Source organism: Aurantimonas marianensis (assembly GCF_024195285.1).
Taxonomy (GTDB): Bacteria; Pseudomonadota; Alphaproteobacteria; order Rhizobiales; family Rhizobiaceae; genus Aurantimonas; species Aurantimonas marianensis.
This window is the reverse complement of the sequence record NZ_JALHBS010000049.1, coordinates 1-54,699: the sequence shown is the minus strand read 5'-3', so window position 1 is coordinate 54,699 and position 54,699 is coordinate 1. Positions and strand designations below refer to the sequence as shown.

General features: G+C 64.6%; 59 protein-coding genes, 1 tRNA gene and 1 pseudogene (1 of these 61 only partly in view). 41 read left to right on the top strand and 20 right to left on the bottom strand.

Annotation, left to right across the window (positions count from 1 at the left end):
- A protein-coding gene (locus MJ956_RS09560) for an MFS transporter (protein WP_253964245.1) crosses the window boundary here: on the top strand, positions 1–58 show its final stretch. The gene continues 1,145 nt to the left of window position 1, outside the view; the window shows 58 of its 1,203 coding nt (coding positions 1,146–1,203); its start codon lies off the left edge, out of view; the stop codon is at positions 56–58.
- Here the strand turns inward: MJ956_RS09560 and MJ956_RS09555 are convergent.
- Positions 28–717 carry a DapH/DapD/GlmU-related protein gene (locus MJ956_RS09555; protein ID WP_253964244.1) on the bottom strand — a complete coding sequence of 230 codons (690 nt, stop codon included), beginning with the start codon at positions 715–717 and terminating at the stop codon, positions 28–30. The two genes, MJ956_RS09560 and MJ956_RS09555, sit on opposite strands and share 31 nt — an antisense overlap.
- A gap of 217 nt (positions 718–934) precedes the next feature.
- Here MJ956_RS09555 and MJ956_RS09550 point away from each other — a divergent pair, with 217 nt between their 5' ends.
- From MJ956_RS09550 to MJ956_RS09530, 5 genes are all read left to right on the top strand, one after another.
- Positions 935–2,290 (top strand): selenium-binding family protein, encoded by a 1,356-nt coding sequence (locus MJ956_RS09550; protein ID WP_253964243.1) that lies wholly within the window; start codon positions 935–937, stop codon positions 2,288–2,290.
- Between the two features lie 52 nt (positions 2,291–2,342).
- Positions 2,343–2,681: a 2Fe-2S iron-sulfur cluster-binding protein gene (locus MJ956_RS09545; RefSeq protein WP_253964242.1), complete on the top strand. Its 339-nt coding sequence runs from the start codon at positions 2,343–2,345 to the stop codon at positions 2,679–2,681.
- A gap of 116 nt (positions 2,682–2,797) precedes the next feature.
- Positions 2,798–3,397, top strand: a complete 600-nt coding sequence (locus tag MJ956_RS09540; RefSeq protein ID WP_253964241.1) for an SCO family protein — start codon at positions 2,798–2,800, stop codon at positions 3,395–3,397.
- A gap of 132 nt (positions 3,398–3,529) precedes the next feature.
- Positions 3,530–5,425, top strand: coding sequence for a cation:proton antiporter (locus tag MJ956_RS09535; RefSeq protein ID WP_253964240.1), 1,896 nt, complete (start codon positions 3,530–3,532; stop codon positions 5,423–5,425).
- Positions 5,425–6,297: a 50S ribosomal protein L11 methyltransferase gene (locus tag MJ956_RS09530; protein ID WP_253964239.1), complete on the top strand. Its 873-nt coding sequence runs from the start codon at positions 5,425–5,427 to the stop codon at positions 6,295–6,297. Before MJ956_RS09535 ends, MJ956_RS09530 begins: the two co-directional genes overlap by 1 nt.
- A gap of 85 nt (positions 6,298–6,382) precedes the next feature.
- On the opposite strand, the gene MJ956_RS09525 is transcribed toward MJ956_RS09530, so the two are convergent.
- Positions 6,383–6,592 (bottom strand): hypothetical protein, encoded by a 210-nt coding sequence (locus tag MJ956_RS09525; protein ID WP_253964238.1) that lies wholly within the window; start codon positions 6,590–6,592, stop codon positions 6,383–6,385.
- A gap of 230 nt (positions 6,593–6,822) precedes the next feature.
- Between MJ956_RS09525 and MJ956_RS09520 the strand changes: the two genes are divergently transcribed.
- Positions 6,823–8,652 (top strand): aminopeptidase P family protein, encoded by a 1,830-nt coding sequence (locus MJ956_RS09520; RefSeq protein ID WP_253964237.1) that lies wholly within the window; start codon positions 6,823–6,825, stop codon positions 8,650–8,652.
- An 83-nt stretch (positions 8,653–8,735) separates the two neighbouring features.
- Here the strand turns inward: MJ956_RS09520 and MJ956_RS09515 are convergent, their stop codons facing one another.
- Positions 8,736–9,203, bottom strand: coding sequence for a BA14K family protein (locus MJ956_RS09515; protein ID WP_253964236.1), 468 nt, complete (start codon positions 9,201–9,203; stop codon positions 8,736–8,738).
- A gap of 222 nt (positions 9,204–9,425) precedes the next feature.
- Here MJ956_RS09515 and MJ956_RS09510 point away from each other — a divergent pair, with 222 nt between their 5' ends.
- The 5 genes from MJ956_RS09510 to MJ956_RS09490 all read left to right on the top strand — a co-directional run bounded on the left by MJ956_RS09510 (position 9,426) and on the right by MJ956_RS09490 (position 12,502).
- Complete coding sequence (locus MJ956_RS09510; RefSeq protein ID WP_253964235.1) at positions 9,426–10,091, top strand: DsbA family protein; 666 nt, start codon at positions 9,426–9,428, stop codon at positions 10,089–10,091.
- Positions 10,092–10,254: 163 nt separating this feature from the next.
- Entirely contained in the window at positions 10,255–10,542 is a 288-nt protein-coding gene (locus MJ956_RS09505; RefSeq protein ID WP_253964234.1) for an accessory factor UbiK family protein, read from the top strand.
- Positions 10,543–10,819: 277 nt separating this feature from the next.
- A complete protein-coding gene (locus MJ956_RS09500) occupies positions 10,820–11,320 on the top strand; it encodes a type III secretion system chaperone family protein (RefSeq protein ID WP_206454212.1) in 501 nt (166 codons plus the stop codon).
- A 2-nt stretch (positions 11,321–11,322) separates the two neighbouring features.
- On the top strand, positions 11,323–12,138 hold the full coding sequence (gene proC, locus MJ956_RS09495) for a pyrroline-5-carboxylate reductase (RefSeq protein ID WP_253964233.1): 816 nt from the start codon (positions 11,323–11,325) through the stop codon (positions 12,136–12,138).
- A gap of 4 nt (positions 12,139–12,142) precedes the next feature.
- Positions 12,143–12,502, top strand: coding sequence for a tRNA-binding protein (locus tag MJ956_RS09490; protein WP_253964232.1), 360 nt, complete (start codon positions 12,143–12,145; stop codon positions 12,500–12,502).
- Between the two features lie 6 nt (positions 12,503–12,508).
- Here the strand turns inward: MJ956_RS09490 and MJ956_RS09485 are convergent, their stop codons facing one another.
- From MJ956_RS09485 to MJ956_RS09475, 3 genes are all read right to left on the bottom strand, one after another.
- Positions 12,509–13,780, bottom strand: a complete 1,272-nt coding sequence (locus MJ956_RS09485; RefSeq protein WP_253964252.1) for an ATP-binding protein — start codon at positions 13,778–13,780, stop codon at positions 12,509–12,511.
- Positions 13,781–13,952: 172 nt separating this feature from the next.
- Entirely contained in the window at positions 13,953–14,678 is a 726-nt protein-coding gene (locus MJ956_RS09480) for a response regulator (protein WP_423724828.1), read from the bottom strand.
- Positions 14,675–15,223, bottom strand: coding sequence for a MarR family winged helix-turn-helix transcriptional regulator (locus tag MJ956_RS09475; RefSeq protein ID WP_253964230.1), 549 nt, complete (start codon positions 15,221–15,223; stop codon positions 14,675–14,677). Before MJ956_RS09475 ends, MJ956_RS09480 begins: the two co-directional genes overlap by 4 nt.
- Positions 15,224–15,406: 183 nt before the next feature.
- Between MJ956_RS09475 and MJ956_RS09470 the strand changes: the two genes are divergently transcribed.
- From MJ956_RS09470 to MJ956_RS09460, 3 genes are all read left to right on the top strand, one after another.
- The gene (locus MJ956_RS09470; RefSeq protein WP_253964229.1) at positions 15,407–16,297 is read left to right on the top strand and encodes a branched-chain amino acid aminotransferase; all 891 of its coding nucleotides are present in this window, start codon (positions 15,407–15,409) and stop codon (positions 16,295–16,297) included.
- Between the two features lie 35 nt (positions 16,298–16,332).
- Entirely contained in the window at positions 16,333–17,004 is a 672-nt protein-coding gene (locus MJ956_RS09465) for a spermidine synthase (RefSeq protein WP_253964228.1), read from the top strand.
- A 173-nt stretch (positions 17,005–17,177) separates the two neighbouring features.
- Positions 17,178–17,816 carry an MBL fold metallo-hydrolase gene (locus tag MJ956_RS09460; RefSeq protein WP_253964227.1) on the top strand — a complete coding sequence of 213 codons (639 nt, stop codon included), beginning with the start codon at positions 17,178–17,180 and terminating at the stop codon, positions 17,814–17,816.
- Positions 17,817–17,842: 26 nt separating this feature from the next.
- Here the strand turns inward: MJ956_RS09460 and MJ956_RS09455 are convergent, their stop codons facing one another.
- Together MJ956_RS09455 and MJ956_RS09450 are read right to left on the bottom strand one after the other, a co-directional pair.
- Entirely contained in the window at positions 17,843–18,649 is an 807-nt protein-coding gene (locus MJ956_RS09455; protein WP_253964226.1) for a BA14K family protein, read from the bottom strand.
- Between the two features lie 203 nt (positions 18,650–18,852).
- Complete coding sequence (locus MJ956_RS09450; protein WP_253964225.1) at positions 18,853–19,068, bottom strand: cold-shock protein; 216 nt, start codon at positions 19,066–19,068, stop codon at positions 18,853–18,855.
- Between the two features lie 303 nt (positions 19,069–19,371).
- Between MJ956_RS09450 and MJ956_RS09445 the strand changes: the two genes are divergently transcribed.
- Positions 19,372–20,016 carry a pyroglutamyl-peptidase I gene (locus tag MJ956_RS09445; protein ID WP_253964224.1) on the top strand — a complete coding sequence of 215 codons (645 nt, stop codon included), beginning with the start codon at positions 19,372–19,374 and terminating at the stop codon, positions 20,014–20,016.
- Between the two features lie 2 nt (positions 20,017–20,018).
- Positions 20,019–20,834 (top strand): class I SAM-dependent DNA methyltransferase, encoded by an 816-nt coding sequence (locus MJ956_RS09440; RefSeq protein WP_253964223.1) that lies wholly within the window; start codon positions 20,019–20,021, stop codon positions 20,832–20,834.
- A gap of 98 nt (positions 20,835–20,932) precedes the next feature.
- Here MJ956_RS09440 and MJ956_RS09435 read toward each other — a convergent pair whose 3' ends face one another.
- Complete coding sequence (locus tag MJ956_RS09435) at positions 20,933–21,775, bottom strand: fumarylacetoacetate hydrolase family protein (protein WP_253964222.1); 843 nt, start codon at positions 21,773–21,775, stop codon at positions 20,933–20,935.
- Between the two features lie 46 nt (positions 21,776–21,821).
- Positions 21,822–22,568: an SDR family NAD(P)-dependent oxidoreductase gene (locus tag MJ956_RS09430; RefSeq protein WP_253964221.1), complete on the bottom strand. Its 747-nt coding sequence runs from the start codon at positions 22,566–22,568 to the stop codon at positions 21,822–21,824.
- 326 nt (positions 22,569–22,894) lie between these two features.
- Here MJ956_RS09430 and MJ956_RS09425 point away from each other — a divergent pair, with 326 nt between their 5' ends.
- Both MJ956_RS09425 and MJ956_RS09420 read left to right on the top strand, forming a co-directional pair.
- Entirely contained in the window at positions 22,895–23,797 is a 903-nt protein-coding gene (locus MJ956_RS09425) for a 2-dehydro-3-deoxygalactonokinase (RefSeq protein ID WP_253964220.1), read from the top strand.
- Positions 23,794–24,441, top strand: a complete 648-nt coding sequence (locus MJ956_RS09420; RefSeq protein WP_253964219.1) for a 2-dehydro-3-deoxy-6-phosphogalactonate aldolase — start codon at positions 23,794–23,796, stop codon at positions 24,439–24,441. The genes MJ956_RS09425 and MJ956_RS09420 overlap by 4 nt, the downstream gene beginning before the upstream one ends.
- A gap of 52 nt (positions 24,442–24,493) precedes the next feature.
- Here the strand turns inward: MJ956_RS09420 and MJ956_RS09415 are convergent, their stop codons facing one another.
- The 5 genes from MJ956_RS09415 to MJ956_RS09395 all read right to left on the bottom strand — a co-directional run bounded on the left by MJ956_RS09415 (position 24,494) and on the right by MJ956_RS09395 (position 29,740).
- Positions 24,494–25,264: an ABC transporter ATP-binding protein gene (locus MJ956_RS09415; RefSeq protein ID WP_253964218.1), complete on the bottom strand. Its 771-nt coding sequence runs from the start codon at positions 25,262–25,264 to the stop codon at positions 24,494–24,496.
- The gene (locus tag MJ956_RS09410; protein WP_253964217.1) at positions 25,261–26,016 is read right to left on the bottom strand and encodes an ABC transporter ATP-binding protein; all 756 of its coding nucleotides are present in this window, start codon (positions 26,014–26,016) and stop codon (positions 25,261–25,263) included. The genes MJ956_RS09415 and MJ956_RS09410 overlap by 4 nt, the downstream gene beginning before the upstream one ends.
- Positions 26,017–26,026: 10 nt before the next feature.
- A complete protein-coding gene (locus tag MJ956_RS09405; protein ID WP_253964251.1) occupies positions 26,027–27,166 on the bottom strand; it encodes a branched-chain amino acid ABC transporter permease in 1,140 nt (379 codons plus the stop codon).
- 106 nt (positions 27,167–27,272) lie between these two features.
- Positions 27,273–28,286, bottom strand: coding sequence for a branched-chain amino acid ABC transporter permease (locus MJ956_RS09400; RefSeq protein ID WP_253964216.1), 1,014 nt, complete (start codon positions 28,284–28,286; stop codon positions 27,273–27,275).
- Between the two features lie 89 nt (positions 28,287–28,375).
- The gene (locus MJ956_RS09395; RefSeq protein ID WP_253964215.1) at positions 28,376–29,740 is read right to left on the bottom strand and encodes a substrate-binding protein; all 1,365 of its coding nucleotides are present in this window, start codon (positions 29,738–29,740) and stop codon (positions 28,376–28,378) included.
- 362 nt (positions 29,741–30,102) lie between these two features.
- Here MJ956_RS09395 and MJ956_RS09390 point away from each other — a divergent pair, with 362 nt between their 5' ends.
- The 15 genes from MJ956_RS09390 to MJ956_RS09320 all read left to right on the top strand — a co-directional run bounded on the left by MJ956_RS09390 (position 30,103) and on the right by MJ956_RS09320 (position 42,916).
- Positions 30,103–30,966, top strand: coding sequence for an STAS domain-containing protein (locus MJ956_RS09390; RefSeq protein WP_253964214.1), 864 nt, complete (start codon positions 30,103–30,105; stop codon positions 30,964–30,966).
- A gap of 3 nt (positions 30,967–30,969) precedes the next feature.
- Entirely contained in the window at positions 30,970–31,332 is a 363-nt protein-coding gene (locus MJ956_RS09385) for an STAS domain-containing protein (protein ID WP_253964213.1), read from the top strand.
- Between the two features lie 31 nt (positions 31,333–31,363).
- Positions 31,364–31,753 carry an ATP-binding protein gene (locus tag MJ956_RS09380; protein WP_341482712.1) on the top strand — a complete coding sequence of 130 codons (390 nt, stop codon included), beginning with the start codon at positions 31,364–31,366 and terminating at the stop codon, positions 31,751–31,753.
- Entirely contained in the window at positions 31,750–32,751 is a 1,002-nt protein-coding gene (locus tag MJ956_RS09375; protein ID WP_253964211.1) for an ATP-binding protein, read from the top strand. The genes MJ956_RS09380 and MJ956_RS09375 overlap by 4 nt, the downstream gene beginning before the upstream one ends.
- Positions 32,752–32,792: 41 nt before the next feature.
- Positions 32,793–33,860 (top strand): ATP-binding protein, encoded by a 1,068-nt coding sequence (locus MJ956_RS09370; RefSeq protein ID WP_253964210.1) that lies wholly within the window; start codon positions 32,793–32,795, stop codon positions 33,858–33,860.
- A 285-nt stretch (positions 33,861–34,145) separates the two neighbouring features.
- Complete coding sequence (locus MJ956_RS09365) at positions 34,146–35,309, top strand: isovaleryl-CoA dehydrogenase (protein ID WP_253964209.1); 1,164 nt, start codon at positions 34,146–34,148, stop codon at positions 35,307–35,309.
- A 76-nt stretch (positions 35,310–35,385) separates the two neighbouring features.
- Entirely contained in the window at positions 35,386–35,892 is a 507-nt protein-coding gene (locus MJ956_RS09360) for an AbrB/MazE/SpoVT family DNA-binding domain-containing protein (RefSeq protein ID WP_253964208.1), read from the top strand.
- Complete coding sequence (locus tag MJ956_RS09355; protein ID WP_253964207.1) at positions 35,889–36,269, top strand: type II toxin-antitoxin system VapC family toxin; 381 nt, start codon at positions 35,889–35,891, stop codon at positions 36,267–36,269. Before MJ956_RS09360 ends, MJ956_RS09355 begins: the two co-directional genes overlap by 4 nt.
- Before the next feature lie 122 nt (positions 36,270–36,391).
- Positions 36,392–37,147, top strand: coding sequence for a flavodoxin family protein (locus tag MJ956_RS09350; protein ID WP_253964206.1), 756 nt, complete (start codon positions 36,392–36,394; stop codon positions 37,145–37,147).
- 65 nt (positions 37,148–37,212) lie between these two features.
- On the top strand, positions 37,213–38,820 hold the full coding sequence (locus MJ956_RS09345) for a carboxyl transferase domain-containing protein (protein ID WP_253964205.1): 1,608 nt from the start codon (positions 37,213–37,215) through the stop codon (positions 38,818–38,820).
- Between the two features lie 38 nt (positions 38,821–38,858).
- A complete protein-coding gene (locus MJ956_RS09340) occupies positions 38,859–39,308 on the top strand; it encodes a hypothetical protein (RefSeq protein ID WP_253964204.1) in 450 nt (149 codons plus the stop codon).
- Between the two features lie 109 nt (positions 39,309–39,417).
- The gene (locus MJ956_RS09335; protein ID WP_253964203.1) at positions 39,418–39,663 is read left to right on the top strand and encodes a FitA-like ribbon-helix-helix domain-containing protein; all 246 of its coding nucleotides are present in this window, start codon (positions 39,418–39,420) and stop codon (positions 39,661–39,663) included.
- Complete coding sequence (locus tag MJ956_RS09330; RefSeq protein WP_253964202.1) at positions 39,660–40,097, top strand: type II toxin-antitoxin system VapC family toxin; 438 nt, start codon at positions 39,660–39,662, stop codon at positions 40,095–40,097. The genes MJ956_RS09335 and MJ956_RS09330 overlap by 4 nt, the downstream gene beginning before the upstream one ends.
- A gap of 3 nt (positions 40,098–40,100) precedes the next feature.
- Positions 40,101–42,122 (top strand): acetyl-CoA carboxylase biotin carboxylase subunit, encoded by a 2,022-nt coding sequence (locus tag MJ956_RS09325; protein ID WP_253964201.1) that lies wholly within the window; start codon positions 40,101–40,103, stop codon positions 42,120–42,122.
- Positions 42,119–42,916, top strand: coding sequence for a crotonase/enoyl-CoA hydratase family protein (locus MJ956_RS09320; protein WP_253964200.1), 798 nt, complete (start codon positions 42,119–42,121; stop codon positions 42,914–42,916). Before MJ956_RS09325 ends, MJ956_RS09320 begins: the two co-directional genes overlap by 4 nt.
- 39 nt (positions 42,917–42,955) lie before the next feature.
- On the opposite strand, the gene MJ956_RS09315 is transcribed toward MJ956_RS09320, so the two are convergent.
- Positions 42,956–43,906, bottom strand: a complete 951-nt coding sequence (locus MJ956_RS09315; RefSeq protein WP_253964199.1) for a zinc ABC transporter substrate-binding protein — start codon at positions 43,904–43,906, stop codon at positions 42,956–42,958.
- A gap of 138 nt (positions 43,907–44,044) precedes the next feature.
- Here MJ956_RS09315 and MJ956_RS09310 point away from each other — a divergent pair, with 138 nt between their 5' ends.
- The 7 genes and pseudogenes from MJ956_RS09310 (at position 44,045) to MJ956_RS09280 (ending at position 49,369) form a co-directional block, all read left to right on the top strand.
- Positions 44,045–44,938: an ATP-binding cassette domain-containing protein gene (locus MJ956_RS09310; RefSeq protein ID WP_253964198.1), complete on the top strand. Its 894-nt coding sequence runs from the start codon at positions 44,045–44,047 to the stop codon at positions 44,936–44,938.
- Positions 44,928–45,755, top strand: a complete 828-nt coding sequence (locus MJ956_RS09305) for a metal ABC transporter permease (RefSeq protein ID WP_253964197.1) — start codon at positions 44,928–44,930, stop codon at positions 45,753–45,755. Before MJ956_RS09310 ends, MJ956_RS09305 begins: the two co-directional genes overlap by 11 nt.
- Complete coding sequence (locus MJ956_RS09300; protein ID WP_253964196.1) at positions 45,752–46,162, top strand: Fur family transcriptional regulator; 411 nt, start codon at positions 45,752–45,754, stop codon at positions 46,160–46,162. The genes MJ956_RS09305 and MJ956_RS09300 overlap by 4 nt, the downstream gene beginning before the upstream one ends.
- Positions 46,163–46,463: 301 nt before the next feature.
- Positions 46,464–47,306 (top strand): TRAP transporter substrate-binding protein, encoded by an 843-nt coding sequence (locus tag MJ956_RS09295; RefSeq protein WP_253964195.1) that lies wholly within the window; start codon positions 46,464–46,466, stop codon positions 47,304–47,306.
- A gap of 81 nt (positions 47,307–47,387) precedes the next feature.
- Positions 47,388–47,921, top strand: coding sequence for a TRAP transporter small permease (locus MJ956_RS09290; protein WP_253964194.1), 534 nt, complete (start codon positions 47,388–47,390; stop codon positions 47,919–47,921).
- A gap of 9 nt (positions 47,922–47,930) precedes the next feature.
- Positions 47,931–49,162: pseudogene (locus MJ956_RS09285) on the top strand (TRAP transporter large permease).
- 130 nt (positions 49,163–49,292) lie between these two features.
- Positions 49,293–49,369 (top strand) — tRNA-Pro (locus MJ956_RS09280).
- Between the two features lie 426 nt (positions 49,370–49,795).
- Here the strand turns inward: MJ956_RS09280 and MJ956_RS09275 are convergent.
- From MJ956_RS09275 to MJ956_RS09260, 4 genes are read right to left on the bottom strand one after another with little or no spacing between them, the layout of a single operon-like run.
- Positions 49,796–51,391, bottom strand: a complete 1,596-nt coding sequence (locus MJ956_RS09275) for a gamma-glutamyltransferase family protein (RefSeq protein ID WP_253964193.1) — start codon at positions 51,389–51,391, stop codon at positions 49,796–49,798.
- A 33-nt stretch (positions 51,392–51,424) separates the two neighbouring features.
- A complete protein-coding gene (locus MJ956_RS09270; protein WP_253964192.1) occupies positions 51,425–52,933 on the bottom strand; it encodes a tripartite tricarboxylate transporter permease in 1,509 nt (502 codons plus the stop codon).
- Positions 52,934–52,951: 18 nt separating this feature from the next.
- The gene (locus MJ956_RS09265; RefSeq protein WP_253964191.1) at positions 52,952–53,452 is read right to left on the bottom strand and encodes a tripartite tricarboxylate transporter TctB family protein; all 501 of its coding nucleotides are present in this window, start codon (positions 53,450–53,452) and stop codon (positions 52,952–52,954) included.
- A 56-nt stretch (positions 53,453–53,508) separates the two neighbouring features.
- A complete protein-coding gene (locus MJ956_RS09260; RefSeq protein ID WP_253964190.1) occupies positions 53,509–54,471 on the bottom strand; it encodes a Bug family tripartite tricarboxylate transporter substrate binding protein in 963 nt (320 codons plus the stop codon).
- Between the last annotated feature and the right edge of the window lie 228 nt (positions 54,472–54,699).

Here is a 54,699-nt window from a genome sequence, read left to right as displayed (position 1 = left end):
CATCGCCATGCCCGCGGCGGCGCTGATCTATTTCCTGTTGTCCGACGAATCCGGCTGAGGCGGCATTCCTTCGGCCTCCCATTTGTCGAGAAACGCTTCGATCGGAAGCGCCTGCATGTCGGGGATCGCCGCAAACAGGGTGTCGGGCGGCCAGTCCCACCAGGCGAGGCGCCGTAGCCGCTCTGCGATCTCCGGCGGAAAGCGATCGCGCAATGGCCGCGCCGGTACGCCGGTGACGATCTGACAGGCGGCGACATCCTTGGTGACCACCGCATTGGCGCCGATCGCCGCGCCGTCGCCGATGCGCACTCCGGGCATCACCACCGCGCCGTGGCCGATCCACACGTCATGGCCGATCGCGACACGCTTGGCCCTGCGATGTTCGCGCCAGCCGGAATCGATTGGCAGAAAGCGGAAATATTCGTTCGGCCGGTAGCTGATCTTGTGGGTCGTCGGGCGCTCCATCGGGTGCTCCAGCGCGTTGATCCGGACATTCGCGGCGATGGAGCAGAACTTGCCGATGTCGGCGTGGATGGCTTCGCCGCCGCGCTCGCAATAGGAAAAGTCGCCGACCGTGACGTCGCGCAGCAGCACACGCGGGCCGATCTCGACGAAGCGGCCGAGGCGGGTTTCCTTCAGCTCCGCCGAGGGGTGAATGCGCGGTTCGGACGAACGCAGGCGCAAATCGTCGTCGCGGCCGTGGCTGTCGCTATCCATCGCATGGTTTTCCCAAGGGGCTGTTCGCTTTCGTTGTCGTCATCATCGGCCCATAACCCGCGATACCGCGCCGGTACAGGGCAGCCGGAAATAGGCCGGGCGACGGCAAACGTAAGGGAAGATGCGGATGTTTGATTTGCGACGCCCGTCCCGGCTGCCATGCTGATTGTCGGTGACGAAGGGTCAACTGCCGCACCGGCGATCTTGGGAGGATCCGATGACGAAAAATGGTTGTTGCGGGCCGGGCTATGCCTCGCCGAAGGAGGCCATGCAGGCCGAGCGGGAGAAGCTGCTTTACACGGTGGCGCTTTATGTCGGGACGGGCGTGGAGAAGCCGGATTATCTGGCGACGGTGGATGTCGACCCGGATAGCCCGACCTATTCCAGCGTCGTCGCGCGCACCGAGATGCCGGGGATCGGCGACGAGCTGCACCATTCGGGCTGGAACGCCTGCTCGTCCTGTCATGACGATGCGTCGAAATCCCGGCGCTATCTGCTGATGCCCGGCGTGCGCACCTCGAACATCAATGTGATCGACACGGCCGATCCGACGAATCCGAAGCTGCACACGGTGGTTTCCGGCGACGAGATCAAGGCGAAGACCAATCTGTCGGCGCCGCATACGGTGCATTGCCTCGGCTCGGACATCATCATCTCGATGCTCGGCGATGCCGACGGCAACGGACCCGGCGGCTTTCTGCATCTCGACGAGAATTTCAACATCGTCGGCCGCTGGGAGAACGAGCTCAACGGCATGAAGTACAATTACGACTTCTGGTACCAGCCGCGCCACAACATGATGGTCAGCTCGGAATGGGCCGCGCCGAACACCTTCATGCCGGGCTTCGATCTCGACGACGTCGCGGCCGGCAAATACGGACAATCGGTGCATTTCTGGGACTTCAAGGCAAGGAAGGTCGCCAAATCGGTGGATCTCGGCGCCGAGGGCATGATTCCACTGGAGGTGCGCGGCCTGCACGACCCGGAATCGAACCACGGCTATTTCGCCGCCACCTTGTCCTCAAACGTCTTCCATTGGTGGAAGGACGATGCCGGCGAACCCCAGTTGGAGAAGGTGATCGACATTCCCACGATCGATGTCGCGGGTTTCCCGGTGCCGATGCCCAGCCTGATTACCGATATCCTGATTTCGATGGACGACCGCTACATCTATTTCGCCAACTGGCTGCACGGCGATCTCAGGCAATACGACATCACCGACCGCTCGAACCCGAAGCTGACCGGTCAGGTCTGGCTCGGCGGCCTGCTCGGCAAGGCGCCCGAGGTCAATGGCGTGACGGTGCAGGGCGCCCCGCAGATGATCCAGCTGTCGCTGGACGGCAAGCGGCTCTACGTCACCACATCGCTGTTTTCGACCTGGGACAATCAGTTCTATCCGGGCATGAAGGACAAGGGGGCGCAGATGTTCATGATCGACTGCGACACCGAGCGTGGCGGCATGACGATCAATCCCGACTTCCTGGTGGATTTCGGCAACGAGCCGAACGGACCGGCGCGCTGCCATGAAATGCGCTATCCGGGAGGCGACGTCACCAGCGACATCTGGATGTGACGCGGATGCGCGGTCGCATCGGCGGCCGGTCCCTCGATCGACGGCGCGGGCGGTGAAAACGTGGCGGGTCACGCTGGCAAATCGGAACGGCCGTGTCCTGGATGTTGGTGAGGACCAGCCGATACTCGACGCCGCCGAGGCCGCCGGGATCGTCCTGCCGGTCGCCTGCCGCTATGGCGGCTGCATCACCTGCGCCGGGCGATTGATCTCGGGCAAGGTACGCCAGCCGAAAGGGACCGCCTTGAACCGGCGGCAGAGCGTGGCGGGGTATATCCTCTTGTGTGTCGCCCGGCCCCGTTCAGACTGCGTCATCGCCGTCGGCGTCGAGAGCCATGACGAGCTGTATCGAAATCCCTTCGCCGACTTCCGGCCGTCGGGCAACAGATCGTGAAGCTGGAGTTGGGGTCTCGCATCCGGCGGGGCGGTCATGCTATTCGCGTCCCGATATCAATCGGATGCGCGGGAGAGGCGGGCCGGGTCTTGAACATACCCGTGCACGATAGCGACATGAACGGACTTTCGCTGTTTCGAGCCGGTCTTTGGGCCGTCGTGGCGCTGCTCGCGGGCGCGGTCGCGGTCGCGGCGCTGGTATTGTTTTACGCTCCGGTCGGCCCGGTCAGCGGCGAGGGACCCTTCGGGACGCCCTTCGCGCTCGTCGATCAGAACGGCGCGGCGATCACCGAGGCCGATCTGAAAGGGACGCCGTCCGCTGTGTTCTTCGGCTTCACCCACTGCCCGGAGGTCTGTCCGACGACGCTTTATGAGCTTGCCGGTCATCAAAAGCGTCTGAAGGAGGAGGGCAAGGACCTGCGGCTTGTCTTCGTCACCGTCGATCCGGAACGCGACACGCCCGAAATCCTCAAGGATTATGTCAGCGCCGTCGGCCCGGACATCACCGCGGTCACCGGTGCGCCGGACAAGATCGCGGCGATGCTGAGAGGCTGGGGCGTCTATTCGGCGAAGGTGGGCGACGGCCCCGACTATTCCATGGACCATACGGCGACGACATTTCTGTTGGACGCCGATGGCGCGCTGGCGGGGACGCTGGCCTACGGTGAAAAGTCGGACACGGCGCGCGCCAAGCTGGATCGGCTCGTCGGGCTTTGACACCCGGGCCGAAGCAAGCATGCGGCGCCGTGAGAGCAGAGGCCCTTGTCGCCGCTTGGCAAATCGCACCGCCCATTTCCTTCGCGCCGTTCCGGCCTAGTTGGGCGTCGTCGTTCGCAAGGATAATCGTACATGGATGATCTCGCCGCCCAGATCGCGCTCATCGGCGCCGCGGGCATCGCCTCGCAATGGCTGGCCTGGCGCCTCCAGATTCCGGCGATCGTGATCCTGCTCGCCGTCGGTCTCTTTTTCGGCCCGTTCACCGGATTCATGAATCCGCGCGCGGATTTCGGCGACCTCTATACGCCGCTGGTGTCGACCGCCGTCGCGATCGTTCTGTTCGAGGGCGGGCTGACGCTGAATTTCCGCGAGATCCGCGAGACGTCGAAAGCAGTGCGGCGCATCGTCATCGTCTCCGGGCCGCTGGTCTGGCTGATGACCGCGCTCGCCGCCCATTATGTCGGCAATTTGTCATGGCCGACCGCGATCATCCTCGGCGCAGTGCTGGTGGTCACCGGGCCGACGGTGATCATGCCGCTCTTGCGCCACGCCAAACTGAAGACCCGTCCGGCGTCGATCCTCCGATGGGAAGCGATCGTCAACGACCCGCTCGGCGCGTTGTTCGCGGTCATCTCGTTCGAAACCTTCCTCGTGCTCGCCGGGGCGCACGAGGCCGAAAACCTGATTCTCAACGTGATCCTGGCGATCGCGATCGCGGTTCCCGGCGGTATCGCGGCGGGGCGCGCGCTCAGTTGGCTGTTCAGCCGGGGCCATGCTCCCGAATATCTGAAGGCGCCGATCCTGTTCGCGGCCGTGGTCGCGATGAATTCGATCACCAATCTGGTGCTCGAGGAGGCGGGGCTTCTGACCGTCACCGTGATGGGCATCACCATGGCCAACGCCCGGATCGCCAGCATTACCGAACTCCGGCGGTTCAAGGAGACGATCACCACGCTGCTCGTCTCGGGCCTGTTCATCGTGCTGACAGCCTCGCTGCAGATGGACGTGATCCGCAGCCTCGAATGGCGGGTCGTCGGCTTTCTGGCCATCGTGCTGTTCGTGGTGCGGCCGCTGGCGGTTTTCGTGGCGACGATCGGCGCCGGGCTCAGCTGGAAAGAGCGGCTGCTCGTCGGCTGGATCGCACCGCGCGGTATCGTCGCGGTTGCGGTCGCCGGCCTGTTCGGCGCGACGCTCACGCGGATCGGGGTCACCGATGGCGACCGCATGATCGCCTATACGTTCGCTCTGGTTGCCGCCACGATCATCCTGCACGGCTTTTCGCTCGGGCCTCTGGCACGGCTTCTCGATCTCAGGTCGGCGGACCGGCCGGGCGTCCTTTTCGTCGGCGCCTCGCGCTTTACCATCGCCTTCGCCCGGCGGCTCAAGGCACTGGAGGTTCCAGTCCTCATCGCCGACGGCAACTGGTCGCGCATCTCGGAGGCGCGGCTGGCCGAAGTCGAGGTCTGGTACGGCGAGATCCTGTCGGAACAGGCGCACCACTCGCTCAATCTCTCGCGCTTCGACCACATGGTGGCCGCGACCGACAACGACGCCTACAACACCTTGATCTGTACCGATTTCGCGCCCGAGATCGGCCGTTCCGATGTGTTCCAGATCGGCGATTTCGGCGCCTCCGACCGTCAATCGATGAATTTCACCATCGGCGGCTTGCCCTTGTTCAAACCCGGCAAGAGCTATGCCCAGTTGCGTGATCTCATCGTCGACGGCTGGATCTTCCAGGCGACGCGGTTGACCGATGAGTTCGGGTACAAGCGCTTCGCCGAAACCCGGCCGGAGGAGACTCACGTCCTCTTGTGGATAAAGCCATCGGAAAGTCTCGTCTTCGCCGCGGCCGAAGGATCGGGTGAGCCCGACGAGGGCGACACCATCATATCCTTTGGCCCGCCCCGGCCCGAGCGCGAGCAGGATAAGATCGTGAAGGCGACGACGACCGAACGCGAGGCCCGCGCCGAAAAGGCTCGCAAGACCACCGAAGCAGCGTCCGCCAACGTCGCGGCCGCCGACTGATGAGACAGTCGCGCTGCTTTCTCCGGGCCGGCAGGGCCGAGGCCGAGGCCGTCTACGAGGCGCTGGACAGGGCCTTCGAAGAACAGGGCTTGCCGGTGGCCATCAGCGAAATCGACGAGGCGAGAGGGCTGTTCGAGGTTTCCGCCTATTTCGACACCGCCGACGCGGAAGCCTTGGAACGGGCTTTCGCCGAGGCGGTCGGTCCCGCCCTGGCGGGTCGGATCGAGCGCGAGGATCTTCCCGACAAGGATTGGATGGCCGACGTTCTCAAGGCATTGAAGCCGGTGCGTGCCGGCCGCTTCCTCGTCCACGGGGCGCATGATCGCGACAAGATCGCCGCCAACGACCTGTCCATCGAGATCGAGGCGGGACAAGCCTTCGGCACCGGTCATCACGGCACGACGGCCGGCTGTCTCACGATGTTGGGGCGGATCGTCGCACGGCGCCGTCCGCGCAACGCGCTCGACCTCGGAACGGGAAGCGCGGTCCTGGCGATCGGCCTGGCCAAGCTCGCGCGCGTGCCAGTGCTTGCGACCGATATCGACCCGGTGGCCGTGCGGGTCGCCAAGGCCAATGTCGTCGCCAATGGCGTCGCCCCCTTCGTCACCAGCGTCACCGCAGTCGGCTTCGCAGCGCCGTCGGTTCGCACACGCGCCCCGTTCGAGCTGATCGTCGCGAACATTCTCGCCGGACCCTTGATGCGGCTGGCGCCGCAATTCGCGCGGCATCTGGCGCGGCACGGCGACATCGTTCTATCGGGGATTCTGGTCAGCCAGCGGGACGCGGTCCTGGCGGCCTTTCGCGCGCAAGGGCTTTTTCACCGGCGCACGCTAGTGCTAGGCGACTGGGTGACGCTGCATCTAGCCCGGTAAGTGAAGTGAGCGGCTTCACGACGTGAAAACGCCGGCGCGCAGTCTTTGCGGCCGGCGTTTCTGTTCTGCTTGAGATGCCGCGGGATCAGCGACGCTCGGGCGTGCGTCCCTCGAAAAGCGACTCGCGCCCGCTGAGCTCGAAGCCATCGCGTCCGAGGAACGCCATGCGATCCTCGATGTAGCGGCGGGCCTCGCGCTCGCGCGCCTCGATCATGCGATCCAGCATGCTGCGCATGAATCCTTTCGAGCGGCCGGTGCCGCGGTGGGACAATTCGGTATAGGTCGTCGTGGCCATCGCAATATCTCCTGATGCGGTTCGCTGGCCTCCCCTTGCGACCAATATGCGACCTGGAGGGCGCGCTAGGTAGAGTCATTCCTGCATAGGTGCCTGTCCGTTATTGCATTGCACAACGGCACGCGCGCTTAGTCATTGTTAACCTTTCCCGCCCGACTTCATGCGCCTATGGTCCCGCGATCGGCGCCGATCGCGCCGCCCGTTTTCTTCGTTTCCCGACAGAGCTGCCGATGTTTCAAAATTTCGATCAGACCACCGATTTTTCGCGCAGCGCCGGGCGGGTCCGCCAGCTACGTGCCGGTTTCGGCGAAGCCGGCGTCGACGGTTTCATCGTGCCGCGCGCCGACGAGCACCAGGGCGAGTATATTCCCCCATCGGCGGCACGGCTCGAATGGCTGACCGGCTTTTCCGGCTCGGCGGGCGTAGCCGTGGTGCTGGCCGAACGCGCCGTGATTCTGGTCGATGGGCGCTACACCTTGCAGGTCCGCTCGGAGGTCGATCTGGCGGTTTTCGAGCCGGTCTCTTCGGTGGACACGTCCTTGGCCGACTTCTTGAAGGCGGCCGCGCCCGGCAGGCGGATCGGCTTCGATCCCTGGCTGCATACGGTGTCGGAGATGCGGGCGCTGACCGACGCCATCGAGGCGGTCGGCGGGCAACTCGTCGCGCTTCAAGCCAATCCGATCGACCGGATTTGGAACGAGCGTCCCGCGCCGCCCAAGGCGAGGGCGGTCGTCCATCCCGAGCGCTTCGCCGGACGTCCGGCGGAAGACAAGCTCGCCGATCTGGTCGGTCGGATCGGCGAAGCGAAGGCCGATGCCGCGCTTCTCACCGACCCCGCGTCGATCGCCTGGGCCTTCAACATTCGCGGCGCCGACGTTCCGCACACGCCGCTGATGCTCGCCTTCGCAATTCTGCGCGCCGAGGGTCGCCCGACCCTGTTCGTCGATCCGGACAAGCTCGACGTCGAGATCCGCGCGCGTCTTGCGGCGCTTTGCGATCTGGCATCGCCGGACGATTTCGAGGCGGCGTTGAAGCGGGAGGCGACCGGCCGCGCGATCGGCCTCGATCCGCAATTGGGCGCCGCGCGGTTGGCCAACATCGTCGCGGCGGCCGGCGGCAGGCTCGTCGATATGCCGGACCCCGCGCGGCTGCCGCGCGCGATCAAGAACGCCGGCGAGATCGCCGGTTCGCGGGCCGCGCATCGGCGCGATGGCGCCGCGGTCGCAAGCTTCCTTGCCTGGCTCGATCGGCAGCCGCCGGGAAGCGTTACGGAGATCGGCGCGGCCGAGCGACTGGAAGCGTTGCGCGCCGAATATGGCGAACGCGACGGGCATCCCTTGAAGGACATTTCCTTCGATACGATCGCCGGTTCCGGCCCGAACGGCGCGATCGTGCATTATCGCGTTAACCGGGGGAGCGACCGGCCTCTTGGGGAGGGTGAGCTCTTTCTGCTCGACTCCGGTGCCCAGTACGAGGACGGTACCACCGACGTCACCCGCACGGTCCCGATCGGCGGACCCAGCGCCGAGATGCGGATGAAATTCACGCTCGTGTTGAAGGGCATGATCGCCATTGCCACGGCGCGGTTTCCCAAGGGCACGCGCGGCGTCGACCTCGACCCGCTTGCCCGGATCGCCCTGTGGAAGGCCGGCTGCGACTACGCCCACGGCACTGGCCATGGCGTCGGCTCCTATCTCGCCGTGCATGAAGGTCCGCAGTCGATCTCGAGGCGCGGCATGGCGGTGCTGGAGGCCGGCATGATCCTGTCCAACGAGCCGGGCTATTATCGCGAGGGGGCCTTCGGCATCCGGATCGAGAATTTGATCCTGGTCGAGCCGGCAAGTCCGATCGCGGGCGGCGATCTGCCGATGCATTCCTTCGAGACGTTGACGTTCGCGCCGATCGACCGCCGGCTCATCGAGCCGACGCTGATGAGCCGGGAGGAGGTCGACTGGGTCGATGCCTATCACGCCGAGGTGAGGCTATCCCTCACCCCGTTGATGTCGGCCGAGGATCGAAGCTGGCTGGAGGCCGCCACCCGACCCGTTGGCATCCGATAGCGGTTGCCCGGCGTGACGCCCGGACGTTCAATTCCGATGGCGGATCGAAGCGTCCGCGACGCGGTCATCGAGCGCCTGCGCGCTCAACGGCAAAGCCGTCGCCTGCCATGATACGGCTGGAAGGTTCCCGAGCGCGCGTCGAACGACCGGTACTTGGCCGCGCAATAGCGATACCACTCGCCTGTCCAGGCCGCCGGCCTGGTGCGGTAATAGCGCGGGGCGGCGCGGTAATAACGCGGAGCCGGGCGGTAGTAGCGCGGCTGACTGGCGATTGCCGCGCCGATGCCGAGGCCGATGATCGCGGCGCCGCCCGAGCCGAGGCCACGATGGCGCCGGTAGTAACGGCGATCACCCCGGAAGCCACGGTGGCCACGGTAATAACGACCTCCGCGATAGTGTCGACCGCCGCCGAAGGACCCGCCGCCATAGTGACCGGCCTCGGCCTGCGATATTCCAACGAGCGGGGTATTGGCGGGCACGGTGGCCGGCGCGACCGACAGGGCGAGCGCCAGCGCGATGGATTTGACAGCCAGTGGCTTGAAGAAATTCATGTCGACCTCCTACATTACCAATATGTTAGTAACTAGGTAACGATCGGGAAGCTGAACAGCGCCTGAACGAAACGGCAGCTCACGAAAGCGTGGCCGGGAGTTCGAAGTCGCGCGGGTGGCTCAGGCCGTGGATCGCGAACCCTTGCCGATAGGTCTCCCGCGCGACAGGTGAAGGGCGCGAGGCTGTAACGCAACGCATGACCCGAAAGGCCCTCCGCCATCATGTCCGACAACCCGTCGCCGTCTCCGCAAAATCCCCATCTGATCTATTTCGCCGACCCCATGTGCTCATGGTGCTGGGGCTTCGCGCCGGTGGTGGAGGCGATCACAGCGCGCTATCCGGATCTGGCGATCCGCCTCGTGCTCGGCGGCCTGAGGCCGTTTACCGACAAGCCGATGGACGCAAGCGCCAAAGGCGATATCCGCAACCATTGGGAGCATGTGCGCGACGCCTCGGGGCAGCCCTTCGACTTCTCCTTTTTCGAGCGGGACGGGTTCGTCTACGATACCGAACCGGCCGCTCGTGCGGTCGTGACCGGCCGTCAACTCGCGCCAGAGAAAGCCATCGCGCTCGAACACGGGATCGCCCGGGCGTTCTATGCCGAGAACCGTGACGTCACCGACGCCGAAACACTGGCCGATCTCGCGGCGGAATTGGGCTTCGATCGCAAGGCGTTTCTGGCGGCGTTCGCAAAGGAGGAAACCAGGCAGGAAACGCTGGGTGATTTCGCGCTGTCGCAGCGCGCCGGCGTCACCGGCTTTCCGACCCTGATCGCCGGGCCGCAGGCGGACGGCAATTACGCCCTCGTCACGGCGGGCTACCAGCCGCCAGAGCCAATCCTCGCGCGGATCGGGTCGTGGCTCGAGCAACATAAAGCGGTGGCGTGAGCAAACCGGGCGCGTCGCGGCGCTAAGGTAGGATCAAAGCGTCGCCCGGTTTTCCCGAGTATCGTGCCTGCCGTCTTCCGCCCGGGCCGGCCATTGTCTTCCGGGCGGGGGCTCTCTAACTCCCAACGCAGCGAACACGCACCTAGCACAGCGGAGACGATCGATGACCACTTCAGGCCCCGGCCGGCAAGGCCCCAATCGCATGCTCGACGAGTTCGCGCGGATGATGACCGACGCCGCCGGCGCCGCCCAAGGGGTTCGGCGCGAAGTGGAGACGGCGTTCCGGGCGCAGGGCGAGCGTTTCCTCAATCAGATGGATCTCGTCCAGCGCGAGGAGTTCGAAGCCGTCCGCGATATGGCGGCCAAGGCCCGCATGGAAAACGCGGTCCTGAAGAAGCGGCTCGATGACCTGGAGGCACGCGTGCCAAGCGCCAAGCAGAAGGCCGGCTGACAGGTTCTCCACAGGCAATCAACAGGTTTCGAACCGCCTACGGCCGAGCCGGATTATCCTTTGCCGAGAGTCGCTTAAGACTCCCGGCGAAGCCCTTCCCCGGACCAGCGAAATCGATTGGTGGTGAATATTTGGTTAACGCCCCTTAGCGCGAGGACTCCCGGTCTATATGCTGATTCATAAGGGTGATTCGACGCTGAGCGGTGGCGGCGTCACCCCCGCGGGGCGCCTTGGCGGCAATCGGCATCCCCGCCGAAATGGATACGGGGACGTTGGCATGAGTCTGATTGAATTTGCCTCTTTGAGGCAATCTCATCCGGTCGATATGATCGAATGGGTCGCGGCGGCCCGGGAATGGGCGTTCGAACGCTCGGGCGACGACGAGATCGCGGTGGCGGTGGCCGGAGTCTGGACCGATTATTCGGTGTCGTTCTCCTGGCTGGAGAATATCGAGGCGCTGCATCTGGGCTGCGCTTTCGACCTCAAGATTCCCGCGCATCGTCGTTCCGAAGTGCTGCGGCTGCTGGCGCTGATCAACGAGAAGCTTCTCGTCGGACATTTCGACCTTTGGCAGCAGGAGGGGGCGGTGATGTTCCGCCACGCGCTGCTTCTGTCAGGCGGCGCCGAGCCGACCAGCCAGCAAGCCGAGCGGATGCTGGCGACGGCACTGGAAAGCTGCGAGCGCTTCTATCAGGCATTCCAGTTCGTCGTGTGGGCCGACAAGATGGCCGACGATGCGCTGGCTTGCGCGATTTTCGAGACCGAAGGCGAAGCGTGAGCATGGCCGACGCGCACGAGCGCATCCTGCTCCTGGGCGGTGGCAACATGGGCGCGGCGCTGCTCGGCGGCTGGCTGGAGACCGGGCTGGAACCGTCGCGCGTGGTCGTCGTCGATCCGAAGGTCGGCGATGCCTTGCGCCCATTGATCGACCGCTATGGCGTCCGCCATGAGACGAACGTCCCTGACGAGGCATTCGATATCGCGTTGCTGGCGGTGAAGCCGCAGATGATGGGCGAGGCGCTTCCGGCGTTGCGCGCCGCGCTCGAACCGGAAAGCCTCGTCGTTTCGATCGCCGCCGGCACCAGCGTTGCGGCGATCGAGGCGATACTGGGTGAGCGGCCGGTCGTTCGGGCCATGCCGAATACGCCGGCGCTGATCGGCAGGGGCATCACTGGCGCTTTTGCCAATGCGCGGGTCGAGGTCGCGGGGCGCGCCGTCGCGGACGGTCTCTTGTCGGCGAGCGGTCCGGTGGAGTGGGTCGAGAGCGAGGCCCTGATCGACGCCGTCACCGGCGTCTCGGGCAGCGGCCCCGCCTATGTGTTCTACCTCGCCGAATGCCTGGCGAAAGCCGGTGAGGCAGCGGGGTTGCCCGCCGATCTCGCGATGCGGCTGGCGCGGCACACCGTCGCCGGGGCGGGCGAGTTGATGATCCGTTCCGAGGACACGCCGGAAAAGCTTCGCCGAAACGTCACCTCGCCGAACGGCACCACCCAGGCCGCGCTCGATGTCTTGATGGCGGCCGATGGCCTGGCGCTGCTGATGCGGCGCGCCGTCGGCGCCGCGCGCGACCGCGCCGAGGCATTGTCGAAGGAATAGGCGAATGACAGCGAACAAGGGTCCGGCGCCGGAGATTGGCTTCGACGATTTCATGAAGGTCGACATTCGCGTCGGCACCATCGTCGAGGCGGCGCCGTTTCCCGAAGCGCGCAAGCCGGCGTTTCGCCTGACCATCGATTTTGGCGCGCCGATCGGCCGCAAGAAATCCTCCGCCCAGATCACCGCGCATTACGGCGCCGAGGCGCTGATCGGCCGGCAGGTGCTTGCCGTGGTCAATTTCCCGCCGCGGCAGATCGGCCCGATGATGTCGGAGGTGCTGACCCTCGGCGTACCGGACGCGGCCGGCGAGGTCGTGCTGCTGGGGCCGGGCCATAATGTGCCCGACGGCGGCCGGATGTTCTGAGCCGGGCTACGCCGGCACGCGAATGAGTGCGCGCAGGCCGCCAAGCTCGCTGTCCGACAGGAGGATGTCGCCGCCGTGGCCGCGGGCGATGTCGCGCGCGATGGCAAGGCCGAGGCCGGTGCCGCCGCTGTCGATGTTGCGGGCGGTGTCGAGCCGTACGAACGGCTTGAAGACTTCCTCGCGCTGCTCGGCGGCGATGCCGGTCCCGTTGTCCTCGACGGTGATGGTCAGCCATCGCCCCTCATGGCGGGCGCGGACGCGGACGCGGTCGCCATGGCGCAAGGCGTTGGTGACGACGTTGGTCACCATGCGGGTGAAGGAATCCGGTCGCACCGCGAGACGCGGATCGCCGACGATTTCGACCGTGATCTGCTTGTCCTTCAACTTGGCTTCGGTCCGGAATTTTCCGAGCACCGGCACAAGGTCGAGTTCACCGACCTCCTCGGCGGCTTCGTCCTTGGCGAAGGCGAGATAGCCCTCCAGCATGCGCTGCATTTCGTCGACGTCGGCGTTCAACTCGTCCTGGTCCTCGCCTTCGCCGAGCAGCGCAAGCTGCAGTCGGAAGCGTGTCAGGATGGTTCGCAGATCATGGCTGACGCCGGTCAGCATGGCGGTGCGCTGTTCCATCTGCCGCTCGATGCGGTCGCGCATCTGGATGAAGGCGAGCGAGGCGCGCCGAACCTCCGAGGCGCCGCGCGGGCGGAAATCCGGCGGCATCGGCTGGCCGCGCCCGAAACCTTCGGCCGCCGCCGCCAAAGCCTGGATCGGGCGGATCTGGTTGCGCAGAAACAGGATGGCGATGATCATCAGCACCAGCGAGGTGCCGACCATCCACACCAGGAAAATATGGGTGTTCGAGGCATAGGCGGAGTTGCGCGGCGCGAAGACGCGCAGAACCTTGCCGTCCAACTGGATGCGGACTTCGACGATCTTGGACTGGCCGACCGTATCGATCCAGAAGGGGCGCCCGATCCGTTTGGTAATCTCTTCGCTGAGGATGCCGTCGAGGATGTTGAAGAACGGCTTCGGAGCGAGGGCGGGCAATGGTTCGGGTGGCAGCACCGAGACGTTGAGGCCAAGCCGGTCGCGGGCGACCTCGATGACCTGCGCTTCGACGAGGTCGGTGATCGCCGCAATGTCGCGCACCACGGCGGTCGACAGCCGCTGGGTCACGAGTTGCCAGTGCCGCTCCATGAACACCACCGTCACCACGCCCTGCAGCAGAACCACCGGCGCGATGATGATGATCAGGGAGCGCGCATAGAGCCCCTTCGGCATGAAGCGCTGGGTGATGCGCGGAAGGGGGCGCAGGGGCCCGCGCCAGATGTCGATCGTCGGCAGTTTGCCAAATCGCCAGCGCGGCGGCCACGCGCGACGCCGAAACCGCGTCCCGAACCGCCGCGGGCGCTTTTGGATGAGGCGTTCGATCAGGGTCACGGACGCTCCGGCCTCAATCGGTGTTCAGGCGATAGCCGATGCCGCGCACCGTCTGGAGCCACAAGGGGTTCGCCGGATCGCTTTCGATCTTTCGGCGCAGGCGGTTGATCTGGACGTCGACGGTCCGTTCCCCTACATCCGTCTCGTCGCCGAGGAGATCCTGACGCTGGATCGTCTCGCCCGGGTTGCCGGCGAACTGCGACATCATCTCCTGCTCGCGTTCGGTCAGACGGATCACCTCCGGGCCGCGTTTCAGTTCGCGGCGTGAGAGCGTGAAGGTGAACGGGCCGAAGCGTACATGTTCCAGCTTCTGGATCGGCGCCGGGCTCCCGCGCCGCAAGATGTTGTTGATGCGCAGAAGCAACTCGCGCGGATCGAACGGCTTCGGCAGATAATCGTCGGCGCCGGCCGTCAGCCCTTCGATCCGCTGCTCGGTCTCCGAGCGCGCCGTCAGCATCAGCACCGGCGACTGGCGCTCGACGCGGAACGCCCGTACCAGATCGATGCCGTTCTCGCCGGGCATCATCACGTCGACGATCAGGAGATCGAAGTCGAGCCCTTCGAGAATACGCCGGGCCTCCCTGGCATCGGCCGCCACCGAGACGCGGAAATTCTGCTCCGACAGGAACCGCGACAGCAGCGAGCGGATACGACGGTCGTCATCGACGACGAGAATGTGGGGAGCATCGTCTCCCAGCGATGTCATCTCGCCCGAGGTCTCCGTTGCGCACTCGTTCATAGCGGGTCTTTCCAGTTGATACCTTGCTTCGCGAACCATTCCCGCGTCGCCGGCCGATCCGCTGCCATCTGCCTGAGAAAGGCGCCGATCGGCGCTGCGTCGGAGGGCGCGGCATCGCTCAACGCGGCTTCGATCCGGCGGGCCTGGGCGCGCGAGAGCTCCAGCGTCAGTTCGCGCCCCTTCACGGTCGGATAGAGGCAGCGTTGGCGGCGGTCCTCCGCCCCCGGCATCTGTCGGATGAAGCCATCGTCGATGAGCTGGCGCAACACCCGCGACAGCGACTGCTTGGTGATCTGCAGGAGGTCGAGGAGATCGGTGATGGTCATGCCGGGGGCGCGATTGACGAAATGCAGGATGCGATGATGGGCGCGCCCGAACCCGTAGCGAGCCAGGATCGAGTCGGCATCGGCGGTAAATTCGCGATAGGCGAAGAACAACAGCTCGATCATCCGGAAGTCCGGATGTCCGAAGGTCGGCAGGGGCTCCCGCACAATGGCTTCGGCGGCATCGTCCGTGCGCACATCGGAGGTCAGGGCAGCATCCATAATTTAGGTCAGTACCATTGACGTAATTTCCTACTATTGTTACACCGGACGGCGAGGAGTGGAAACCGTCGCTGATCCGCCATGCATGGACGAGAGACATTGACGCGGGTCCACCCCTCGGCCGACAGTCGACCGCCGCCAGACGATGATAGGGAGGACGCCGGAAGAGGCGTCGCGAGCACCATGAGCAATGTTCCATTCGACCAGCTTGACGGCGAAATCTGGTTCAACGGCCAGTTCGTGCCCTGGAAGGACGCCAAGATCCACGTGCTGACGCATGGACTTCATTATGCCAGCGCCGTTTTCGAGGGCGAGCGAGCCTATGGCGGCACGGTCTTCAAGCTGCGCGAACACACCGAGCGTTTGATCGAGTCCGGTCGCCTGCTGGGCTTCGCGCTGCCCTATAGCGCCGACGAGATCGACGCGGCGACGAATGAACTGCTCGACCGGCAAGGTTTCGCCGATGCCTATGTCCGGCCGATCGCCTTCCGTGGCTCGGAGATGATGGGCGTGTCGGCTCAGAAGAACCGCATCAACGTGGCCATCGCCATCTGGCAATGGCCGAGCTATTTCGATCCCGAACAGCGCATGAAGGGAATCCGGCTGGATCTGGCCGAATATCGCCGGCCGGACCCGCGCACCGCGCCCTCCAAGGCCAAGGCCACCGGCCTTTATATGATCTGTACGATCTCCAAGCACGCGGCGGAAGCCAAGGGTTATGCCGACGCGATGATGCTCGACTGGCGCGGTCAGGTGGCCGAAGCGACCGGCGCCAACGTCTTCTTCGTCAAGGACGGCGTCCTGCATACGCCGACGCCCGACTGTTTCCTCGACGGCATCACCCGCCGCACCGTGATCGATCTCGCGCGCCGGCGCGGCATCGAGGTGAAGGAGCGGGTGATCATGCCGGAGGAGCTGGCAAGCTTCGAGGAATGCTTCCTCTGCGGCACGGCGGCCGAGGTGACGCCGGTCTCCGAGATCGCCGACTGGCGGTTCACGCCCGGCGAGACGACGCGGCGGCTGGTCGAGGATTACACAGCCGCCGTACATCCGCAGCGCGCGGCGGCGGAGTAGGGCGCCCAGCGAGCCGATCGGACGGCGATGCGGCGATGATCCCCTGGCAAAAGCTCGACAGCGCGTCGATTCCCGGGACGACGGGCGAGCTTCGGCTGATGCGGCGCGGCGCCGAGTTCTCGATCATGCTGGGCGACAACGAGCTGATGAACAGCCGGCTCTCGGGCTCGGAGGAGGCGCTCGCGCGCCTGTCCTGCGAGACGATCGCAGATCGGGCGACGCCACACGTGCTGGTCGGCGGGCTCGGCATGGGGTTTACGCTGCGCGCCGTCCTTTCTCATCTTAGCAGCGACGCGGACGTCACAGTCGCCGAGCTTGTGACGGCGGTGGTCGCCTGGGCGAAAGGCCCGATGGCGCATCTCTTCGACGGCAGCCTCGACGATCCTCGCGTGAGCATCGCGGTGACGGACGTCGCCGAGCTCATTCGCGGCGCCCGGGCAGCCTATGACGCGATCCTTCTCGACGTCGACAACGGCCCCGAGGGCCTTACGAGCCACGCCAATGACCGCCTGTACGATCTCAGGGGATTGGAGGCGGCGCGGCGCGCGCTGCGTCCCGGCGGGGTGCTGGCGGTCTGGTCGCAGGGACCTGACAGCGGCTTTACCGGACGGCTTCGCAAGGCAGGCTTCCGCGTCGACGAGTCGCGTGTGCGCGCCAGCCGCACGGGCCGCGGTGCCCGCCACGTCATCTGGATCGCGACCACATAGGTCCGCGCGCCGCCGAAATCAGATCCCGTGCCGGGATTTCACCTTGAGCCAAGCCGCATTTGCGCCAAGGAGCGGCGGCGGTTATTCCCCTGTCCAACACGGTGGCCGCGCGATCTTGACTAACGTTTGAGATTAACCGCGCCGCCCAACTGGTTGAGGAGACTCCCATTTCGATGCAACTCAGTGCCCAGATCGTTCCCGTCACTCCGTTCCAGCAAAACTGCTGCATCCTCTACGACACCGAGGCCAAGACCGGCGTCGTGGTCGACCCTGGCGGCGATGTCGACCGGATCGTCGCGGCGATCGAGGCCGCCGGCATCGCCATCGAGGCGATCTGGCTGACCCACGGCCATATCGATCACGCGGGCGGTGCCATGGAACTGAAGGAGCGGCTCGGCGTCGACATCGTCGGTCCCCATCGTGACGATGCGTTCCTGCTGTCAGGCCTCGAGGCCCAGGCGCAGATGTTCGGCGTCGACGGGGCAGTGCGCAATTGCACGCCGGACCGATGGCTGGAGGAGGGCGAGACGGTCGGCCTCGCCGGGCATGTCTTCGAGGTGCTGCACACGCCGGGTCACGCGCCCGGTCATGTCGTTTTCTTTCACCGCCAGGCGAAGTTCCTGCATGCAGGCGACGTCCTGTTTGCCGGCTCGATCGGACGCACCGATTTGCCGGGCGGCGACCATGCCGCGCTGATCCGCTCGATCAAGGACAAGGTGCTGCCGCTCGGCGACGACGTGGGCTTCATCTGCGGTCACGGGCCGGGCGGACGCCTCGGCGACGAGCGACGCACCAACCCGTTTCTGACCTGATAGCCGCGCCCCGTCGGGCCCGGCAGTCAACCGCCGATGCAGAACCGGGAATTGCCCGCCGCGTCGACATAGGTGCCGAAATTCGGGTCGAAGCTGGGATGGGCGCGGGTGCAGGCGCTCAGCCATTGCGGCGTCCACGGCTCACCGGCGCGCGCCTTGCGAGCGGGCGGCACGCTTCGATCCGAAGCTGCGGCGGCATGCCGGTCGTAGTCCGGAGCGATGCGGATGATCTTGGCGCCGCCGGTCTCGATGATGTCGATGCCGGAAGCCGGCATGGGACGGCGATCCAGCCGTTCGCTCGCGACATCGATGATCCGCGGTCCGTTCGGCACCGCATCGAAGCCGTGCTGGCGCTTCCATGTCGTGGCGCGGGAGGGCAGGGCGGGGCGACCGGAAGACCCGGTGGAGATCGTCGTGAACGAACCTTGCGAGCGGGTCGACATGCCCCGCCGCTCGACCACGCGCCACGCGCGGTTTCGCCCACGCACGGTGAGTACGTCGAAATTCGGCTTGAGTTTGATCGACCCGCCGTCCTCCAGAAACTCCTCGCGTTCATTGGTGGAATAGATATCGGGAGCGGTCCGGATGCCGCCGCCATCTTCAAGAAACTCCTCCCGCTCGTCGGTGACGTAGATATCGGGCGCGGTCCGAATGCCGCCGCCATCCTCGAGAAATTCCTCGCCCTGAGCGGAAAAGTCGATGATCTGGGCGGTTCTGACGCCGAGGCCACCGCTGTCGAGGGACTGTTCGCTCGCAGCGGGCACGGAGGCCAGCATTAGAAAGGACAGCGCGGCTGCGGTCGTGCGCGTTGCCAAGCGGTTTCGGCTTTGCATGACGTTCTCCCGTTTAGGCCCCTTTCGAGGCATTCGGCAGAGCCCTTGCACGCTGCGTGCCAGACGATTCTGTTCCGTTCCGGCACTCCACCACGGCGGTGAGAGACAAAAAAGCCCGCCGTGCGACGCGCGGCGGGCTATCCCAAGCTTTTGGTGCCGGCGCGGCACTCTCGCGCCGGCTTCACCTGCGTATCCCTCCGCCGTCAGTCGGCCGCTTCGAGGTTGACCGCCTTGGGGCCCTTGCCGCGCTTGTCGGGTTCGGTTTCGTAAGACACCTTCTGGTTCTCCTCAAGGCCCGGCAGGCCGGACGCCTGCACCGCCGAGATGTGAACGAAGATGTCCGCGCCGCCGTCGTCCGGCTTGATGAACCCGAAGCCCTTCTCGGTATTGAAGAATTTGACCGTCCCGGTTTGTGCCATTATCGGAGTCCTTATCCTGGCATTACGTGTCGCCTTGTGGCGGTGGCAGGCAAGTCTTGACGAGGAAGGGAACCGATACATCGTGGTATCCGGTTTCGGTATACCACCCGGAGGAGGCGCCTCCGATACGCAGTTCGTCCATTACCTTTGTTCGCGAAATTGCCCAAACATGCCTTGAATGCTATCCCGCGCCGGGCGTTGCAAGTAAAAGTTTTTTGGCAAGCTTCACGTTTCATTTCGGGACGGACGGTCTCGCAGCGATTCCCGCGCCGCCCGCCATTCCCGTTCAGGCTCATGCGTTCCATGTCTATTCTCTTCGCCGGCTTTTCCTCCTTTCCAGGCGCGCCACGCAACCCCACCGAGGATCTCGCGCTTTCCCTGCAGCGCGATCAAGACGAGGCGGGAGCACTTCGTGCCGAGGTTCTGCCGGTTGCTTGGGAAGCGAGCTGGCCACGGCTGAGAGCGGCCATCGAAGCGGTCCGCCCGGCGACCGTCATGCTGTTCGGTCTCCACCAGCGCGCTGAACGCCTTCGCCTCGAACTTGTCGCGCGCAATCGTCGCGAACTCGGCAGGGTGGACGCTGTCGGCGGCTTCCCGTCGGGACCGGCGGTGCTTGACGGTCCCCAGTCGCTGCCGGCCAATCTTCCATGGAACGACGTCGCCGCCGCTTTGCGCGACGCCGGCGCCTCCTTCGAGTGGTCGACCGACGCCGGCGGCTATCTCTGCAACGATACCTTCTACCGCCTTGCCTACCATGCCGCCTCGCTTGGCGTGCGACGCTTCGGCTTCATCCATGTTCCGTTGAGCGACGAGGCCGTGGCCGACACCGTCGCGAGCGAAACCCTGCCGGAGGTGTTCTGCAGCGTGCCGGCGGCAACCCTCGAACGAGCCGCCCGGGCGCTTGCAACGGCGCTGCATGCCGGCGCGGATACGAGACAGGAAGCATAACCATGAGCGGGTTCGACGAAGCGGCGTTGACGGAAGCCTATGAACGGGCCCTGTCGCTTGAAAAGTCCGGCGCGCACGCGGCTGCGGCCGAAGCCTATCGCGAATGTCTTGCGATCGATCCCGAGGACCATGGCGGCGCGGCGGTGCGCATCGCGGCGATGGGGCTCGGCGAGGCGCCGGAATCGGCCGGCGAGGCCTATGTGGCGACGCTGTTCGATCAACATGCCGAGGCGTTCGAGGACATACTGGTGCGCCAGCTCGGCTACGGCGTGCCCGGGTTGATGGCGGCCCGGCTCGCGGCTATCGCTCCCGGTCCCTACAGGCGCGTGCTCGATCTGGGTTGCGGCACCGGGCTTGTTGGCGAAGCGCTGCGGGATAGGGCGACGACACTGATCGGCGTCGATCTGTCGGAAGGCATGATCGAGACCTGTTTCGACAAGGGCATCTACGACGATCTCTATATCGGCGAGGCGGTCGGCTTCCTCGCCGACTTCGACGACGACGAAGTCTTCGACTTGCTCGTCGCCGCCGATGTGCTGCCTTATCTGGGGGGCCTCGATGGGCTGTTTTCCGGGGCCGCCGCACGGCTGGCGCCCGGCGGAATCTTCGGTTTCTCTACCGAGACGCTGTCCGAGGCGACCTTTGCAGGGCGCGATTTCATGGTCGGCCCGCACCAGCGCTTCCATCACCGCGAGGCGTATCTCGTGGACCGGCTCGCCGCGCATGGCTTCGATTGCCTGGAATGCGGACCGATCGTCGTCCGCTTCCAGGAGGGGCAGCCGGCTCCTGGCCATCTGGTGGTGGCGCGGCGACGGTGACCCGATGTGTCACCGCCAAGGAAGGGTCGTGGACCAGACCGCCCGCGGGGCGGGGACCCTTGCCGCGGCGCTGATCGCGACTGCCGCAGCGTTGCCCCTTACCCGGCGATGACCGTCTGTCGCTGCTCGCCGAGCCCTTCGATCCCGAGCGTCATGACGTCGCCAAGCTTCAAGTAGGTTGGCGGGTTCATACCCATGCCGACGCCGGGCGGCGTGCCGGTCGAGATGACGTCACCCGGCATCAGCGTCATGAATTGCGACAGATAGGACACGACGTGCGGCACGCTGAAGATCAGCGTGTTGGTATTGCCGGTCTGGCGGCGCTCGCCATTGACGTCGAGCCACATGGCGAGGTTGTGCACGTCCCGAACCTCATCACGGGTCACCAGCCAGGGACCGAGCGGACCGAACGTGTCATGGCTCTTGCCCTTGGTCCACTGACCCATGCGCTTGGTCTGGAAGTCGCGCTCGGAGACATCGTTCATGATCGCGAAACCGGCGACGTGGTTCATTGCGTCGGCTTCCTCGACGTATTTCGCCCTGGCGCCAATGACGATCGCGAGTTCGACCTCCCAGTCGAGCGCCTTGGAACCGCGCGGCATCTCGACATCGTCATCGGGACCGCAGAGCGCCGAGAGTGACTTGGCGAAGATGATCGGCTCGCTGGGGACCTCGGCACCGGTCTCGGCCGCATGGTCGGAATAATTGAGACCGATGCAGACGATCTTCTGGATCTGCCCGACGCAGGGACCCATGCGCGGCGAGCCGTCGACGACGGGGAGGCTGGAGGGATCGAGCGCCTTCAGCTTGGCGAGCCCGGCATCGGAGAGAACCTCCCCGGCGATGTCGCCGACATGAGTGGAAAGGTCGCGCAGCGTGCCGTTGGCGTCGACAAGGCCGGGCTTTTCTTCGCCCGAGGGGCCATAGCGAACGAGTTTCATGTGCGTTGTCCGTCCTTTTAACGTGATGGGGTGAAGCGTCGGCGCCTCAGTAGACGGCGCGGCCGCCGGAAATGTCGAACACCGCGCCGGTCGAGAACGAACAGTCCTCGGAGGCGAGCCAGGCGATCATCGCGGCGACCTCGGCCGGTTCGGCGTAGCGATTGAGCGGTATTTTCGACAGCATGTAGTCGATGTGCTCCTGGCTCATCTGGTCGAAGATCGCGGTGCGGGCGGCCGCCGGGGTGATGCAGTTGACCAGGATCCCGGTGCCGGCCAGTTCCTTGCCGAGCGATTTGGTCAAGCCGATGAGGCCTGCCTTCGAGGCAGAATAATGCGACGCGTTGGGATTGCCTTCCTTGCCGGCGATCGAGGCGACGTTGACGATCCGGCCATAGCCCTTTTCCATCATCAGCGGAACGACGGCCCGGCTGGTCAGGAACGGCGCGACGAGATTGACCTCGATGGTCCGGCGCCAGACGTCGGGCGCCAACTCCCAGGTCTTGCCGTTGCCCCCGGTGATGCCGGCGTTGTTGACCAGGATATCGATCGACCCGGCCTCGGCAAAGGCTGCCTTGGCGGCATCGGTGACGGCATCGGCGTCGGTCAGTTCCACCGCCTGGCCGCTGGCCCGTGCGCCGAGCTGCGCCACCGCCTCCTCGATCGCCGCGCCGTCTACGTCCCACAGCACCGCGGAGCCGCCGCTGGCGAGTACCCGCTCGGCGGTGGCGAGACCGATGCCGCGCGCGCCGCCAGTGATGATCGCTGTGCGTCCCTCGAGATCGATTTGGTTCATGGTCCTCCCCCCTTGCCAGTCTGGAGCCCAGCGGGCTTCTTGCCGGGCTCATGCCATATCAGCGTTACCCGCGCAATGTATACGTTAGCAAGGGACACTGGTCGGAGCCGAGCTTGGCGGGGAAGGGCTCGCTGTGCCAGATAGCCGTCTCGCCGCTTCGCAAGGCTGCCGAAAACTCGATGGAAGAAGCACTTTGCAAAGAGGTAAGGATTTGAGGCTGCGGCGGGACGATGCCGGCGAGGAGCGAACGCGATGCGAGGCAACAAATGGCCAGGCGGGCTTATCGGCGGAAATTTCCTCGCCGAGAGTCAGCCGGAAACGACGCCATGAGCGCGTTTTGCGCGGCGGTCGACTGGGGTACGTCGAGTTTCCGGCTGTGGCTGCTCGACTCGACCGGAGCGGTGCTTGCCGAATGCCGCGGCGCAGAAGGCATGGCCACGATCGCGACAGGCGGCTTCGGTCCTGTTCTGGAGGCCCATCTGGCCGCCATTGGCGCCGCGCCTGACCTTCCCGTCATCGCTTGCGGCATGGTCGGAGCGCGGCAGGGCTGGATCGAGGCGCCCTATGTCGACACGCCGACGACCATGGCGGGGATCGTCATCCGCGCCAAACGCGTATCCGATCATTCCCGCCCTGTGTTCGTCCTGCCGGGAGTTGCCCAGCGCACGGCCGGCCGTCCGGATCTGATGCGCGGTGAGGAGACGCAGCTTGCGGGCTTGTCGGGGCGTGAAGGCCGCCGGATCGTCTGCCTGCCCGGAACCCATTCCAAATGGGTCAGTCTCGACGGTGGCCAGATCGAAAGCTTTGCGACCTTCATGACCGGTGACCTCTTCGCTGCCATTGCAGCTCAGACGATCCTGCGACATTCGGTGGCGGAGCCGCAGGGGCCGTTCGATGGCGGGTGCTTCATGGCCGCTTTCCTTGCGGCGCTGGACCGGCCGGGAGAGGTGACCAACCAACTGTTTGCCATTCGCGCCGGGAGCATGCTCGATCCGGCGGTGGGCGACGACGGCGGGTCGGCCCTGTCGGGACTCCTGGTCGGGCTGGAGTTTGCCGGTGCGATCGCTCGGTTCAAGTCGGTCGCCGCGTTGACGCTCGTCGCCGCGGGACGGTTTCGGGAGATTTATCTGGCCGCCTGCGAGGCGGCCGACATCGCGGTTGCGGTCGAGGACGCCGACGCTCTGGTCCGTCGCGGCCTGTTCGCCGCCGCCACGGAGATATTGTCATGACAAAGCATCGTTCGGCCGGCTGGCCGAAGCTGAAACGCGACCTCGTCGCGATCCTGCGCGGTCTGCCGCCCCCCGACTGCGAGGCGATCGTTGCGGTATTGATCGAGGAGGGCTTCGCGGCCATCGAGATCCCGCTGAATTCACCCGACCCGTTCCGCTCGATCGAAGTGGCCGCCAAGCTCGCGCCGGCGGGCGTGCTGATCGGGGCAGGGACCGTTCTGACGCGCGCGCAGGTCGACGCGCTTCACGCGGCCGGTGGCACGCTGCTGGTAAGTCCCAACGTCGACGCCGCCGTCCTTGGCCGCGCCGCCGAGCATGGCATGGTGACGATGCCCGGCGTATTCACGCCGACCGAAGCGCTGGCGGCTATCGCCGCGGGTGCCTCGGCGCTGAAATTCTTCCCGGCGAGCGTGCTCGGACCCGATGGCGTCAAGGCGATCTCGGCCGTTCTGTCGAAGGATGTTCCCCTCGGGGTCGTCGGCGGTGTGTCGGAGGCCGACTTCGCCGCTTACGGGAAGGTGGGCGTTCGCCATTTCGGCCTTGGTTCGTCGCTGTATAAGCCGGGCGATGATGCCGATACGGTGCGGGGCAGAGCGCGGCGCGCGGTCGCCGCCTATGACGACGTCTTCGGCGCGGCTGGGTAACGCCGGGCCGGAACACCGATGCGGAGAGCGCTGGCTCCCCGCATCGGGGGCGTCAGATCGCCAGATATTGGAGGCGCAATTCCTTGTTGTCGATGATCTCCTGTGCGGTGCCATCGAAAACCACTTCGCCCATTTCCAGAATGATCGCCCTATCCGCCAGATGCAGCGCGGCGATGGCGTTCTGCTCGACCAGGATCGTGGTGATGCCGAGTTGCTTGATCTCCTCCAGGATCCGCTCGATCTCCTGGACGATCACTGGCGCGAGGCCCTCATAGGGTTCATCGAGCAGCAGGAGCTTCACCTCGCGGGCGAGCGCCCGCGCCACCGCGAGCATTTGCTGCTCGCCGCCGGACATTGTCGTGCCTTCCTGGGTGCGGCGCTCCGCCAGCCGCGGAAAGTGATCGTAGATACGTTCCAGCGGCCAGCCGACCGGCTTTTCGATCTGGGCGAGCTTGAGGTTCTCCTCGACGGTCAGGCCGGCAATGATGCGCCGGTCCTCGGGAACGAGCTGGATACCGACCTGGGCCGCCTGATAGCTCTGCATCTGGTGCAGCGGCTGGCCGTCCAGCCAGATTTCGCCGCGCTTTAGTTCGGGCTGGCCGGCGCGGGCGATGGTGCGCAGCGTCGAGGTCTTGCCGGCGCCGTTGCGGCCGAGCAGTGCCAGGATCTCGCCCTCGCGCACTTCGAAGGAAACGCCCTGGACGATGTAGCTTTCGCCGTAATAGGCGTGCAGATCTCGCGCGGCGAAGAACGGTGTCGCACCGGTCCCGGCCAATGGGCGAGCGGCCGACGACCGCTCCGTCGTGGCAATGGTCTCGCTCATAGATGCGCCCCCCCGAGATAGGCTTCCTGCACGCGCGGATCGGACTTGATCTGGTCCGGCGCACCCTCGGCGATGACGGTTCCCTGCGCCATCACGCTGACGGTATCGGCCAGCGAGAAGACGACGTGCATGTCATGCTCGATGATCACTTTGGTGATCTTGCGCTTGGCGATCTTCTTCAACAGCTCGACGGTGTTGTTGGTGTCGGCGCGCGACATCCCGGCGGTCGGCTCGTCGAGCAGCAGCAGCTTGGGCTTCTGGACCAGGCACATGGCCAGCTCCAGGCGCCGTTTGTCGCCGCGCGACATCGAATTGACGATCTGGTCGCGCTGGTCGATGAGATTCAGGTCCTCGAGAATTTCCTCGGCCTCCGCCGCGACCTGACGGCGGTCCGCCGCGCGCCTCCACAGATTGATCTGAAACGCCCCGTCCGTCGAAGCGAAGGCCGGGATCATGACGTTTTCCATGACCGTCAGCTCGCCGAAGACTTCCGGGGTCTGGAAGACCCGCGCGATACCGGCCTGGTTGATCTGGTGAGGGTGCCGGCCGAGCAGCCGATGACCATTGAAGTCCACCGATCCCTCGTCCGGGATAATGCGTCCGACCAGACAATTGAGCAGCGTTGATTTGCCGGCGCCGTTGGGGCCGATAATGGCGTGGATCGTCCCTTCTTTGACGTTCAGATTGACGTTGTCGAGCGCCCTGAGTCCGCCGAAGCGCTTGTTGACGCCGTTGATCGCGAGAATATCCATGCCGGTTCCTCTATTCGGCGGCCGAATGGGCCGAGTGCGGCATGTCGGGCATTTGCTTTTCGCCCGCCATCTTCGGCTTGCGGGCGATCCCGCCGATCCGCCGCAGCCCTTCCATGATCCCGCCCGGGAGCACGATCACGATCAGCATGAACAAGAGACCGAGCGTCAACAGCCAGCCTTCGCCGACGAAGGGGCTGGTGATCCCCACCATCGTCTCCTGTGCCCAATCGGGCAGAAAATCGAAGGTCCGATAGAGGAAGCTGTCGTTGAAGGAGGAGAAGATCTGCTCGAGATATTTCATCACCGCCGCGCCGATGACCGGCCCGAGCAGTGTGCCGACACCGCCGAGGATGGTCATCAGAACGACTTCGCCGGACGCGGTCCACTGCATTCGGTCGGCGCCGGCCAGCGGATCGGTGACGGCCAGCAGGCCGCCCGCGAGGCCGGCATACATGCCCGAAATGACGAAGGCGGTCAGCAGATAGGGACGTGTGCTGAACCCCGTGAAGGCCATGCGGTTCTGGTTGGATTTGATCGCGAGCAGCATCATGCCGAAGGTCGAATTCTTGATCCGCATCGCAACGAAGAAGGCGAGGATCAAAAGGATCGCGCAGAAATAGAAGCCGGCCCAGCCCTGCAGTTCGATCCCGAAGAAGTTTGGCGAGGGCAGCGACGCGGACGCGGTGCCGAAGGCACGGTCGATGATGCGCGGATCGCTGCGCGAAATCTGCAGGCCGGTCTCGCCATTGGTGATCGGCGTCAGTACCGAATAGGCAAGGTTGTAGGACATCTGCGCGAAGGCGAGGGTCAGGATCGAGAAGTAGATGCCCGATCTGCGCAGGCTGACGAAGCCGATGGCCAGGGCGAACACGCCGGCGATGACGATCGCGAAGACGAGCGCGAAAATCGCGTTCATCGACAGCAGCTTGAACATCCAGACCGCGGCATAGGATCCCGCTCCCAGGAACGCCGCGTGGCCGAAGGAGAGGTAGCCGGAAAAGCCGAACAGGATGTTGAAGCCGAGCGCGAAGATGCCGAATATCGCGAATTTCTGCAGGATGTCCGGATAGCCGGCGCCGATCGGCGCGAGCCAGATCGGCATGGTCAGGATCGCCGCCGCGAACAGCGCGACATAGACGTATTCTCCCATGGCGCCGGCAAAGAAGCTGCCCCGGCGCTTCGTCGCCGGCGGGGGCGAGCGGTGCGGACCGGTCTCGGCGGTCGATGCCGACGGAGAAGCAACACTGTTCATCGGATCAGGCCTCCATGACGCCCTTACGGCCCATCAAGCCGCGCGGGCGGACGAGCAGGACGACGACGGCGACGAGATAAATGATGATCTGATCGATCCCCGGAACGATCGCCTTGATCTCGGTCATCGAGGCGAAGGACTGGAGAATACCCAGCAGGAAGCCGGCGACCACAGCGCCGGGCAGCGACCCCATGCCGCCCACGACGACGACGACGAAGGACAGGACCAGGAAGTCCATTCCCAGATGGTAGTTCGGCGCGAGGATTGGCGTGTACATGACACCGGCGAGACCGGCCACCACGGCCGCCAATCCAAAGACGATGGAGAACTTGCGGCCGATGTTGATGCCAAGCAGGCCGACGGTCTCGCGGTCCGCCATCCCGGCGCGGACGACCATGCCGAAAGTGGTCAGTTGCAGGAAGGCGAAGACGGCCGCGATGATGAAGAGCGAGAACAGGAAATAGACGATGCGCCACATCGGATAGCTGATGCCGGTAACGCCGAACCATTGGCCGATGTCGGCGCTTCCGGCCAGCGCCGGTGGCGCGGTGAGCGGGATCGGGTTGGCGCCGAAATAGTGCTTGACGATCTCCTGCAGCACGATCGCGAGGCCGAAGGTCACCAGGATCTGCTCGGCGTGGCTGCGCTTGTAGAAGAAGCGGATGAGTCCGCGCTCCATCGCGAGGCCGATCAAAAGCATGATCGGGATGGCCATCAGAATCGATAGCGGGACCGCCCAGTCGACGATCATGCGGCCGGTATCGCCCCACCAGATCTCCAGATAGGGAATTTCCTTATAGGCCTCGAAGAAGGTCACGCTCTCGTCGCGAATGCGTTCGGAGATCGTCAGCAGCTTCGTGAAGGCCACGGCACAGAAGGCGCCGAGCATGAACAGCGCGCCGTGGGCGAAATTGACCACCCCGAGGGTGCCGAAGATCAATGTCAGCCCAAGGGCGATGAGCGCGTAGGCGCCACCTTTGTCGAGCCCGTTCAAGACCTGAAGAATAATGGCGTCCATAGATCCCTCTGATCGATCCTTCGATCCTGGCGATAGCTTGAGGGGCCGCCAACCTTTTCGGTCGGCGGCCTTATCATGTCAGCCGTGCGTCAGGCTGCGCAACCCTTCACCTCCGAGGGACCAAGCTCGCCACCGAAGATCTCCGGATCGTAGGTCACCTCGTCGCGCGGGACCACCTTGACGATCTCCATGAGATCGAACTGGTTGGTCGGCTCCTGCTTGCCGCGCACCACCAGGACGTCCTTGAAGCACTGGTGATCGGCGCCGCGATACAGGGTCGGCCCGTTGCCGAGGCCGTCGAACTCGAAATCCTCGAGCGCCTTGATCAATTCCGGCGGATAGAAGGTGCCGGCGGTCTCGGCCGCGTTGGCATAAAGCAACGTCTGCGCGTAGCAAGTCTGGGCAGCCTGCGAGGGTGGCCGGCCATAGGCTTCGCCGAACGACTTGGAAAAGGCTTTGGAAGCCTCGTTGTCGAGCTTCCAGTCCCAGTTGGCGGTGCCGAGAATACCCTTCACCGCCTCGCCGGCGCCCTGCGCCATCAACTCCGAGAACAACGGCACGACGATCTGGAAATCCTTGCCGTTGACCTGTTTGCTCTTCATGTCGAACTGGGTGACGGCCTGACGCAGCGAATTGACCATGTCGCCGCCATAGTGGTTGAGGATCAGGACATCGGCGCCGGAATTGAGGACAGGCGTCAGATACTGCGAGAAATCGCCGGCCCCGAGCGGCGTGCGAACAGCCTCGGCCGTCTTCCAGCCGAGCGCCTCGGTGGCGTTCTTGATCGATTCTTCCTGGGTCCAGCCCCAGGTGTAATCGGCCGTCAGGTGGTAGGCGACGCGATCCTTGCCGTATTCATCGGCCAGCACCGGTCCGAGCGCCTGTCCCGACATGTAGGCGTTGAAGAAATGGCGGAAGCCGTAGCGGCGCTTGTCCTTGCCGGTGGTGTCGTTGGAGTGGGTGAGGCCCGCCATGAAGATGACGCCCATCTCCTGGCAGAGCGACTGCACCGCGATGGCGACGCCCGATGACGAGCCGCCGGTGATCATGATCGCGCCGTCGGCCTCGATCATCCGCTTGGCCGAGGCCCGCGCCGCATCCGACTTCGTCTGGGTGTCGCCGGTGACGAAAGCGACCTTCTTGCCGAGAATACCGTTTCCTTTGAGATTCGACGGCTTGAGCAGCGGGATCAGACCACCATCGCCTTCGCCGTTTAAGTGCTTGACGGCCAGTTCGTAGGCCCGCAACTCGTCGGCGCCCTCGTCGGCATAGGGGCCGGACTGCGGCACGTTGAAACCGAGCGTGACGGTGTCGCCTTTCGGCGCGTTGCAAAACACCTGGTCCTGCGCCCAGGCGCCACGTGTGAAGACGTGCGGCATGGCGAGACCGGCGCCAACGCCGACGCTCGTCGTGAGCAACTGCCGACGGGTCCATCCGTCCTTGAAAAATGCCATTGGTGACCTCCCGAATTATTGGATCCCAGCAGAAGTCGGCAGTCGAGCGAAAAGGTCGCTGTACTCCGACAAACAGCGTGAACGAATCCCATCGTCCATGATGACCAGTGCTTCGCCAATAGTACTTTCGGATGACCGGGAAATCGTAAGGGTTATACTGCGTTGCAACATGCCGCGGCGGTGATCGCGGGTCCGTCGGGTGAGGGCCGGGGCGCTTGCGCGTCGACGGCGATACTGAGCCGCATTGAGGAATGGGAGGCTATTGCCAATCCCGGCGTTCTGACCAAATGCGGAAAAACTGGATTGCACGCGGCGCGGCGCCGGGCGATAGACGGACCGGGACAGAATAATAAGGGCATGATATGGCAGTCGAAACATCTCCGACGGCGGCGTTGCTGCGAACGGATTTCGAAAAGGTCCTGAGCGGGTGGCTGAAAGCCCAGGCGCGTGAGGGTGTGAAACGGACAGATCTCGTCTCCGCCCGGGAGACCGAGCAGCAGAGCCGGGAACTTCTGAATGCCCTTGCGGGAGCGATGGAAAACGCCGCTGTCGACGAGAGCTTCGATCTCGACAAGCCGGCTTGGGATCAATTCCGCGAGACACTGGCGGCGGCTACGGAAAGCCGCACGCAGCGCGGCGTTTCCCCGAAGGAAATGGGCTGGTTCATTGCCTCGCTCAAGCAGCCTCTCTTCGATCTGCTGCAACCGATTTTGAACGAAGACCCGCAGGCGTTTAACACTGAGATCTGGAACACCACCCGCGTCATCGATCAGATCGTGCTGCAGGGCATCGAATATCTGGTGGAAAAACGCGAGGCGGTGATCGAGCGCCAGCAGGCGGAGATGACCGAGGTCTCGGCGCCGGTCGTCAAGATCTGGGATCGGATCGTCACGGTCCCGCTGATCGGAACTCTGGACTCGTTTCGCGCCCAGGCGGTCATGGAGAACCTCCTCGACTCCATCGTGCAGTGGGAGGCGGAAGTCGCGATCATCGACATCACCGGCGTTTCGACGGTTGACACGCTGGTCGCCCAGCACCTCTTGAAGACGGCGGCTGCGGTGCGTCTGATGGGGGCGGAGTGCGTGATTTGCGGAATCAGCCCGAAGATCGCCCAGACGATCGTCAATCTCGGGGTGGAACTTCCCAACATCACGACCCGCGTCGATCTGCAGAGCGGCCTCGCCTATGCCTTCGAGCGGATCAGTGTTTCCGTGAAGGAGAGTTAAGGGGTGGAATCTTCCTTCGGCACCACCCCCATCGTCACGATCACCGGATGCGTGGTGGTTGCGATCCGGGACGATCTTGATGATCAAGGCGTCGTCGCCCTCCAGGATCAACTCGTGGAGGAGGTCGCGCGCCATAAGGCATTGGGGGTGGTCATCGACATCTCCAGCCTCGAGATCGTCGACACTTTCGCCGGGCGGATGCTGGGGGCCATGGCGCAGATGGCGCGTATGATGAATGCGCGCACGATCGTCGTCGGTATGCGTCCGGCCGTGGCGATGACCCTCGTCGAGCTCGGCATGACGCTGGAAGGCGTCGAAACCGCATTGAATGCGGACAGGGCGGTCAACCTGATCCTCAACTCATAGAGCATTGGGCCGATCCTTGAGCGAGGAAGTTGTGACCGTCAGGCTCGCCCGAGCCACCGATGTGGCTTTCGCGCGCCAGGCCGCGATGAAGGCGATGACCTCGATCGGCGCCAGCGCGATCAAGCGGACGAAATTCGTCACCGCGGTCTCCGAGATCGCCCGCAATGCAATCATCTACGGCGGTGGAGGGGTGATTTCATTTGCCACCGTCGGGAACGGCTCGTTCCGTCACGTCGTTGCTACATGCTCGGACCGAGGCCCGGGCATCGACGACATCAAGCAGGCTCTCACTGACGGTTTCACGACCGGCAACGGGCTTGGTCTCGGCCTGAGCGGCGCCCGCCGCCCGCTCGACCGGCTCGAGGTCGAATCGTCCCGCGAAAGCGGGACGACTGTCATTATGGAGTGTGCCGCCAGATGATCTCACTACCCGTCACGGAACTCAGTCAGGTCGGCGCCGCCCGCAGAAAAGCCCTGCACGCGGCGGAAATGCTCGGCTTGTCGGTGGACGACCGCGAACGGCTGGCATTGGTGATCACCGAAGCCGGAACCAATCTGGTTCGCCATGCCCGAGGTGGCGAGATTCTTCTGATCTTGCGGGGAGCCGGGGATGCGACGGCGGTGGATGTCATCGCCGTCGACGAGGGACCGGGAATCGCCGACGTCGAAGCTGCGATGGCTGACGGGTATACGACCGCGGAACCAGGCGACCGGGGGATCGGCGGCGGTCTCGGAGCGATTGTACGCTTGTCGGATTCCTTCGACATCCATACCGATCCGAGGGGTACGACTGTCGCGATCACCATCGGTGCGATCGGCCAGGAGCGGGACGCGGCATTGGAGACGGCGGGCCTGATCGTACCCAAGCCGGGCTTTGATCAGGGCGGCGATGCGTTCGGTTCCCGCTGCGGGACCAACACTACGCTGATCATGCTGATGGACGTGCTCGGTCATGGTCCAGCCGCGGCGAGCGAAGCCGAGAAGGCTGTCGCCGCCTTCGCCGAATTGGAAGCTGCCTCGCTGGAAGAGATGGAAGGGAGCATCGCCGAGGCACTGCGCGGCGGCCGCGGGGCGGCGGCTCTGCTCGTCGAACTGCCGCACGAAGCCGGCAAACTGCGGGCGATGGGGCTCGGAAACGTCCGAGGCGAGATCATGGCTCCCGACGCGAAGCATTACGGCATTCCCTCGACGCCGGGCATCGTCGGCTCTACGGCCAAAGCGCCGCGCGTCACGGAGCATGACTGGCCGAACGGGGCGTTATTGATCTTGTCAACCGACGGATTGCGGGGCGGCGAACGGGCGCCGGAGCCATCCTCCCTGTTCTTTCGCGACCCGATGACAATCGCCGCGACGATCTACAAGCGCCGGCGGCGGGGAACCGACGATTGCGGCGTTGTCGTTGCGCGAGCGCGCTCGTGAAGGCCGTCGTCACCTCCATTCGCGTGGAGCGGGATTCGGACGTGACGCATACACGCCGAACGGCTCGCCTCGCGGCCCAGGTCGCCGGTGCCGCGACGCGCGACCAGATCCGGTTCGCAACCGCAGTTTCCGAGATAGCCCGCAACGCTCTCCAGTATGGGGGCGGGGGTGTCGCGGAATTCGCCTTCGACCGTCCGAAAGAGCGGACCCGGCTGATGGCCCGGGTGCAGGACAAGGGGCCCGGCATCGCGGCCGTGGAGACGATGCTGCGGGCTCGGCATCAGGCACACACCGGGCTCGGTCTGGGTCTGAGTGGCTCGCAAAAGCTGGTCGACTACTTCGATCTGAAGACCGGTTCCGGCGGGACGCTGGTCACGCTTGGCCTTCATGTGGCCGGCAGCCGCGACACCGACGAACTCGCGAAAAGCGCCGCCGCCGCTCTCATCGACGCGGCGCAAGGGTCACCGATCGAGGAACTGGCGGAACAGAACCGAGCGTTGCGCGATTCCTTGGCCGAACAGCAATTTCTGCTGCGCGAGATCCATCACAGGACGAAAAACAATCTGGCGATCATCCAGTCGCTGGCGCTGATGCAGGCACGCCAGGCCAAATCGGAGGAGACCCAGGAAGCGCTCGGGATCTTGACGAATCGCATCCAGGCCTTTGCCAACGCCCATAATTTTCTGCATCAGGCGGAAGACGTCACTCAGGTCGACCTCCGCCAACATCTGGACAGTCTCACCGAGAGACTGTCTTCGGCGTTCGGCTCCAAGGGTTTTACGATCGCTTGCCGCGCCGAAGCGTTTCCCGTCGGATTCGAAATGGCCACCGAGATTGCCCTTGTCGTGAACGAGTTGGTGACCAACGCCGCGAAGCATGGCGGGGAGAACGGTCACGTGAAAATCGATGCCTATGAGGACGGCGGCAACATCTGTCTGCGGGTCAGCGATGACGGGCCCGGGTTGGAAAATCCGGAAGCGGTTCTGCGCAATTCGAGGTCGCTGGGCTGGCGGATCGTCGAAGGTTGCGTCCGCAAGGTGAACGGCAGCCTCGATGTCGAGGGGGCAAAGGGGCTTTCGGTCCTGCTGACCATTCCCAACGACCGGTAAAGCAGAAGCTTGACGGCCTTCTGGGCGATACCCGCATCCTGCTTGCGTCAGGATCCCATTTCAATCCGCATCTTCAACAGATGCGCGAGCCGAGCCTCGCGCCGACAACGATCGCGACCGCAGCCTTTGCTCACCAGGTTTCTCCGGTCTTTCAATACGCCTCTGTGGTCGGACGCGCCTTTTGCGCGCAGTCGGCGACGCTTTGCGGGGCCCTGTCAGGAAATAATGTTGCCGGTCTTCCCCGATGTCGCCAGATTGGCTCCGGCGGCATTTTAAGGAGCAGATATGTTCGACAAGGGAATGAACTTCGCGCTCGGCGAGGAGATCGACGCGCTGCGCGACATGGTGCACCGCTTCGCGCAGGAGACGATCGCGCCGCGCGCCGCCGAAATCGATCGGAGCAACGAATTCCCTAACGAACTCTGGAAGGAACTGGGCGCGCTCGGCCTGCTCGGCGTGACGGTCGAGGAAGAGTATGGCGGCTCGGCCATGGGCTATCTGGCCCATTGCGTCGCGATCGAGGAGATTTCCCGCGCCTCGGCCTCGGTTGGTCTGTCTTACGGCGCTCATTCCAATCTCTGCGTCAACCAGATCCGCCGCAACGGCACCGAGGAGCAGAAGCGAAAATATCTGCCGAAACTGGTCTCCGGTGAGCATGTCGGCTCATTGGCGATGTCGGAGAGCGGCGCCGGATCGGACGTCGTCGGCATGAAGCTCAGAGCCGACAAGCGCAACGACCGCTTCGTTCTCAACGGCACCAAGATGTGGATCACCAATGGGCCGGACGCCTCGACGCTGATCGTCTACGCCAAGACCGAGCCGGACGCCGGGCCGCGCGGCATCACCGCCTTCCTGATCGAGAAGGAGATGGCCGGGTTCTCGACCGCGCAGAAGCTCGACAAGCTGGGCATGCGCGGCTCCAACACCTGCGAGCTCGTCTTCGAGGATTGCGAGGTGCCCTACGAGAACATCCTTGGCGAGGAGGGCGGCGGCGCCAGGGTGCTGATGAGTGGTCTCGACTACGAGAGGGTGGTGCTGTCGGCCGGCCCGCTCGGCATCATGGCCGCCTGCATGGACGTGGTCGTCCCCTATGTCCACGAGCGCAAGCAGTTCGGCCAGCCGATCGGCGAGTTCCAGCTGATGCAGGGCAAGCTCGCCGACATGTATGTGACGATGAACGCCTGCCGGGCTTATGTCTACGCGGTGGCGGCGGCCTGCGACCGCGGCGAGACCAGCCGCAAGGACGCCGCCGGCTGCATCCTCTATGCTGCCGAGAAGGCGACGCAGATGGCGCTGGAGGCGATTCAGGCGCTCGGCGGCAATGGCTATATCAACGAGTATTCGACCGGTCGGCTGCTGCGTGACGCCAAACTCTACGAGATTGGTGCCGGCACCAGCGAAATCCGGCGGATGCTGATCGGTCGCGAGTTGTTCCGGGAGACGGATTGACGAGATATAGATACCTATCTAAAGTTACCTATATAGGTAGGTTGTTTATGGTTGGCAGTTTTCGACGGAGGGCTTCATGAACGCGGATCAAGATACCATGAGAACGATCACCAACGGTCTTCCAACCAAGGCCGCGAAGATCCGCGCGCTGGACGAGCGAGGTTTCCAGCGGGCTGATATCGCCCGCTTCCTCGGTATCCGCTATCAGCACGTCCGCAACACCCTCGAGAGACCGCGTGCGGAAAGCCCGAAGATGGCAACTCCGGATCGGAAAGCGTTCACGATGCATCCGGAGGCGGACGCCTTCACGCGTGTGTCGGTCGACGCGGAAGGCCGGATCGTGATCCCCGAGACATTCCGGCGCCTTATGAAGCTCGGCGAGGGCGGTAAGCTCATCGTCAGGGTCGACGAGGATGGAGAGTTGCGGCTGACCTCACCCATGGCGGCGATCGATAAGGTTCGAAGAATGATCGCCGAGAACAGCTTTGGCGGCGGGTCGCCCGTCGATGAGTTGATCGCGGAAAGGCGCGCGGAGGCTCTGCGGGACGAGGCCGAGACGCTTCAACATGTGCCCAAATCGTGACGGTTGTTCTCGATAGCTCGGCCGTCCTGGCCTATCTGTGGAGTGAGCCGGACAGCGACAGGATTGGCGAATTTATCCGGGAAGGAATGATATCGAGCGTCAATGTCGTGGAAGTGTTGTCCAAGCTGATCGACCATGGGATGGCCGGAGAGGCGGCGAACTTGATGTTTGCCGGCCTGAATCTCTCCGCGATCGCCTTCGATGCAGATCAGGCACGGCTGGCCGGCGATCTTCGATCACCCACCCGTAGATATGGCCTATCGCTCGGTGATCGGGCTTGTCTGGCTTTGGCGATACGGGAAAAGGCACAAGTCATAACCGCCGATAGAATATGGGCCGAGCTTGACCTTGGCATCGAAATCGAGGTCATTCGATAACCGTTGCCGCAAGCCGCGCGGTGGTGACCCATCATTTGGGCGCCGGCCGGGTGGGGGAGATCGAACGCGGATTTTGGCTGCTTCCAACGCCCGTTTCTGGGCACGCGAACCAAGGAAAGTCCATGCCGCTCAACGACCCTCAGGAAGCGCTCTGCAAGGGGCATGATTGCGACTTCAGCGATCTCAAGGCGGTGATCGTCAATTGCACGCTGAAGCCCAGCCCCGAACGATCCCATACGGACGATCTCCTGTCGGTTCCGCGCGAGATCATGGAGCGCAACGGCATAGCAGTCAGCCAGTTCCGCCCGGTCGACCATCCTATCGCCTATGGCGTCATGCCAGACATGAGGGAGCATGGCGCGAAGACCGATGCCTGGCCTGAGCTTTGGAAAACCGTCAAGGAGGCGGACATCCTGATCCTCGGCACGCCGATCTGGCTCGGCGAGGAAAGTTCGGCCTGCCGGCTGGTGATCGAGCGGCTTTACGGCATGAGCGGATTGAAGAACGACAAGGGTCAGAGCTTCTTCTACGGCAAGACCGGCGGCTGCGTCGTCACCGGCAACGAGGACGGCATCAAGCATGTCGCCATGACCTGCCTCTATGCGCTCGGCCATCTCGGCTACACGATTCCGCCCCAGGCCGATAGCGGCTGGATCGGCGAGGCCGGGCCGGGGCCGAGCTATGGCGACGAGGTCGACGGAAAGCCGGCGGGCTACGACAATGATTTCACCCAGCGCAACGCCACCATCATGACCTGGAATCTGATGCACATGGCGCGGATTCTGAAGGACGCGGGCGGCATTCCCCGACATGGCAACGACCGCGATGCCTGGGAGGCCGGCTGCCGGTTCGATCATCCCAACCCGGACTATCGGTAGCGAGGCGAGGGCGTCTATGGCTATGGTCCGGGACGACCGCGTCACCCGTAGCCAACGAGCTTTCCATGTCCGTCCTGACCTCCGCCATCTCGCCGCGCTCCGAAAGCTTTTCCGAAAACCGCAAGGTGATGACGCGGCAGTTGAAGGCGGTCGAGGAAGCCGCCGAGGCCGCGATGGCCGGCGGCGGCGAGAAGGCCCGCGAACGGCACCTCGCTCGCGGCAAGCTTTTACCCCGCGATCGCGTCGAGGGGCTGCTCGATCCGGGCTCGCCGTTTCTCGAAATCGGACTGTTTGCGGCGAACGGGATGTATGACGACGCGGTGCCGGCGGCGGGCATGATCGCCGGCATCGGCCGGGTCTCGGGCCGCGAGGTGATGGTGCTGGCCAACGACGCCACTGTGAAGGGCGGCACCTATTTTCCGCTGACCGTGAAGAAGCATCTGCGCGCCCAGGAAATCGCCGAAGAGAACCATCTGCCCTGCGTCTATCTGGTGGATTCCGGCGGTGCCAATCTGCCGAACCAGGACGAGGTATTTCCCGACCGGGATCACTTCGGCCGCATCTTTTTTAATCAGGCACAGATGTCGGCCAAGGGCATCGCCCAGATCGCCGTCGTGATGGGCTCCTGCACCGCCGGCGGGGCCTATGTGCCGGCGATGAGCGACGAGACCATCATCGTCGCCAAACAAGGTACGATCTTCCTCGCCGGCCCGCCACTGGTCAAAGCCGCGACGGGCGAGGATGGCAGCGCGGAGGATCTGGGCGGCGGCGACGTCCACACGCGGCTGTCGGGCGTCGCCGACCATCTGGCCAAGGACGATCTGCACGCGCTGGCGCTGGCTCGCCACGCCGTCGCCCATCTCAACCGGGACAAGCGGCCGGCGGTGGAGTTCCAGCCCCCGGAAGAGCCGGCCTACGACCCGGAGGAAATCCTCGGGATCGTGCCGGCCGACGCCAGGACGCCCTATGACGTGCGCGAGGTGATCGCCCGCATCGTCGACGGATCGCGGTTCCACGAGTTCAAGGCCCGCTACGGCCCGACGCTGGTCTGCGGCTTCGCCCATATCCGCGGCATGCCGGTCGGCATCATCGCCAACAACGGCGTCTTGTTTTCCGAAAGCGCGGTGAAGGGCGCGCATTTCGTCGAGCTCTGCTCGCAGCGCAAGATCCCGCTGGTGTTCCTGCAGAACATCACCGGCTTCATGGTGGGTCGGCAATATGAGGCGGGCGGCATCGCCAAGCACGGGGCGAAGCTCGTCACCGCCGTCGCGACCACGGCCGTTCCGAAGATAACCATGCTGATCGGCGGCTCCTATGGCGCCGGCAACTACGGCATGTGCGGGCGGGCCTATTCGCCCCGCTTCCTGTGGACCTGGCCGAACAGCCGCATCGCGGTGATGGGCGGCGAACAGGCGGCCGGGGTGCTGGCGAGCGTCACCCGCGACGGCATCGAGCGCCGCGGCGGCGAGTGGTCGGCCGAGGAGGAAGCCGAGTTCAAGCGCCCGACCATCGCGATGTTCGAGCGCCAGAGCCATCCTCTCTACGCCTCCGCCCGGCTGTGGGATGACGGCATCGTCAACCCCGCCAGGACCCGCGATATTTTGGCGCTGTCGCTGGCCGCCGGGCTCAACGCGCCGATCGAGAACACGCGGTTCGGGTTGTTTCGGATGTGAGACATGGCATAGTCGGGATGAGAGCGGGAGGGATCGTCGTGGGTACCGGAAAATCGAGAGTCGCAACTGTTTTGGGCATTTTTGGCGCTCTCTATGCAGCCTCGCCATCCCTGGCGAGCGATATTACCGGGCCTCTAGACGAGCTTTCCGCGAAAATCATCGCTCTTCAGACGAAGTCTCGAATTACATCTGGCGACAAGCCTGTCGTAAGTCTGGAGATCGTTCTTGACAGTGGCCGCAACTTCGACGTCAACCTGAATGAGCCGCTCGACGACGAGATCTATTCTCCACTGTCGGAAATCTGCAAGGAGTACATGCTGCCGGCAATCAGCCTGTTCAACGCTGTCGAGGGTTCGCCGCAAATTTCCGAAGCCCGGATCGTGATCAGGGAAAAGCCGTCCGTTCAGTTGGGCATTGCTAAATCCGGCCGATACTTCGCCACAAATTTCAAGGTTGCCGACGGATGCGAAAAACCCGTCCGACGCTGACGATTGCGATTGAGACGACGTGGTTCTGGCTGATGAGGATATGAAGCCTTCCGCATTTCGTAGGAACGGCAAGTATGATATCATTCTGATAGCATACTTGGAGGTCGCGATGGCACAGATCACGGTGCGAAAGCTGGACGACGACGTCCTTGAGACCCTGAAGGCCCGCGCGAAGGCGAACAAGCGTTCGACGGAGGCGGAGATCCGGGAACTTCTCGAAAAATCCGCGCGCGAGCCGAACCTGGAACGGCGTTCGCTTCTTTCGCTCGCGGGATCGGCTCCGAGCAACCGGACTGTCGAGGAGATCGTCGCGGATATCCGGGCACTGCGCGACGAATGGGAAGACAGGGGGTGACAGCCGAGGAGCGATATTACCTCGATGCCAATACCGTCATTGCCATCGTCGAATGCGGGCAAACTCTGAACGCCGCGCAGCATTCTTTTCTGGCGAGTGTCGACGCGGGGCGGGTCTTCGCGACGTCCAGCGAGATGGCGCTTTCGGAATGTCTCGTGAAGCCGTTTCGCGACCTGGACACGGCGGCGATTTCCACGCTCCTCGATTTTTTGAATGGTCGCCGGACCTTGCCGCTTGTTCCGCTGTCCCGTGGCGTCATGATCAAGGCCGCGCAAGTGCGGGCGGCGACGGACGCGAAATTGCCGGACGCGATCCATATCGCCTGTGCCATCGATGCTGAGTGCACGGTTTTCCTCAGTTCCGACAGGCGGGTGCGTATGCCGGGCATCATGCGGCGGATAGCCTTCGACGATCTCGAGTTCGGACAGGAGTAGACCATGTTCACCAACCTCCTGATCGCCAATCGCGGCGAGATCGCCTGCCGGGTCACCCGCACCGCAAAACGGCTCGGCATCCGCACCGTCGCGGTGTTTTCCGACGCCGACCGCAACGCGCTGCATGTCGAAATGGCCGACGAGGCGGTGCATATCGGCCCGGCGCCGGTCGGCGAGAGCTACCTCAAGGGTGAGCGCATCATCGCGGCGGCCAGGCGGACCGGCGCGGAGGCGATCCACCCCGGCTACGGCTTCCTGTCCGAGAATCCGGATTTCGTTGCGGCGGTCGAAGTGGCGGGGCTGATCTTCGTCGGCCCGTCGGCTTCGGCGATCCGGGCGATGGGCCTCAAGGACGCCGCCAAGAAGCTGATGCACGACGCCGGCGTGCCGGTGGTTCCAGGCTATCACGGCGAGGAGCAGAATCCCGATTTCCTCGCCGGCGAGGCCGAGCAAATCGGCTATCCGGTGCTGATCAAGGCCCGGGCCGGCGGTGGCGGCAAGGGCATGCGCCGCGTCGACGATCCGGGGGAATTCCGCGCTGCCCTCGAAGGCGCCCGGCGCGAGGGGGACGCGTCTTTCGGCGACCCGCACTGCCTGATCGAGAAATATGTCGAAAAGCCGCGACATATCGAGATTCAGGTGTTCGGCGACAGCCACGGCAATGCGGTGCATCTCTTCGAGCGCGACTGTTCCTTGCAGCGCCGCCACCAGAAGGTGATCGAGGAAGCGCCGGCGCCAGGCATGACGCCCGAAATGCGCGCCGCGATGGGGGAGGCGGCGGTCAGAGCCGCCAAGGCGATCGGTTATGCGGGCGCGGGCACGATCGAGTTCATCGTCGACGCCTCCGACGGTCTCAGGCCCGACCGCTTCTGGTTCATGGAGATGAACACGCGGCTGCAGGTCGAGCATCCGGTCACCGAGGCCATAACCGGCCTCGATCTTGTCGAGCTGCAATTGCGCGTCGCGGCCGGCGAGGCGTTACCGTTCAACCAAGACGATCTGGCGTTCTCCGGTCATGCCTTCGAGGCGCGAATCTATGCCGAGGACGCGGGGCGCGGCTTCCTGCCGGCGACCGGTACGCTGACCCATCTCAGCTTTCCGGCGGGCGAGGGGGTTCGGATCGACACCGGCGTTTGTGCGGGCGACCGGATCACGCCGCATTACGACCCGATGATCGCCAAGCTGATCGTCCACGGCCCGGATCGGGCGAGCGCGCTCGGGCTGTTGCGCAGGGCTTTGGCCGAAACCCGCATCGCCGGCTCGGTCACCAATGTCGCGTTTCTCGGCCGGCTCGCGGCGCATGAGGGGTTCGCCGGCGGCGATGTCGACACCGGCCTGATCGGCCGTGACCAGGAGGCGCTGACGGCAATCGCGCCGGCCCCGCCGGAAATCGTTGCGATCGCCGCGTTGGCGCAGCTCGGTCATCTCGCGGAGCCTGTCGTTATTACGGCCGGTGACGATCCCTGGGCGCGTTTACGCGGCTTTCGCAATTGGGGCGTTGCCCGCCAGATGGCGCGGTTCGAGAACGGGGAGGGCGGGCGCCGTGACGTGGCGGTTGCCGATCGCGGCGACGGCCGTTTCGCCGTGGATGCCGGAGAGACCACCCTGAACCTTGATCTCGTGGCAGTGGAGGGCGACGCTGTGCGCCCGTCGCTCGATGGCCGCATTTTCGAGGTGACGCTGGCCCGGGAGCCGGAGGCCGTCACAGTGTTCGCTAACGGTGCGGCGCATCGCTTCGCCCGCTGGAGCGCCAGTGCCCATGCCGAGGAGGGCGCGGGCGGCGACAGTATCGCCGCGCCGATGCCGGGCCTGGTCAAGCTGGTTTCCGCCAAAGCCGGCGGCGCGGTGACGAAGGGCGAGGCGCTGATCGTTCTGGAAGCCATGAAAATGGAGCACACGCTGAAGAGCCCACGCGACGGCACGATTGCCGAGCTTCTGGTTTCGCCCGGCGATCAGGTCGAGGACGGCGCGCTCTTGCTGGCGCTGGAGCCGGAGGGACAAGCGGCCGAAGGAGCGGGCGAGTGACCGAAACGATCCGCGTCGAGACCGACGCGCGCGGCGTGGCGACGCTGACGCTGGCGCGGCTGGACAAGCACAACGCCATGAATGCCGCGATGATCGCCGAACTGGCGAAGGCGGCCGATAAGCTTGGCGCCAACCCCGCCGTGCGCGTCGTCGTCCTCACCGGCGAGGGCAAGAGCTTCTGCGCGGGGGCGGACCTGAATTGGATGAGAGCGCAGTTCGCCGCCAGCCGCGAAGAGCGAATCATTGAGGCGACCGCGCTGGCGCGGATGCTCAAAGCCCTCAACGAGATGCCGAAGCCGTTGATCGGCCGCGTCCAGGGCCAGGCCTTCGGCGGCGGTCTTGGCTTGATCGCGGTCTGCGACGTTGCGATCGCGAGCGACGGAGTGCGGTTCGCCTTCACGGAGACGAAGCTCGGCCTGATTCCGGCGACTATCTCGCCTTACGTGCTGGCCCGGATGGGCGAGGGGCGGGCCCGGCGGGTGTTCATGTCGGCGCGGCTATTCGACGCCGATGAAGCGGTATCGCTCGGCCTTCTCGCCCAGGCACTGCCGGCGGACGATCTCGACGCGGCCATCGAGGCCGAGATTGCGCCCTATCTCGCCTGTTCGCCGACCGCAGTCGCGGGGGCAAAAGCACTCGCCCGTTCGCTCGGTCCGGTCATCGATGAGGCGACGATCGCCGCGACCGCTCGCCGCCTCGCCGATATTTGGGAGACGGCCGATGCCCCTGAGGGCGTCGGCGCCTTTTTCGACAAGCGCTTGGCGGCCTTTGCTACGACGGGGGACGAGGTTTGACGTTGCCCGGCGGCGGACGGAACGCTGCGGCGTTCCGCCTCAATTTTCCGACGAAAGACAGTCTTTCAGCGAGGCCGCGAGGTTACCGATCAGCTCGAAATAGAGCTCCGGACCATCCTTCAGGGCGGCGCCTTCCGGATCGAGCACACCCGCCTTTGCATCGGTGCCCTCGATGATCACGTCGACCAGCGCCGGCTCGAATTGCGGCTCGGCGAAGACGCAGGTCGCGCCGACCGCCTTCACCTTGGCCTGAAGCGCGGCGACCCGCCGCGCGCCCGGGGGCGTCTCCGGGCTGACGGTGATCGAGCCAGCGGCCGGTATGGCGAAGCGGCGCTCGAAATACTGATAGGCATCGTGAAAGACGATGAAGGGTCTGCCCCTCACGCCGGCGAGATCGGCCTCGACCTCCGCGATCAGCCCGTCCAGTCGCGCCTCGAGCTTGTCGGCATTGGCCGCGTAGATCTCGGCATGGGCAGGGTCGGCGGAGGTGAGCGCCGTCTCGATCGCGCCGACCATCGCCTTGGCGTTCACCGGGTCGAGCCAGACATGCGTGTCGAACTGCTCGTCTTCGTGCGCCGCCTCGCTGGCGCTTTCGTCCTCGTGTGCGTCGGCCTCGAACGGCCCGCCCTCTCGCAACGATAATTTGTCGACGCCCGGCGCATCGACCAGCTCGACGCTTTTCGCTTGCGCCCCGAGCGTTGCGAGCGGCTTGACCAGAAACGTCTCCAGATAGGCGCCGGCCCAGAAGACGATATCGGCGGATTGGAGCGCCTCGGCCTCCGACGGCTTCATCCGATAGGTGTGCGGTGAGCCGGCGCCCTCGACGATCAGCGCCGGCTCGCCGACGCCCTCCATGACGCCGGCGACCAGCGAATGGATCGGTTTGATCGAGGCGACCACGGCGGACGCGGAGCCGGAGTCGCGCGCCTGGACGGTGGGCACAAGGAGGGAGAGGGCAGCGGCGAGAAAAAGCGGGCGAAGCAGCGGCATGGCGGGATCTTTCTGGACGATACACATTTCGGCGCGCGCTCGGGCGCCAGCGTTGATATGTTATGTCATTACGTACCGGTTGTGTAATGCTATAACGTTTGGCATAAGTCTCCGCAAGCCATCGTTTTCGGGCATCGAATGACCACTCGTTCCTCTTTTGACGACTCGACCCTCGTCGCAATGCGCGGCGTCGGTGTGCGCCGCTCCGGCGGCTGGATGGTGCGCGGCGTCGACCTGGCGCTGCGCCGGGGCGAGATCGTCACGCTGATCGGCCCGAATGGCTCCGGCAAATCGACGACCGCCAAGACCGCGATCGGCATCTTGAAGCCCGACGAGGGCACGGTCCGTAGGGCGAACCGGCTGACGGTCGGCTACGTGCCGCAGAAGCTGAGCATCGACTGGACGCTGCCGCTCAGCGTCGAGCGGCTGATGACGCTGACCGTACGGGCTTCGCGCGCGGCGGTCGCCGAGGCGCTGCATCGCGTCGGCATCGCCCATCTTGCCAAGGCCGAGGTGCATCGCCTGTCCGGCGGCGAGTTCCAGCGGGCGTTGCTCGCCCGCGCGATGATCCGCAAGCCCGATCTGCTTGTCCTGGACGAGCCGGTCCAGGGGGTCGATTTCACGGGCGAGATCGCGCTCTATGACCTGATCTCCGACATCCGCGACGCCGAGGGATGCGCGGTGCTGCTGATCTCGCACGATCTGCATGTGGTGATGGCCAAGACCGACACGGTGATCTGTCTCAACGGCCATGTCTGCTGCGAGGGGTCGCCGCAATCGGTCGCCAATTCGCCCGCCTACCAGCGCATGTTCGGCCCGCGCGCCTCCGAAACGCTGGCAATCTATTCGCACCATCACGATCACACCCATCTGCCGGATGGGCGGGTGCGTTTCGCCGACGGCACGATCGGCGACGAATGCAGCCTTCCGAAAGGCGGCGACGGTCACGATCATGCTCACGATCAGGGCCATGACCATGACGGACCCGCATCCCATCGTCCGAAGGATCGGGAGGCGGCCGATGTTCGATGATTTCTTCGTCCGCGCCGTTCTCGCCGGCATCGGCATCGCGCTGGTCGCCGGCCCGCTCGGCTGCTTCGTCGTTTGGCGGCGCATGGCCTATTTCGGCGATACCATGGCCCATTCGGCGCTGCTCGGCGTGGCGCTGTCGACGGCCTTCGAAATCGATCTGATGCTCGGCGTCTTCGCGGTCGCCGCTTTGGTCGCCGTCGCCCTTGTGCTGCTCGAGCGGCGTGGCGCGCTGTCGACCGACGCGCTGCTCGGCATTCTGTCCCATTCGACCCTGGCTCTCGGTCTGGTCATCATCGCCTTCATGACCTGGATGCGGATCGACCTGATGGGCTTCCTGTTCGGCGATATTCTGGCGGTCTCCCGCGTCGACCTTCTCGCGATCTTCGGTGGCGGCGTCGTCGTCCTCGCCGGTCTGGCGCTGCTTTGGCGTTCGCTGCTAGCGGCCACCGTCAGCGCCGAGCTCGCCGAAGCCGAAGGGCTTCGGCCGGAACGCTCGCGATTTCTCTTCATGCTGCTGATGGCGGTGGTCATCGCCATCGCCATGAAGATCGTCGGCATCCTCCTGATCACCGCGCTGTTGATCATCCCGGCGGCGACCGCGCGGCGCTTCGCTTCGACACCCGAGATGATGGCGCTTCTCGCCGCCTTCGTCGGCGCGGTCGCCTCGACCGGCGGCCTCTTCGCCTCGCTGAATTTCGACACGCCGTCCGGCCCGTCGATCGTCGTCGCCGCGCTCGTCCTCTTCCTCGCCAGCCTGCTGCCGGTGCCGGCGTTTGCCGGACGGTCGTTCGAATCCGCCGGAAAGACGACGCCATGACCGCCGCGCCGAAACTGACCCGGAATCAGACCCTGGTCCTGGACGCGCTGAAGGCGGCGGAAGAGCCGCTCAGCGCTTATACGATCCTCGATCGGCTCCGCGACGAGGGCTTCCGCGCGCCGCTGCAGGTTTACCGCGCCCTCGACACGCTGCTCGATCGCGGCGTCGTGCATCGCCTCGACAGCTTGAAGGCGTTCGTGCCCTGTGCCCATCCCCACGATCATCACGAGAGCGCCACGATCGCCTTCGGGATATGCGAGCAATGCGCCCGTGTCTGGGAGTTTTCCGATGCCGTAGTCGAGGAACGACTGCGCGGTTGGGCGAAAGCCGAGGGGTTTTGCCCGCGCCGCACGTCGATCGAGATCAACGGACTATGCTCCGATTGCGCGCGAGCCGCCGTCGTTTGACCGCCTTCCACCAAGACTCGTGGGTGTTCAGGCAGCGCAGCGAAGGCCTCGGCGCATTGCCTTGACAGGGTAGGGGATTTTCCCGCAAATCCGCGCCATCAGGCGACCGCGTGGCACAGGGAGGAGCCCTTGTCGGCGAATGTCGTCGCCGACCGGAGGAATCATGACGATCAGAACGCTAACCGCCGCCGGACTCGCCGCGCTTGTCGCCGTCTGGACGGCATCGACAGCCGATGCCGTCGAGCTGAAGCTCGGCTATTCTTTGTCCGAAACCTCGCATTAGGGCGTTGGCGCCACGGCGATGGCCGAGGAACTCGAAAAACTCACCGACGGCAAATTCACCGTCAAGCAATTCCCGGCGAATGCCCTCGGCGGCGAGCGCGAGATGGTCGAGGGCGCCCAGCTGGGCACGGTCGACCTGGTCATCACTTCGACTGGTCCTGTCGGCAACTTCGTGCCGGAGACATTGATCACCGACATTCCGTTCCTGTTCCGCGACTACGACCACGCCCACGCCGTGCTCGACGGGCCGATCGGCCAGGAATTGCTGGACAAGTTCCCCGACAACGGCCTGATCGCGCTCGCCTGGGGCGAGAACGGCTTCCGCAACCTGACCAATTCCAAGCAAGCGGTGGCGACGCCCGAAGACGCCAAGGGCCTGAAGATCCGCACCATGGAGAACCAGGTGCATATGGAGGCCTTCTCCGAGCTCGGCGTGCTGCCGACGCCGATGGCCTTTCCGGAGCTGTTCACCGCGCTCCAGCAGGGTACGGTCGACGGCCAGGAAAACCCGATCGGCGTGATCCTTTCGGCCAAGTTCGCCGAGGTTCAAAAGCACCTTTCGCTGACCAACCACGTCTATTCGCCCGCCCTGATCCTGATGTCTCCCTCCGCCTGGGACGGCTTGAGCGACGAGGAGAAGGAGGCGTTTCGCCAAGCCGCCAGGGCCGGCGCCGCCGCGATGCGCGAGAAGGTTCGCTCCGACGCCGATTCGGGCGTCGCCACGCTGAAGGAGGCGGGCATGGAGGTGACCGAGGATGTCGACCGCGCCGCTTTCGAAAAAGCGCTCGAGCCGTTGATGGCGAAATATGCCGAGCAGTTCGGTCAGGACAAGCTCGACGCCATCCGCGACACCGGCAAGTAATGTCCCGCTAGAATCGCGGCAGGGCCGGGCGGCGACGTCCGGCCCCGCCGTCTTCGACACAACCAACGACAAGGGCCATCGATGCTGACCGTCCTGCGCGCCGTCGATCGCTGGGTCCTGCGCCTTTCCTTGGGGACTGCCATGGCGCTTCTCGCGCTCATGTCGGTGATCACCTTCTGGCAGGTTCTCACCCGTTTCGTCCTGGAGCGCCCGTCGACCTGGTCCGAGGTGACAGCCCGTTCGCTGATGATCTGGATGGTCTATCTCGGCCTGGTGGCGTGTTTGCGGGCCGGTTCGCTGATCTCGGTGGATCTGTTGATCGCGCGCGTGCCGCCGGCGTCCCGCAAGTTTCTTGCCATCGCCATCGCCGGCGTCACGCTCGGCGTTCTCGGTGTCATGGTCTGGTACGGTTGGGCGATGACCGAGCGCACCGCGCGCCAGACGATCGCGGGCGTCAGCGATCCCTTCTTCGGCCAGAAGATATCCATCGGCTTCATCTACGCGGCGATACCGGTCGGGGCGGCGCTGTCGATCGTCGCGACGCTCGCCCGCCTCGCCGAGGAACTGACCGGCCATCTGGTCCACCGGCAGGGTCCTGCCACGCACGACGTCTGAGAGGCATCGATGTCCGGCTTCATGCTTCTCGCCCTCGTCGGCTTCTTCGCGCTCGGCCTGCCGATCGCGATCGCGATCGCCGCCGCCTCGATCGGCGGCATCGCCTTCTTCACCAGCCTGCCGCTGCTCGTCGTAGCGCAGAAGCTGATGACGACGCTGGATTCCTTTCCGCTGATGGCGGTGCCGTTCTTTATTCTCGCCGGCAACCTGATGGAAGCCGCCGGCATTTCCGGTCGTCTCGTCGAATTCGCCAAGACGATGGTCGGCGGCATCAGGGGTGGGCTCGCCGCATCCTGCGTCCTCACCTGCATGATCTTCGCCGCGGTCTCGGGCTCCTCCGTCGCCACGACCTTCGCGATCGGAGCGATCATCATTCCTGCGATGACCAGACACGGCTATCCGGCGGGATTCGCGGCGGCGCTGCAGGCAACCTCGGCCGAACTCGCGTCAGCGCCGAGGTCTCGATCGGCGATCTGTTCATCGCCGGCCTCGGACCCGGTCTGCTCATCGGGCTTGCCCTCATCCTTTTCGTCTACGTCTATTGCCGCAAGAACAACTGGGGCGAGCGCGACCACGAGGGTCGCCTGCCGTTCTGGCAATCGCTGAAGGCGGCGTTCCTGGCCCTGCTGATGCCCATTGTCATCATCGGCGGGATCTATGACGGCATCTTCACCCCGACCGAGGCTTCGGTCATCGCGGTATTCTACGCGCTGTTCATCGGCATGGTGGTCTACCGAACGATCAGCCCGCGCGATCTTCTGCCGGTGCTGCACCGTTCCGTGATCTCCTCGACGATCATCCTGTTCGTCATCGCCGCCGCCGGCCTGTTCTCCTTCCTGATCACGAGAGCCGGTGTGCCGGCCGCGATCGGCGAGTGGCTGGGCAGCGTGATGGAAGATCCGGTCTATTTCCTGCTCGCGGTCAACGCGTTCCTGTTCGTCGCGGGGATGTTCATCGAGACTTCCGCGGCGATCATCGTGCTGGCGCCGATCCTCGCCCCCGTGGCGATCTCCTTCGGCATCGATCCGGTGCATTTCGGCCTGATCATGGTGGTCAATCTGGCGCTCGGCATGATCACGCCGCCCTTCGGCGTCAATCTTTTCGCCGCGTGCCAGGTCGCCGGCATTCCATTCGAGCAGATCGTGCCGCGGTTGTTGCCCTTCGTTCTCGTTATCATCGCCTGCCTGCTGGTGATCAGCTACGTGCCGGCGATCTCCGTCGGGCTGCTGACGCTGTTGTAAGGGCAGGGCATCTCGGCGGGGGCGTGTAATGCGTTGGCGCTCGGTAGGTCAACTGGCGATCGGGCCGACGAAATCGCAATGATCGCTTGCGGCGCGAGGGCGGCCCCGTTATATACCGCGCCGCAGGTCACGGAGTGTAGCGCAGCCTGGTAGCGCACCTCGTTCGGGACGAGGGGGTCGCAGGTTCGAATCCTGCCACTCCGACCAGCCTCTCACGGTGCAGCCCGGAGATATGGGCACAGCTTGTATCGGAGACAGGAGCGGCAAGCTGTTGCCGAACCGGTTGCTGAGTTTCATTACCGGTCGATTGATCCGAGCTTGGGAGCCAAGGTACTGGGACTCCCGGTTCCTGAACGCCTCGATGGCGCCTCGCCCCGGGTCGAGGAGCTGTTTTTTCCGATTTACGCAGATGCGGCCGCGCTGTATCGATCGACGGATTGCCGCACCTTCGAATCTTGGGAATCAAGCGCCTGGTGGGCCAATTTCGCCATTTGCATTCCGTCTGGAGCATCCTGGCGGGCAAATGCCGAAATCAAAGAACCACTCGTAACTTCACGACTCTCGTGGATTTCTCGAATTGGACATTTGTTTCGGGGCCGCCGCACGCGGTTATCGAATGTAAGATTCAATCGACTAGTAGCCGACCGCCTGGCCGTCCTTGCGTGGGTCGGAGCCGGCGACATAGCCGCCATCAATGCGATGGACGATCTGGGCACCGCCGAAGCCGAACGCGACGGCGTCGCCGGTGTCGCGGACGACCTTGTGGCCCTTCGCCTCCAGCGCCGAAAGCACGGCGTCGCCCGCCGCTGCCTCGATCGCCACCTCGAGATTCTCCATCGCCCGCCAGCGCGGCGCATCGATCGCCGTCTGCGGGTCCTGCCCCCAGAGCTGGGTGCGCAGTACCATCTGCACATGCCCTTGCGCCTGAATCGGCCCGCCCATGACGCCAAAGCTCATCAATGGCTGACCGTCCTTCATCAGGAAGCCGGGGATGATGGTGTGAAACGGCCGCTTGCCGCCGGCCACCTCGTTCGGATGCCCCTTGGCCAACGAGAAACCATGTCCGCGGTTCTGCAGGCTGATCCCGGTTCCGGGGACGACGACGCCCGAGCCGAAGCCGGAATAATTCGACTGGATGAACGAGACCATCATGCCGCTCTCGTCACCCGCCGACAGATAGACCGTACCGCCATGCTTCGGCGCGCCGGCCTTGAAATCCTGCGCCCGAGCGGGGTCGACCAGCTTTGCCCGCTCGCCGAGATAGTCTTGATTCAGGAGATGCGTCGCTTCGACCACGCGCATATGCTCCCGGTCGGCAACGAACGCCCACATGTCGCGGAAGGCGAGCTTCATCGCCTCGATCTGCAAGTGCAAAGCCTCGACGCTGTCGGGTTCGAAACGCTCGATGCCGAGGTGCTTCAAAATGCCGAGCGCCATCAGCGCGGCGATGCCCTGACCATTCGGCGGAATCTCGTGCAGATCGACCTCGCCGAAGCGCTGCTTGATCGTTCCGCACCAGTCGTTCTCGTGCGAGGCGAGATCGTCCTCGGTCATGGCGCCGCCGTGCTCCCTGGCGAATGACGCGATGCGGGCCGCGAGTTCGCCGCGATAGAAGGCCTCGCCCTTGGTCTCGGCGATCAGCCGTAGGGAGCACGCCAGATCGTCGCTGCGAAAGAGCGTACCGGCGACGGGCGTGTGTCCACCGGGCATGAAATGTTCGGCAAAGCCCGGCTGCTTGTGAAGGAGTTCGCCGCCCCTTGCCCAAAGCTCGGCGATGATCGGGGAAACCAGGAAGCCGTTCGCGGCATAGCCGATCGCCGGCTCGATCAGTGCCTCGAACGGCAGTTTGCCGAACCGCGCCGACAGGTCGCGCCAGGCGGAGACGGCACCGGGGACAGTGACGCTTTCCCAACCGCGCAGCGGCATCGTGTCGTGACCGGCGAAGCGATCCGGCGTCCACGCCGCCGGGCTGCGGCCGGACGCGTTGAGGCCATGCAGTTCCTTGCCATCCCACAGGATCGCGAAGGCGTCGCTGCCCAGTCCGTTGCCGGTCGGCTCGACCACGGCGAGCACGGCCGCCGCCGCGATCGCCGCGTCGACGGCGTTGCCGCCCTTGGCGAGCATCGAAAGCCCGGCTTGCGAGGCGAGAGGCTGCGAGGTCGAGACGACATTGCGGGCGAAGATGGGCGAACGGCGGGACGCATAAAGCGCGTCATGGCGATAATGCATGGGTGAGGTTTCCTCGCGGTGATATTGCCGACGTCATGACTGACTCGGCGCCAGCATGCTCTTGCGGCCCTTCATGTAAGCGCGAGCACTCCAGGCAATCGAAAGAACCGCCGCGATCAAAAGGAAGGCCGAGATCGGGCGGGTGAAGAAGGTCGTCCAATCGGCGTCGCTCATCAGGGCGCGGCGCAAATTGGTTTCCGCGATCGGACCGAGGATCACGCCAAGCACCAGCGGGGCCAAGGGGTAGTCCAGCTTCTTCAGGACATAGCCCAGCAATCCGACGAAGCCGAGCAGATAGACATCGGTGATGCGATTGTTGAGCGCAAACGCGCCGACCACACAGAAGGCGGTGACCACGGGAACGATCACAAATTTCGGAATTTCCGTGACACGCAGGAAGAAGCGCATCGTGGTGAGGCAGATGATCAGCATCATCAGGCTCGCCACCACCATAGCAATGAACATGCCGTAGACGAGGTCGCCATGTTCCATGATCAGACGCGGACCGACACTGATCCCATGCACCATTAGCGAGCCCATCAAGATGGCGTCTACCGCCGACCCGGGGATGCCGAGCGCGATCAGCGGGATCAGGCCGCCGCCGGAGGTCGCGGAATTGCCGGCCTCCGAAGCAACGACGCCGTCTGCGATTCCCGTACCGAATTTTTCCGGAGTCTTCGATGCCCGCTTGGCCTGGTCGTAGGTCAACAGGTTGGCGATCGAACCGCCGGCCCCGGGAACGGCGCCGACGAAAACGCCGAGAAGCGAGGATCTCACGAGGTTGCCCGGGCGCGCCAAGACTTCCTTCATGACCGTCCATGTATGGAAATCGATCCGGCCCGAGATCAACGCGGCATCCTCCTTGACCGCCGCCGGATTCTCAAGCTCGCTCATCAGCTGGCTGATTGCGAAGATCCCGATCAGCACCACGAGGAACGGCAGGCCGGGCGCCAGCATCTCGATATCGAAGGTGAAGCGCGGCCGCCCCATCATCGGGTCTGGCCCGATCACCGCTATCGCCAGACCGATGACGCCAGCGATCAGTCCGCGCAGCAGCGACGCGCCGACCAGACTGGCGACGATCGTCAGCGCGAAGACGATCAGCGAGAAATATTCCCATGGCCCCAGGCGAACGGCGATGACCGCCAGCGGCGGTGCGGCGACGATCAGAACGAGCGTCGAGACGATCGTCCCGAAGAACGAGGCCCAGATGCCGAGCGAGAGGGCGCGACCGGGCTCCCCGTTGCGCGCCATCGGAAAGGCGTCGAAGGTCGTGGCGACCGACGAGGGCGTACCGGGAATGCCGAGCAGCGCCGCCGAGATGAGCCCGCCGGTGTAACCACCGACATAGACCGAGAGCATGACGGAGATGCCCTGCAGTGGCGGCATGGTGAAGGTCAACGGCAGCGTCAGGACGATCGCCATGGTGACGGTGAAACCGGGGATCGCCGCCGCTATGATACCCGCCAGCGAGCCAAACGCCATGTAAAGAAGAGTGTCGGGAGCCAGTACCTGGACAAGCCCGAGCAGAAAATCGTCCATCTACGAAGTTCCTCGCGCTCAACCCAACAGGCCGCGGGGCAGAAAAACGGTAAAGCCTTCGGCAAACAGCCAGTTCAGACCAAACGAGAAGACGATGGCGATCACCAGCGCGGTCACGATCGTCCGACGGTCGCGCGGCGCCACGATCAGTTGCGCGACGAGAAGGAACAGGAAGGTCGCGATCGAGAAGCCGAGCGTCCGCAGGCCGGCGAGGTAGAGGCCGAAAGCCAGGAAGACGAGGAGCACCAGCCGGTGCGCCACGATGAAGGCGCGGATGCGGGCGGCCAGGCCGTGCGGCCTTCCCCAACGCGACAAACGTCGAGCCGACAGCGCGATCGCGATCACACACAAGGCGGCTAGCAAACCCATGACGAGCTTCGGGAACGCGCCCGCGCCGAGCGGCTCCCATCGCGATACCGGGAGGCCGGTAGCGGCGAAATAAAGGCCTGCCGCCACGATCAGAAAGACGACGTAGGAAGCCAGTTTGGCGACTTCGCCGGCGATCTCTTCGTTGGACACCTTCGGGGATGCCGCGTAGGCGGCATCCCCGTCAGAGATTTGCTTGTCCGGAGCGATCATCCCGCGAGACGGCCCACCAGGCGATCGATGGTCGCGTCGAGTTTTTCCAGATAGGTCCGGTATTCGTCCTGGCCGCGAAAGTCGACCTCGGCGCCGGCATTGTTGATCTGCTCGATGTAACCCTTGTCCTGCGACAGCTTCTCGAGCGCGGATTCCATGGTGTTCCGCGCCTCTTCCGGCGCTCCCTTGGGCATGACGATGCCGCGGGTGATGGTCAGTTCGAGGTCATGGCCGAGTTCCTTCAGCGTCGGCACGTCGGGGGTGGCGTCCAGGCGCTCGGCGGCGCCGGTGGCCAGGAAACGCAGATCGCCGTTCTTCACGAACTCCAACGACGAGGAGATGTCGCCGATTGCCGCGTCCAGATTGCCGCCGACGAGAGCCCGGATGCGCTCGCCGGTTCCCTCGTAGCCGACATAGGACAGCTCGATGCCCGCCGCGTCCTCGATCATCGCCGCATGCAGATGCGGGACGCCGCCGAGCGTGACGCCGGTCTTGATCTCGCCGGGGTTTTCCTTGGCGTAGGCCACGAAGTCCTCGAACGTCTTCCATGGGCTGTCCGCCCGCACCACCAGATATTGCGGCGACGACGTCATCAGCGCGATCGGGTCGAACGTATCCCAGTTGATATCCGTCAGGCCGGTCTTGTTGGCGACCGGCAGCCCTTCATGCACCTGGCTGATCGTATAGCCGTCGGCCGCCCGCTTGCTTGCCTCGGTCAGGCCGACGGTGCCACCGACGCCCGGCATGTTGATCACCGCCAGGGGCTGACCGAGAAATGGCTCGGCATTGTTGGCGACGATGCGCATCAAGGTGTCGCTGCCGCCACCCGGACCCCACGGCACAATGAATTCGACGGCCCGCTCGGGATAGTCCTGAGCCTGGGTGGCTGCGGCCAGACCCGTCAGCGTCGAAAGCGACACGGCGCCCGCGATAACCAGATTTTTCAGATTGACCAGCATGATTGTCTCTAACTTTCTTTCTCCGGAAGGCCCGCCGACCCTTGCGCGTCGGCGACCTCCAGTGATCTCTGTGGGGATGGGCGACTGGCTGCATGGTCATCGCCGCCCCCGGCTACAGGTGACGGGAAGCCTAAGTGGTATACCTGATATTGGCAAGCCATGCTGCGGGCCCCCAGGCTCTCGATGTCTCGCCTTGCCAGCTGTCCGGATTGACCTCGGCTATGCTTT

Bases quoted from the DNA above. Each gene is read 5' to 3' on its own strand.
- MJ956_RS09555 (WP_253964244.1), bottom strand. From the start codon at position 717: ATGGATAGCGACAGCCACGGCCGCGACGACGATTTGCGCCTGCGTTCG.
- MJ956_RS09550 (WP_253964243.1), top strand. From the start codon at position 935: ATGACGAAAAATGGTTGTTGCGGGCCGGGCTATGCCTCGCCGAAGGAG.
- MJ956_RS09540 (WP_253964241.1), top strand. From the start codon at position 2,798: ATGAACGGACTTTCGCTGTTTCGAGCCGGTCTTTGGGCCGTCGTGGCG.
- MJ956_RS09535 (WP_253964240.1), top strand. From the start codon at position 3,530: ATGGATGATCTCGCCGCCCAGATCGCGCTCATCGGCGCCGCGGGCATC.
- MJ956_RS09530 (WP_253964239.1), top strand. From the start codon at position 5,425: ATGAGACAGTCGCGCTGCTTTCTCCGGGCCGGCAGGGCCGAGGCCGAG.
- MJ956_RS09525 (WP_253964238.1), bottom strand. From the start codon at position 6,592: ATGGCCACGACGACCTATACCGAATTGTCCCACCGCGGCACCGGCCGC.
- MJ956_RS09520 (WP_253964237.1), top strand. From the start codon at position 6,823: ATGTTTCAAAATTTCGATCAGACCACCGATTTTTCGCGCAGCGCCGGG.
- MJ956_RS09515 (WP_253964236.1), bottom strand. From the start codon at position 9,203: ATGAATTTCTTCAAGCCACTGGCTGTCAAATCCATCGCGCTGGCGCTC.
- MJ956_RS09510 (WP_253964235.1), top strand. From the start codon at position 9,426: ATGTCCGACAACCCGTCGCCGTCTCCGCAAAATCCCCATCTGATCTAT.
- MJ956_RS09505 (WP_253964234.1), top strand. From the start codon at position 10,255: ATGACCACTTCAGGCCCCGGCCGGCAAGGCCCCAATCGCATGCTCGAC.
- MJ956_RS09500 (WP_206454212.1), top strand. From the start codon at position 10,820: ATGAGTCTGATTGAATTTGCCTCTTTGAGGCAATCTCATCCGGTCGAT.
- proC (WP_253964233.1), top strand. From the start codon at position 11,323: ATGGCCGACGCGCACGAGCGCATCCTGCTCCTGGGCGGTGGCAACATG.
- MJ956_RS09490 (WP_253964232.1), top strand. From the start codon at position 12,143: ATGACAGCGAACAAGGGTCCGGCGCCGGAGATTGGCTTCGACGATTTC.
- MJ956_RS09485 (WP_253964252.1), bottom strand. From the start codon at position 13,780: ATGCCGAAGGGGCTCTATGCGCGCTCCCTGATCATCATCATCGCGCCG.
- MJ956_RS09480 (WP_423724828.1), bottom strand. From the start codon at position 14,678: ATGAACGAGTGCGCAACGGAGACCTCGGGCGAGATGACATCGCTGGGA.
- MJ956_RS09475 (WP_253964230.1), bottom strand. From the start codon at position 15,223: ATGGATGCTGCCCTGACCTCCGATGTGCGCACGGACGATGCCGCCGAA.
- MJ956_RS09470 (WP_253964229.1), top strand. From the start codon at position 15,407: ATGAGCAATGTTCCATTCGACCAGCTTGACGGCGAAATCTGGTTCAAC.
- MJ956_RS09465 (WP_253964228.1), top strand. From the start codon at position 16,333: ATGATCCCCTGGCAAAAGCTCGACAGCGCGTCGATTCCCGGGACGACG.
- MJ956_RS09460 (WP_253964227.1), top strand. From the start codon at position 17,178: ATGCAACTCAGTGCCCAGATCGTTCCCGTCACTCCGTTCCAGCAAAAC.
- MJ956_RS09455 (WP_253964226.1), bottom strand. From the start codon at position 18,649: ATGCAAAGCCGAAACCGCTTGGCAACGCGCACGACCGCAGCCGCGCTG.
- MJ956_RS09450 (WP_253964225.1), bottom strand. From the start codon at position 19,068: ATGGCACAAACCGGGACGGTCAAATTCTTCAATACCGAGAAGGGCTTC.
- MJ956_RS09445 (WP_253964224.1), top strand. From the start codon at position 19,372: ATGTCTATTCTCTTCGCCGGCTTTTCCTCCTTTCCAGGCGCGCCACGC.
- MJ956_RS09440 (WP_253964223.1), top strand. From the start codon at position 20,019: ATGAGCGGGTTCGACGAAGCGGCGTTGACGGAAGCCTATGAACGGGCC.
- MJ956_RS09435 (WP_253964222.1), bottom strand. From the start codon at position 21,775: ATGAAACTCGTTCGCTATGGCCCCTCGGGCGAAGAAAAGCCCGGCCTT.
- MJ956_RS09430 (WP_253964221.1), bottom strand. From the start codon at position 22,568: ATGAACCAAATCGATCTCGAGGGACGCACAGCGATCATCACTGGCGGC.
- MJ956_RS09425 (WP_253964220.1), top strand. From the start codon at position 22,895: ATGAGCGCGTTTTGCGCGGCGGTCGACTGGGGTACGTCGAGTTTCCGG.
- MJ956_RS09420 (WP_253964219.1), top strand. From the start codon at position 23,794: ATGACAAAGCATCGTTCGGCCGGCTGGCCGAAGCTGAAACGCGACCTC.
- MJ956_RS09415 (WP_253964218.1), bottom strand. From the start codon at position 25,264: ATGAGCGAGACCATTGCCACGACGGAGCGGTCGTCGGCCGCTCGCCCA.
- MJ956_RS09410 (WP_253964217.1), bottom strand. From the start codon at position 26,016: ATGGATATTCTCGCGATCAACGGCGTCAACAAGCGCTTCGGCGGACTC.
- MJ956_RS09405 (WP_253964251.1), bottom strand. From the start codon at position 27,166: ATGGGAGAATACGTCTATGTCGCGCTGTTCGCGGCGGCGATCCTGACC.
- MJ956_RS09400 (WP_253964216.1), bottom strand. From the start codon at position 28,286: ATGGACGCCATTATTCTTCAGGTCTTGAACGGGCTCGACAAAGGTGGC.
- MJ956_RS09395 (WP_253964215.1), bottom strand. From the start codon at position 29,740: ATGGCATTTTTCAAGGACGGATGGACCCGTCGGCAGTTGCTCACGACG.
- MJ956_RS09390 (WP_253964214.1), top strand. From the start codon at position 30,103: ATGGCAGTCGAAACATCTCCGACGGCGGCGTTGCTGCGAACGGATTTC.
- MJ956_RS09375 (WP_253964211.1), top strand. From the start codon at position 31,750: ATGATCTCACTACCCGTCACGGAACTCAGTCAGGTCGGCGCCGCCCGC.
- MJ956_RS09365 (WP_253964209.1), top strand. From the start codon at position 34,146: ATGTTCGACAAGGGAATGAACTTCGCGCTCGGCGAGGAGATCGACGCG.
- MJ956_RS09360 (WP_253964208.1), top strand. From the start codon at position 35,386: ATGAACGCGGATCAAGATACCATGAGAACGATCACCAACGGTCTTCCA.
- MJ956_RS09350 (WP_253964206.1), top strand. From the start codon at position 36,392: ATGCCGCTCAACGACCCTCAGGAAGCGCTCTGCAAGGGGCATGATTGC.
- MJ956_RS09345 (WP_253964205.1), top strand. From the start codon at position 37,213: ATGTCCGTCCTGACCTCCGCCATCTCGCCGCGCTCCGAAAGCTTTTCC.
- MJ956_RS09335 (WP_253964203.1), top strand. From the start codon at position 39,418: ATGGCACAGATCACGGTGCGAAAGCTGGACGACGACGTCCTTGAGACC.
- MJ956_RS09325 (WP_253964201.1), top strand. From the start codon at position 40,101: ATGTTCACCAACCTCCTGATCGCCAATCGCGGCGAGATCGCCTGCCGG.
- MJ956_RS09315 (WP_253964199.1), bottom strand. From the start codon at position 43,906: ATGCCGCTGCTTCGCCCGCTTTTTCTCGCCGCTGCCCTCTCCCTCCTT.
- MJ956_RS09310 (WP_253964198.1), top strand. From the start codon at position 44,045: ATGACCACTCGTTCCTCTTTTGACGACTCGACCCTCGTCGCAATGCGC.
- MJ956_RS09305 (WP_253964197.1), top strand. From the start codon at position 44,928: ATGTTCGATGATTTCTTCGTCCGCGCCGTTCTCGCCGGCATCGGCATC.
- MJ956_RS09300 (WP_253964196.1), top strand. From the start codon at position 45,752: ATGACCGCCGCGCCGAAACTGACCCGGAATCAGACCCTGGTCCTGGAC.
- MJ956_RS09295 (WP_253964195.1), top strand. From the start codon at position 46,464: ATGGCCGAGGAACTCGAAAAACTCACCGACGGCAAATTCACCGTCAAG.
- MJ956_RS09290 (WP_253964194.1), top strand. From the start codon at position 47,388: ATGCTGACCGTCCTGCGCGCCGTCGATCGCTGGGTCCTGCGCCTTTCC.
- MJ956_RS09275 (WP_253964193.1), bottom strand. From the start codon at position 51,391: ATGCATTATCGCCATGACGCGCTTTATGCGTCCCGCCGTTCGCCCATC.
- MJ956_RS09270 (WP_253964192.1), bottom strand. From the start codon at position 52,933: ATGGACGATTTTCTGCTCGGGCTTGTCCAGGTACTGGCTCCCGACACT.
- MJ956_RS09260 (WP_253964190.1), bottom strand. From the start codon at position 54,471: ATGCTGGTCAATCTGAAAAATCTGGTTATCGCGGGCGCCGTGTCGCTT.